The 57671-nt window shown below is 43.6% G+C and carries 57 protein-coding genes, 1 tRNA gene and 4 pseudogenes (2 of these 62 running past the window's edge); 24 read left to right on the forward strand and 38 right to left on the reverse strand.

The window, feature by feature from the left end; translation table 11 throughout:
* The 8 genes from alaS to cysP all read right to left on the reverse strand — a co-directional run.
* Positions 1–536: the start of an alanine--tRNA ligase gene (alaS, locus tag G5S32_RS12195; protein ID WP_165312258.1), read on the reverse strand. It extends 2047 nt beyond the left edge of the window; the window shows 536 of its 2583 coding nt (coding positions 1–536); the start codon lies at positions 534–536; its stop codon lies off the left edge, out of view.
* A gap of 191 nt (positions 537–727) precedes the next feature.
* Positions 728–1186: a recombination regulator RecX gene (gene recX / locus G5S32_RS12200; protein ID WP_165312259.1), complete on the reverse strand. Its 459-nt coding sequence runs from the start codon at positions 1184–1186 to the stop codon at positions 728–730.
* Between the two features lie 295 nt (positions 1187–1481).
* The gene (recA, locus tag G5S32_RS12205; RefSeq protein WP_165312260.1) at positions 1482–2534 is read right to left on the reverse strand and encodes a recombinase RecA; all 1053 of its coding nucleotides are present in this window, start codon (positions 2532–2534) and stop codon (positions 1482–1484) included.
* Positions 2535–2684: 150 nt separating this feature from the next.
* Entirely contained in the window at positions 2685–3167 is a 483-nt protein-coding gene (gene pncC, locus G5S32_RS12210; RefSeq protein ID WP_165312261.1) for a nicotinamide-nucleotide amidase, read from the reverse strand.
* Between the two features lie 115 nt (positions 3168–3282).
* A complete protein-coding gene (locus G5S32_RS12215; protein WP_165312262.1) occupies positions 3283–4413 on the reverse strand; it encodes a sulfate/molybdate ABC transporter ATP-binding protein in 1131 nt (376 codons plus the stop codon).
* Positions 4410–5288 (reverse strand): sulfate ABC transporter permease subunit CysW, encoded by an 879-nt coding sequence (gene cysW / locus G5S32_RS12220; protein WP_165312263.1) that lies wholly within the window; start codon positions 5286–5288, stop codon positions 4410–4412. The genes G5S32_RS12215 and cysW overlap by 4 nt, the downstream gene beginning before the upstream one ends.
* Before the next feature lie 14 nt (positions 5289–5302).
* Positions 5303–6172, reverse strand: a complete 870-nt coding sequence (gene cysT / locus G5S32_RS12225; protein WP_165312264.1) for a sulfate/thiosulfate ABC transporter permease CysT — start codon at positions 6170–6172, stop codon at positions 5303–5305.
* Positions 6173–6254: 82 nt separating this feature from the next.
* The gene (gene cysP, locus G5S32_RS12230) at positions 6255–7256 is read right to left on the reverse strand and encodes a thiosulfate ABC transporter substrate-binding protein CysP (protein ID WP_165312265.1); all 1002 of its coding nucleotides are present in this window, start codon (positions 7254–7256) and stop codon (positions 6255–6257) included.
* A gap of 226 nt (positions 7257–7482) precedes the next feature.
* Here cysP and cysM point away from each other — a divergent pair, with 226 nt between their 5' ends.
* Both cysM and mutS read left to right on the forward strand, forming a co-directional pair.
* Entirely contained in the window at positions 7483–8373 is an 891-nt protein-coding gene (cysM, locus tag G5S32_RS12235) for a cysteine synthase CysM (RefSeq protein WP_165312266.1), read from the forward strand.
* A gap of 276 nt (positions 8374–8649) precedes the next feature.
* A complete protein-coding gene (gene mutS, locus G5S32_RS12240) occupies positions 8650–11235 on the forward strand; it encodes a DNA mismatch repair protein MutS (protein WP_165312267.1) in 2586 nt (861 codons plus the stop codon).
* A 204-nt stretch (positions 11236–11439) separates the two neighbouring features.
* Here mutS and rpoS read toward each other — a convergent pair whose 3' ends face one another.
* The 12 genes and pseudogenes from rpoS to folB form a co-directional block, all read right to left on the reverse strand.
* On the reverse strand, positions 11440–12438 hold the full coding sequence (gene rpoS, locus G5S32_RS12245) for an RNA polymerase sigma factor RpoS (RefSeq protein ID WP_165312268.1): 999 nt from the start codon (positions 12436–12438) through the stop codon (positions 11440–11442).
* Between the two features lie 71 nt (positions 12439–12509).
* A pseudogene (locus G5S32_RS21700) lies at positions 12510–13004 on the reverse strand (peptidoglycan DD-metalloendopeptidase family protein); the annotation flags it as partial.
* A gap of 222 nt (positions 13005–13226) precedes the next feature.
* Positions 13227–13580 (reverse strand): annotated as a pseudogene (locus tag G5S32_RS21705) (LysM peptidoglycan-binding domain-containing protein); the annotation flags it as partial.
* Positions 13580–14206, reverse strand: a complete 627-nt coding sequence (locus G5S32_RS12255; RefSeq protein WP_165312270.1) for a protein-L-isoaspartate(D-aspartate) O-methyltransferase — start codon at positions 14204–14206, stop codon at positions 13580–13582. The gene G5S32_RS12255 and the pseudogene G5S32_RS21705, both read right to left, overlap by 1 nt.
* Positions 14199–14966, reverse strand: a complete 768-nt coding sequence (surE, locus tag G5S32_RS12260; RefSeq protein WP_165312271.1) for a 5'/3'-nucleotidase SurE — start codon at positions 14964–14966, stop codon at positions 14199–14201. The genes G5S32_RS12255 and surE overlap by 8 nt, the downstream gene beginning before the upstream one ends.
* Positions 14959–16005: a tRNA pseudouridine(13) synthase TruD gene (gene truD, locus G5S32_RS12265; protein ID WP_165312272.1), complete on the reverse strand. Its 1047-nt coding sequence runs from the start codon at positions 16003–16005 to the stop codon at positions 14959–14961. The genes surE and truD overlap by 8 nt, the downstream gene beginning before the upstream one ends.
* A gap of 10 nt (positions 16006–16015) precedes the next feature.
* On the reverse strand, positions 16016–16492 hold the full coding sequence (gene ispF / locus G5S32_RS12270; protein ID WP_165312273.1) for a 2-C-methyl-D-erythritol 2,4-cyclodiphosphate synthase: 477 nt from the start codon (positions 16490–16492) through the stop codon (positions 16016–16018).
* Positions 16489–17190 carry a 2-C-methyl-D-erythritol 4-phosphate cytidylyltransferase gene (gene ispD, locus G5S32_RS12275; protein WP_165312274.1) on the reverse strand — a complete coding sequence of 234 codons (702 nt, stop codon included), beginning with the start codon at positions 17188–17190 and terminating at the stop codon, positions 16489–16491. Before ispD ends, ispF begins: the two co-directional genes overlap by 4 nt.
* Entirely contained in the window at positions 17190–17471 is a 282-nt protein-coding gene (ftsB, locus tag G5S32_RS12280) for a cell division protein FtsB (protein ID WP_165312793.1), read from the reverse strand. Before ftsB ends, ispD begins: the two co-directional genes overlap by 1 nt.
* A gap of 125 nt (positions 17472–17596) precedes the next feature.
* Positions 17597–18400, reverse strand: a complete 804-nt coding sequence (locus tag G5S32_RS12285; protein WP_165312275.1) for an undecaprenyl-diphosphate phosphatase — start codon at positions 18398–18400, stop codon at positions 17597–17599.
* A gap of 9 nt (positions 18401–18409) precedes the next feature.
* Complete coding sequence (gene folK / locus G5S32_RS12290) at positions 18410–18901, reverse strand: 2-amino-4-hydroxy-6-hydroxymethyldihydropteridine diphosphokinase (protein WP_165312276.1); 492 nt, start codon at positions 18899–18901, stop codon at positions 18410–18412.
* The gene (gene folB / locus G5S32_RS12295; protein WP_165312277.1) at positions 18898–19251 is read right to left on the reverse strand and encodes a bifunctional dihydroneopterin aldolase/7,8-dihydroneopterin epimerase; all 354 of its coding nucleotides are present in this window, start codon (positions 19249–19251) and stop codon (positions 18898–18900) included. The genes folK and folB overlap by 4 nt, the downstream gene beginning before the upstream one ends.
* Positions 19252–19453: 202 nt before the next feature.
* On the opposite strand from folB, the gene plsY reads away from it, so the two are divergent.
* Positions 19454–20050 (forward strand): glycerol-3-phosphate 1-O-acyltransferase PlsY, encoded by a 597-nt coding sequence (plsY, locus tag G5S32_RS12300; RefSeq protein WP_165312278.1) that lies wholly within the window; start codon positions 19454–19456, stop codon positions 20048–20050.
* Positions 20051–20276: 226 nt separating this feature from the next.
* Here plsY and tsaD read toward each other — a convergent pair whose 3' ends face one another.
* On the reverse strand, positions 20277–21293 hold the full coding sequence (tsaD, locus tag G5S32_RS12305; protein ID WP_165312279.1) for a tRNA (adenosine(37)-N6)-threonylcarbamoyltransferase complex transferase subunit TsaD: 1017 nt from the start codon (positions 21291–21293) through the stop codon (positions 20277–20279).
* Positions 21294–21533: 240 nt separating this feature from the next.
* Here tsaD and rpsU point away from each other — a divergent pair, with 240 nt between their 5' ends.
* The 7 genes and pseudogenes from rpsU to G5S32_RS12335 all read left to right on the forward strand — a co-directional run bounded on the left by rpsU (position 21534) and on the right by G5S32_RS12335 (position 26848).
* Positions 21534–21749, forward strand: a complete 216-nt coding sequence (gene rpsU, locus G5S32_RS12310) for a 30S ribosomal protein S21 (protein ID WP_001145625.1) — start codon at positions 21534–21536, stop codon at positions 21747–21749.
* Between the two features lie 27 nt (positions 21750–21776).
* A complete protein-coding gene (locus G5S32_RS12315) occupies positions 21777–22220 on the forward strand; it encodes a GatB/YqeY domain-containing protein (RefSeq protein WP_165312280.1) in 444 nt (147 codons plus the stop codon).
* A 107-nt stretch (positions 22221–22327) separates the two neighbouring features.
* A pseudogene (gene dnaG, locus G5S32_RS12320) lies at positions 22328–23564 on the forward strand (DNA primase); the annotation flags it as partial.
* 74 nt (positions 23565–23638) lie between these two features.
* Positions 23639–24073: pseudogene (gene dnaG / locus G5S32_RS21710) on the forward strand (DNA primase); the annotation flags it as partial.
* A 97-nt stretch (positions 24074–24170) separates the two neighbouring features.
* Positions 24171–26042: an RNA polymerase sigma factor RpoD gene (gene rpoD / locus G5S32_RS12325; RefSeq protein ID WP_165312282.1), complete on the forward strand. Its 1872-nt coding sequence runs from the start codon at positions 24171–24173 to the stop codon at positions 26040–26042.
* Positions 26043–26198: 156 nt separating this feature from the next.
* Positions 26199–26274 (forward strand) — tRNA-Ile (locus tag G5S32_RS12330).
* A 388-nt stretch (positions 26275–26662) separates the two neighbouring features.
* Positions 26663–26848, forward strand: coding sequence for a hypothetical protein (locus G5S32_RS12335; RefSeq protein WP_165312283.1), 186 nt, complete (start codon positions 26663–26665; stop codon positions 26846–26848).
* 399 nt (positions 26849–27247) lie between these two features.
* Here G5S32_RS12335 and G5S32_RS12340 read toward each other — a convergent pair whose 3' ends face one another.
* From G5S32_RS12340 to G5S32_RS12355, 4 genes are all read right to left on the reverse strand, one after another.
* Positions 27248–27739: a hypothetical protein gene (locus G5S32_RS12340; RefSeq protein WP_069518730.1), complete on the reverse strand. Its 492-nt coding sequence runs from the start codon at positions 27737–27739 to the stop codon at positions 27248–27250.
* Positions 27732–28631 (reverse strand): hypothetical protein, encoded by a 900-nt coding sequence (locus tag G5S32_RS12345; protein WP_069518728.1) that lies wholly within the window; start codon positions 28629–28631, stop codon positions 27732–27734. Before G5S32_RS12345 ends, G5S32_RS12340 begins: the two co-directional genes overlap by 8 nt.
* Positions 28632–28795: 164 nt before the next feature.
* Positions 28796–29977 carry a site-specific integrase gene (locus G5S32_RS12350; RefSeq protein ID WP_207621582.1) on the reverse strand — a complete coding sequence of 394 codons (1182 nt, stop codon included), beginning with the start codon at positions 29975–29977 and terminating at the stop codon, positions 28796–28798.
* Positions 29978–29987: 10 nt separating this feature from the next.
* The gene (locus tag G5S32_RS12355) at positions 29988–30350 is read right to left on the reverse strand and encodes a hypothetical protein (protein WP_207621583.1); all 363 of its coding nucleotides are present in this window, start codon (positions 30348–30350) and stop codon (positions 29988–29990) included.
* A gap of 128 nt (positions 30351–30478) precedes the next feature.
* On the opposite strand from G5S32_RS12355, the gene G5S32_RS12360 reads away from it, so the two are divergent.
* Entirely contained in the window at positions 30479–31150 is a 672-nt protein-coding gene (locus G5S32_RS12360) for a restriction endonuclease (RefSeq protein ID WP_165312286.1), read from the forward strand.
* A 398-nt stretch (positions 31151–31548) separates the two neighbouring features.
* Here G5S32_RS12360 and G5S32_RS12365 read toward each other — a convergent pair whose 3' ends face one another.
* The 4 genes from G5S32_RS12365 to G5S32_RS12380 form a co-directional block, all read right to left on the reverse strand.
* Positions 31549–31734, reverse strand: a complete 186-nt coding sequence (locus G5S32_RS12365; protein ID WP_165312283.1) for a hypothetical protein — start codon at positions 31732–31734, stop codon at positions 31549–31551.
* 640 nt (positions 31735–32374) lie between these two features.
* The gene (locus tag G5S32_RS12370) at positions 32375–32938 is read right to left on the reverse strand and encodes a hypothetical protein (protein ID WP_165312287.1); all 564 of its coding nucleotides are present in this window, start codon (positions 32936–32938) and stop codon (positions 32375–32377) included.
* Between the two features lie 151 nt (positions 32939–33089).
* Complete coding sequence (locus tag G5S32_RS12375) at positions 33090–34943, reverse strand: ATP-binding protein (RefSeq protein ID WP_165312288.1); 1854 nt, start codon at positions 34941–34943, stop codon at positions 33090–33092.
* Positions 34944–34968: 25 nt separating this feature from the next.
* On the reverse strand, positions 34969–36294 hold the full coding sequence (locus G5S32_RS12380; protein ID WP_165312289.1) for a DNA polymerase: 1326 nt from the start codon (positions 36292–36294) through the stop codon (positions 34969–34971).
* Between the two features lie 246 nt (positions 36295–36540).
* On the opposite strand from G5S32_RS12380, the gene G5S32_RS12385 reads away from it, so the two are divergent.
* On the forward strand, positions 36541–37113 hold the full coding sequence (locus G5S32_RS12385; RefSeq protein ID WP_158108051.1) for a helix-turn-helix domain-containing protein: 573 nt from the start codon (positions 36541–36543) through the stop codon (positions 37111–37113).
* Positions 37114–37213: 100 nt separating this feature from the next.
* On the opposite strand, the gene G5S32_RS12390 is transcribed toward G5S32_RS12385, so the two are convergent.
* Complete coding sequence (locus G5S32_RS12390) at positions 37214–37396, reverse strand: hypothetical protein (RefSeq protein ID WP_000488920.1); 183 nt, start codon at positions 37394–37396, stop codon at positions 37214–37216.
* A gap of 143 nt (positions 37397–37539) precedes the next feature.
* Positions 37540–37785 carry a hypothetical protein gene (locus tag G5S32_RS12395; protein ID WP_101956675.1) on the reverse strand — a complete coding sequence of 82 codons (246 nt, stop codon included), beginning with the start codon at positions 37783–37785 and terminating at the stop codon, positions 37540–37542.
* 302 nt (positions 37786–38087) lie between these two features.
* Here G5S32_RS12395 and G5S32_RS12400 point away from each other — a divergent pair, with 302 nt between their 5' ends.
* A complete protein-coding gene (locus G5S32_RS12400; protein WP_246201014.1) occupies positions 38088–38891 on the forward strand; it encodes a helix-turn-helix transcriptional regulator in 804 nt (267 codons plus the stop codon).
* 58 nt (positions 38892–38949) lie between these two features.
* Here the strand turns inward: G5S32_RS12400 and G5S32_RS12405 are convergent, their stop codons facing one another.
* Together G5S32_RS12405 and G5S32_RS12410 are read right to left on the reverse strand one after the other, a co-directional pair.
* Positions 38950–39414: a hypothetical protein gene (locus G5S32_RS12405; RefSeq protein ID WP_165312291.1), complete on the reverse strand. Its 465-nt coding sequence runs from the start codon at positions 39412–39414 to the stop codon at positions 38950–38952.
* Between the two features lie 592 nt (positions 39415–40006).
* Positions 40007–41350 carry a GGDEF domain-containing protein gene (locus tag G5S32_RS12410; RefSeq protein ID WP_165312292.1) on the reverse strand — a complete coding sequence of 448 codons (1344 nt, stop codon included), beginning with the start codon at positions 41348–41350 and terminating at the stop codon, positions 40007–40009.
* 495 nt (positions 41351–41845) lie between these two features.
* Here G5S32_RS12410 and G5S32_RS12415 point away from each other — a divergent pair, with 495 nt between their 5' ends.
* The 5 genes from G5S32_RS12415 (at position 41846) to G5S32_RS12435 (ending at position 47610) form a co-directional block, all read left to right on the forward strand.
* A complete protein-coding gene (locus G5S32_RS12415; RefSeq protein WP_165312293.1) occupies positions 41846–43306 on the forward strand; it encodes a methyl-accepting chemotaxis protein in 1461 nt (486 codons plus the stop codon).
* A complete protein-coding gene (locus G5S32_RS12420; protein ID WP_165312294.1) occupies positions 43303–43746 on the forward strand; it encodes a hypothetical protein in 444 nt (147 codons plus the stop codon). The genes G5S32_RS12415 and G5S32_RS12420 overlap by 4 nt, the downstream gene beginning before the upstream one ends.
* A gap of 174 nt (positions 43747–43920) precedes the next feature.
* A complete protein-coding gene (gene rhaM / locus G5S32_RS12425) occupies positions 43921–44244 on the forward strand; it encodes an L-rhamnose mutarotase (RefSeq protein WP_211198791.1) in 324 nt (107 codons plus the stop codon).
* A 218-nt stretch (positions 44245–44462) separates the two neighbouring features.
* Positions 44463–45605 carry an iron-containing alcohol dehydrogenase gene (locus G5S32_RS12430; protein WP_165312295.1) on the forward strand — a complete coding sequence of 381 codons (1143 nt, stop codon included), beginning with the start codon at positions 44463–44465 and terminating at the stop codon, positions 45603–45605.
* Between the two features lie 259 nt (positions 45606–45864).
* Positions 45865–47610 carry a bifunctional lysophospholipid acyltransferase family protein/GNAT family N-acetyltransferase gene (locus G5S32_RS12435; RefSeq protein ID WP_165312296.1) on the forward strand — a complete coding sequence of 582 codons (1746 nt, stop codon included), beginning with the start codon at positions 45865–45867 and terminating at the stop codon, positions 47608–47610.
* A gap of 85 nt (positions 47611–47695) precedes the next feature.
* Here G5S32_RS12435 and G5S32_RS12440 read toward each other — a convergent pair whose 3' ends face one another.
* From G5S32_RS12440 to hutW, 4 genes are all read right to left on the reverse strand, one after another.
* The gene (locus G5S32_RS12440; protein ID WP_165312297.1) at positions 47696–49780 is read right to left on the reverse strand and encodes a TonB-dependent hemoglobin/transferrin/lactoferrin family receptor; all 2085 of its coding nucleotides are present in this window, start codon (positions 49778–49780) and stop codon (positions 47696–47698) included.
* 183 nt (positions 49781–49963) lie between these two features.
* Entirely contained in the window at positions 49964–50539 is a 576-nt protein-coding gene (gene hutZ, locus G5S32_RS12445) for a heme utilization protein HutZ (protein ID WP_165312298.1), read from the reverse strand.
* Entirely contained in the window at positions 50536–51057 is a 522-nt protein-coding gene (gene hutX / locus G5S32_RS12450) for a heme utilization cystosolic carrier protein HutX (protein WP_165312299.1), read from the reverse strand. The genes hutZ and hutX overlap by 4 nt, the downstream gene beginning before the upstream one ends.
* A 26-nt stretch (positions 51058–51083) precedes the next feature.
* Positions 51084–52430 (reverse strand): heme anaerobic degradation radical SAM methyltransferase ChuW/HutW, encoded by a 1347-nt coding sequence (hutW, locus tag G5S32_RS12455; protein ID WP_165312300.1) that lies wholly within the window; start codon positions 52428–52430, stop codon positions 51084–51086.
* A gap of 212 nt (positions 52431–52642) precedes the next feature.
* Between hutW and G5S32_RS12460 the strand changes: the two genes are divergently transcribed.
* Genes G5S32_RS12460 through G5S32_RS12485 form a run of 6 tightly spaced genes read left to right on the forward strand, consistent with a single transcriptional unit; the run spans position 52643 to position 57347 of the window.
* A complete protein-coding gene (locus tag G5S32_RS12460; RefSeq protein ID WP_165312795.1) occupies positions 52643–53443 on the forward strand; it encodes an energy transducer TonB in 801 nt (266 codons plus the stop codon).
* A gap of 8 nt (positions 53444–53451) precedes the next feature.
* The gene (locus tag G5S32_RS12465) at positions 53452–54135 is read left to right on the forward strand and encodes a MotA/TolQ/ExbB proton channel family protein (protein ID WP_207621584.1); all 684 of its coding nucleotides are present in this window, start codon (positions 53452–53454) and stop codon (positions 54133–54135) included.
* Positions 54135–54554 (forward strand): ExbD/TolR family protein, encoded by a 420-nt coding sequence (locus G5S32_RS12470; RefSeq protein ID WP_165312301.1) that lies wholly within the window; start codon positions 54135–54137, stop codon positions 54552–54554. Before G5S32_RS12465 ends, G5S32_RS12470 begins: the two co-directional genes overlap by 1 nt.
* Entirely contained in the window at positions 54554–55423 is an 870-nt protein-coding gene (locus G5S32_RS12475; protein ID WP_165312302.1) for a heme/hemin ABC transporter substrate-binding protein, read from the forward strand. The genes G5S32_RS12470 and G5S32_RS12475 overlap by 1 nt, the downstream gene beginning before the upstream one ends.
* 44 nt (positions 55424–55467) lie before the next feature.
* The gene (locus G5S32_RS12480) at positions 55468–56508 is read left to right on the forward strand and encodes a FecCD family ABC transporter permease (protein WP_165312303.1); all 1041 of its coding nucleotides are present in this window, start codon (positions 55468–55470) and stop codon (positions 56506–56508) included.
* Positions 56508–57347 carry a heme ABC transporter ATP-binding protein gene (locus tag G5S32_RS12485; RefSeq protein ID WP_165312304.1) on the forward strand — a complete coding sequence of 280 codons (840 nt, stop codon included), beginning with the start codon at positions 56508–56510 and terminating at the stop codon, positions 57345–57347. The genes G5S32_RS12480 and G5S32_RS12485 overlap by 1 nt, the downstream gene beginning before the upstream one ends.
* A 54-nt stretch (positions 57348–57401) precedes the next feature.
* On the opposite strand, the gene G5S32_RS12490 is transcribed toward G5S32_RS12485, so the two are convergent.
* Positions 57402–57671: the end of a siderophore-interacting protein gene (locus tag G5S32_RS12490; RefSeq protein WP_165312305.1), read on the reverse strand. Its footprint extends 549 nt past the window's final position; 270 of the gene's 819 nt are visible here — the last part of the coding sequence; the start codon falls outside the window, past its right edge — the gene reads right to left on this strand; the stop codon is at positions 57402–57404.

A 57671-nucleotide genomic window follows, 5' to 3' on the forward strand; every position in this document is an offset into this window, starting at 1 on the left:
CCACATGGACCAGTATCACCCATCTGCCAGAAGTTATCTGACTCGTAAGCTTTGCCACCTGGTTTGTCGCCAATGCGGATGATGCGGTCAGCAGGAATACCAACTTGCTTGTTCCAGATTTCGAATGCTTCGTCATCAGTCTGGTAAACCGTTACCAGTAAGCGATCTTTTGGTAGCTCAAGTACTTCAGTTAGAAATTCCCATGCGAATTTGATGGCATCTTCTTTGAAATAATCACCAAAGCTGAAGTTACCCAACATTTCGAAAAATGTGTGGTGACGCGCGGTGAAGCCCACGTTTTCTAAGTCATTGTGTTTACCACCAGCACGAACACAGCGTTGAGCTGTTGTAGCGCGAGTGTATGCTCGTTTCTCTAAACCTAGGAAACAATCTTTAAACTGGTTCATCCCTGCGTTAGTGAACAGCAAGGTTGGATCATTAGCAGGTACCAAAGACGAACTATCGACGATTTGGTGACCTTTACTTTCAAAGAATGAGAGGAACGCGCGGCGAACCTCATCCGTGCTCATGTACATGCAGCTCTTCCTGAAATACTCAAGTTAGAATTTTGCGCTATTGTAAAGCATGGATAACAGTTCGCCTAGTTTTCTTAAAGAAAAGACGAGCAAGAATTAAAATTTAACGGAATGTCATGAAGTTAAATACACGATTGATTGGAAACAAGCGCTAGCAAGTTACAGAGAGATGAATACCTTCACTCCTAAACCTATTCATCTGCAGCTAAAGCATATTGAATCTGATCGAAGCTAAAGCCTCTATACAAAAGGAATCTCACTCGCTTGGCGTACTCTTTTTGATCTTGAGTGGCTATTTGTTGTTTGAATTTCTTTTCTGCGGTTTGCTTGGCTAATTCAAACCAATCAACCTCTTCGTGCTCAATCGCACTATTAACTGCATCATTTTCAACACGTTTTTGCTGCAGTTCCTGGCGAATTCGCTTCTCTCCATGGCCTTTAGCAATATGTTGCCTCACTTGGCTACGGGCAAAACGTTGATCATCCAAATAACCGTGTTCTTTGCAGTAGATAACGGCTTGTTGCACATCCTCTTCTTCAAAACCCTTCAACAAAAGTTTCTGCCAAAGTTCAAACTCGCCGTGATCTCGTCGCGTCAGAAGATACAACGCGCGCTCTTTGCAGCTCATTTTATTCGGGTTTGAATACATATCACCTCTAATACCATCTTAGATAAAATATGCTCAGACTGAGCATCGGTAGAACAGCGAATAGGCGTCAAACGCAAACACGCATTTATTCGTCCCTGAAGCTCCGCCGAGCCATCCATAGCTCGGAGGGTTTGCTTATCGACGCCCATTCACTGATCAGGAAATTTTCCAGAATGGCATAAACACAAAACTTAAATGCTTATTGCACAATCAAACGCTCTTAATAACAAAAAGCCCCGCTAATCAGCAGGGCTCATAATTCACTATCACCGTGGTGATTTAAGACCAGCAGTAATTAAAACTCTTCTTGTTCTTCAACAGACTGTTCAACAACATCAGAAGATGAAGTTGCTTCTAAAGTCGAGTTCAACAACATTTCACGAAGTTTAGCGTCGATAGTCGCTGCCGCTTCTGGGTTGTCGCGTAGGAACTTACATGCATTCGCTTTGCCTTGGCCAATTTTATCGCCATTGTAGCTGTACCAAGCGCCTGCTTTCTCAACCAGTTTGTGTTTAACACCTAGGTCAATCAACTCACCTTCACGGTTAAAACCTTGACCGTAAAGAATTTGCGTGTCCGCTTGTTTAAATGGTGCTGCGATCTTGTTCTTAACCACTTTGATGCGTGTTTCGTTACCTACTACTTCTTCGCCTTCTTTAATCGAACCAGTACGACGAATATCTAGACGTACAGAAGCGTAGAATTTCAGCGCGTTACCACCCGTTGTTGTTTCTGGGTTACCAAACATCACACCAATTTTCATACGAATTTGGTTGATGAAGATACACATACAGTTTGACTGCTTCAGGTTACCCGTTAGCTTACGCATTGCTTGAGAAAGCATACGAGCTTGAAGACCCATGTGGCTATCGCCCATTTCACCTTCAATTTCAGCTTTAGGCGTTAAAGCGGCAACGGAGTCGACAACCATAACATCGACAGCGCCAGAACGAGCCAATGCATCACAGATTTCTAGCGCTTGTTCGCCAGTGTCAGGCTGAGAAACCAATAATTCATCAATATTAACACCCAGTTTCTTCGCATAGATTGGATCTAGAGCGTGTTCAGCATCGATAAAAGCACAGGTTTTTCCTGCTTTTTGTGCTGCTGCGATAACTTCAAGCGTTAGCGTTGTTTTACCTGACGATTCTGGACCGTAGATTTCTACAATACGCCCCATAGGTAAACCACCAGCACCTAAAGCAATATCTAAAGAAAGTGAACCGGTAGAAATGGTTTCAACATCCATAGTACGGTTGTCACCAAGGCGCATAATTGAACCTTTACCGAATTGCTTTTCAATTTGACCTAGGGCTGCGGCTAGTGCCTTCTGTTTGTTCTCGTCCATTACTTTCTCCAGACTGTCACTCGCGTGATACGTGAATGCTTACAAATGAGTTTGACTTACTTTGTCAGAATGATGTCCATTATACTGTTGATTTGTACAGTGTCCACCCCTGTATGGAAAAAAGTTGTTACTTGTCGAAAAGTCAGTAACTTAAGACAAATACTGCTTAATCATTTCTAATGCATGGAGTACAGCTTGAGTTCTAACCGCACTGCGATCGCCCGCAAAGTGTTGAGTTTCAACCTTTAGCCAATCAGATTTGTCCGCCCAAGCAAAACAAACAGTACCCACTGGTTTTTCTTTACTACCTCCGCTAGGACCAGCAATGCCACTGATCGAAACGCCGATTGTTGCATTAGAGTTTTTCAGCGCTCCTTGTACCATTTGAATAACAACCGGTTCAGAGACTGCGCCAAATTCAGATAATGTTTCGCTTTTAACGCCGATCATCTCTTGCTTTGCTTCATTGCTATAAGTAACAAAAGCCCGGTCAAACCAGGCGGAACTTCCAGCAATTTCGGTTATTGCATTGGCTACACCACCGCCAGTACAAGATTCTGCGGTCACTAAAATCTGTTTGTGCTCAAGCAATAACTCACCCAGTTGTTGGCTTAATTGTTCGATTGAATTCATTACTAACACCTAACCTACTATCAGTCAGATAAAGCTAACTGATAGCCAACTGATTGCCAACCACAGAAACAACAAGAGTGCCATTTGGCACTCTTGTATCGTATAAAACAGAAAACTAAATTTCGAACATCAAGTTGCCCGGAGCTAAGAACGGCCAACGTATAACTTCAGGAGCTTGATGAGAATCTTCTGCGAAAAAGTAACCAACTTGAGGCAATGCAAACACTTGGTCGCCTCTCTTCAAAGACTGTTCACTCAATGCGCGGTGAGAAAGTTTAGCTTCCCAAAGCTCGTTAGTTTGCCAACCAATTGGTGATAATTCTACACGTACTTCAGCCCCCACAGGGTTGATCGACACCACCTCACAAGGTAATGATGCTTGGCTATTCTCTTTTGCCGATAGGCTTAATTCATGACTACGCACATAAAGCAGGCCATTCTTGCGTGTTGCTTCATTGACTGGCGGTAGCACAAAAGCATCACCATTATTCCACTGTTGCTTATGCCAATTTGCTTTGAATTGGTTGACGTTACCAAAGAAATCAAACACAAAACGGCTATTAGGATGCGCATACAGCTCGACCGGTGAATCTACCTGTTCAATACGACCATTACTCATCACCACCACGCGATCGGATAGCTCCAAAGCCTCATCCTGATCGTGAGTCACGAACACGCTGGTAAAACCCAACTCATCGTGCAAACTGCGTAACCAACGACGCAAGTCTTTACGCACTTTTGCGTCCAATGCGCCAAAAGGTTCATCAAGCAGCAGTACTTCCGGTTTGGTGGCCAAAGCTCGAGCCAGCGCAATACGTTGCTTCTGTCCACCAGAAAGCTGCTCTGGGTAACGCCCCGCTAGATGCCCAAGTTGAACAATTTCTAACAACTGCTTCACACGCTTATTGATTTCAGCTTGAGAAGGACGCTGTGAGCGATCCATGACCTGCAAACCAAACGCAACGTTATCCGCGACGGTCATGTGACGGAAAAGTGCGTAGTTCTGGAAAACAAAACCAACTCGACGATCACGTACGTGTACGTTGGTCACATCACGATCTCGAAAATGGATAGAGCCCGAATTAGCACTTTCCAAACCTGCGATAATACGTAACAAGGTTGTTTTACCCGAACCTGAAGGTCCAAGTAAGCCAATCATTTCACCATCTTCAATATGCAAGGAGAGTGGCGAAAGTGCCTGAAATTTGCCGAAATGCTTCGATATATTGTCTAAACGAATACTCATAACGTTCCTTGCTGCTCTTGTTCAATGACATGATTTCGTTCTTGTCGCCATTCAACAAAGGCTTTCAAAATCAAAGTTAATAAAGCGATAAATGCCAAAAGGGATGCGCTTGCGAATGCCGCTTCGGATTGATAATCCTCATAGAGAAGCTGAACATGCAGCGGCAAAGTGTTGGTTTCACCACGGATATTTCCTGAAACCACCGCCACTGCGCCGAACTCACCGACAGCACGAGCATTGGTTAGGATCACACCGTAAATCAATGCCCACTTAATATTTGGCAGAGTAACTCGGCGGAACAGTTGCCACCAAGATGCACCGAGAATCACAGCTGCTTCTTCGTCACTACGCCCTTGTTGTTGCATCAAAGGAATGAGTTCTCTGGCAACAAATGGGCAGGTTACAAAGACCGTCACAAGTACAATACCTGGCCACGCGAACATGATTTGTAAGTCATGTTCATACAACCATTCCCCTAGCCAACCGCTGCTGCCGTATAGCAAAAGGTAAAGCAGACCTGCAACAACTGGTGAAACCGCGAATGGGATATCAATTAAGGTGGTAAGAAATTTACGCCCAGTGAACTCAAAACGAGTCACTGCCCATGCCAACATGACGCCAAACACTAAGTTGATTGGCACAGTCAGTAAAGCCACCAGCAGAGTCAGGCCAATCGCGTGTAACGTATCAGGCTCACTGAGGTTAGTGATGTAAGTTTCTAAACCACTGGCGAAGGCTTGCTGGAAAATACTTAACAGTGGAATCAGCAGTAGCACAGCGACAAAAAACAGCGCCAGAGAGATTAAACTCCACTTTACCCAAGGCTGTTCACCGACGCGTAACGGTCTCTGATTTGTTGTTCTTTGACTAGACATATCGAATAAACTCCTTATCGACCGTGAATTCGGCGTAAATACGCGCCTTGCCAAAGATTAATCACTAACAAAAGTGATAATGAAGTGAGTAACACAATCGAAGCAATCGCGCTTGCTGCTGGGAAATCAAATTCTTGCAGACGAACGAAGATCATCAGAGACGTAATTTCACTGACGTATGGCATATTGCCAGCAATAAAGATCACCGCACCAAACTCACCTAAGCTGCGAGTAAATGACAGCGCTACACCTACCATCAACGCAGGCCATAGAGATGGCATAATGACACGCCAGAAGACTGCGCTATCAGACGCACCAAGCGTCATGCCCGCTTCTTCTTCCTCACGGGAAATTTCTTCGAGTACTGGTTGTACGGTACGAACCACAAAAGGAATACTGGTAAATGCCATGGCAACGATAATGCCCAAAGGGGTATACGCGACTTTCACACCGATGCTTTCAAGCACACTGCCAATCCAACCGTTGCTTGAGTACAAAGTCGCAAGAGTAATACCAGCAACCGCTGTAGGTAGTGCAAAAGGTAGGTCAACTAAAGCATCAAGAATTCGTTTCCCCGGAAATGTGTATCGAACCAACACCCAAGCTAATAGAAGACCAAAAGCACCGTTAAACAGTGACGCGACGAAAGCAGATATCACGGTCACTTTATAACTTGCAACCACACGTGGGTCAGCAATCACTTGCCAGTATTCACTAAAAGACATGCCTTTGGTTTGCATCACCAGACCCGTTGCTGGTAGCAACAAAATTAAGCTAACAAACAACAATGAAATGCCTAAGCTAATCGCAAATCCAGGCAAAACACGGGTTTTCTTAGGTGAACCATGATGCTTCGGGCGAGATGTCACAACAGATCCGCTCATAAACTCTCAATATAACCAGTCAAAAAGAAAGATAACCGCCCCATTCTCATCAATATTCTTAATGAAGGGCGGCAATGTTTGATTAACGACGTTGTAGTTGATCTAACTTAGCGCCATTTGCGAATTGAGTCTTCATTGCTTGATCCCAACCACCAATGATTTGTTCTACAGTCAGTAGCTCAACCGCAGGGAAACGGTCTGCAAATTCTGCTTTTACTGTTTCATCGTGTACACGGTAGTTGAAACCAGCCAGCATACGTTGAGCATCTTCACTGTACAGGTATGAAAGGTACTCAGTTGCTACATCCGTTGTACCGTTACGTTTGGCATTACGTTCTACAACCGCTACAGGGAATTCTGCAAGAATCGATGTTTTTGGAACAACCACTTCGTAGTTGTCTTCACCGTATTGTTTACGAATATTGTTCACTTCTGATTCGAACGTGATGAGAACATCGCCCAATTTACGCTCAACAAATGAAGTTGTTGCACCACGACCGCCTGTATCAAATACCGCGACGTTCGCTAGGAATTGCTTTAAGAATTGATCTTGTTTCGCTTCGTTGTCTTTACCAAACGTCTTCTGAGCGTAGCCTAGCGCTGCTAGGTATGTGTAACGTGCGTTACCAGATGTTTTCGGGTTAGGGAAAACTGATGACACATCTTCACGAGCGAGATCACCCCAATCTTGAACGTTTTTCGGGTTACCTTTACGAACCAAGAAAGCGGTTGTTGAGTAATAAGGTGAACTTGCATTTGGTAGTAACTCTTGCCAGTTTTCTGGGATAAGTTTGCCTTTATCATGCAGTACTTGTACATCAGTTACTTGGTTAAAAGTCACTACATCTGCTGATAGACCTTGCAGAATTGAACGAGCTTGAGCTGATGAGCCACCGTGAGACTGTTTGATCTCTACCGTTTTGCCTGTTTTCTCTTTCCAGTGTTCAGCGAACAATGGATTATATGAAGCAAACAACTCACGAGCGATATCGTAAGAAGAGTTTAAGATTGTTTGATCTGCTGCTGATGCGTTGAATGATCCCGCAATTAACAAAGCTGCGAGTGCTGACTTCATCTTTTTCATTATGTTTATACTCCAAAATCATCTTGCCAATGTGGCTTCCTTTGTCACTAGAGTATGTGCATAAAACGATTATAACAAAGGTTATAAATAGAACCTTTTGGAATATTATCAAACAATAAATTGTATGCTGATAGTGAATAGAGGCTTGTGCTGTAGTAGGGAAGAATTAGAGAATGGCAGCACTTAAAAGACTCACATTCATAACGAACAATAGAAGGCGAACACTGTGTCTGACTTTCCAACCATCGAAGCTTATGTAGGCCAAACACCTCTGGTAAAACTACAACGTCTAGCGGCGGGTAGCCAAAGCACCGTGCTAGTCAAACTGGAAGGAAACAACCCAGCCGGTTCAGTTAAAGACCGCCCAGCTCTGAATATGATTATCCAAGCCGAAGCGCGTGGCACAATTCAACCAGGCGATACCATTATTGAAGCAACGAGCGGCAACACCGGTATTGCACTTGCCATGGCGGCGGCTATCAAAGGCTACAAAATGATTCTTATCATGCCAGATAACTCTACTCAGGAACGCAAAGATTCGATGCGAGCCTATGGTGCAGAACTAATTCTGGTCAGTAAAGAACAAGGAATGGAAGGCGCTCGCGATCTCGCCTTGCAAATGCAAAGTGAAGGCAAAGGCAAAGTTCTTGATCAGTTCAACAATCCAGATAACCCTGATGCTCACTTTCACTCTACAGGTCCTGAAATCTGGCAACAGAGCTTTGGTAAGATTACTCACTTCGTTTCGAGCATGGGAACGACAGGTACCATCATGGGAGTATCTCGCTACCTGAAGAGTCAGAATCCTGAAGTAAATATTGTGGGTCTGCAACCTTCCGAAGGCAGTGCAATTCCTGGGATTCGCCGCTGGCCGCAAGAATACTTGCCGGGCATTTTTAACGCCGCTGACGTTGACCAAGTGATGGATATAGATCAGCAAGATGCGGAAAACACAGCGCGAGCATTGGCTCGTGAAGAAGGGATCTGTGCTGGTGTCAGCTCTGGTGGTGCTGTATTCGCGGCGATCGAAATCGCTAAACAAAACCCAGGCTCTGTCGTAGTCGCGATCATCTGCGATCGCGGCGATCGTTACCTATCGTCAGGTCTCTTCTCTTAACAAATCCCCGAGCTTAGCCAGTCCCTCAGTCACAAATGGATTAAGCATTTTTTTGTTCTCCCCCTCAAATATGGGGGAGTAAAGACTTGTGACTAAGAGATAGCTGTTTGTCTCGCCCCTTTCACAAGAGTGAGGGGAGAATTGCCCTGTTGTGACTGGATTTGTTATCATCACTCACCGTTTTCAAGTGACCTTACGCGAGACTTTGCTCAGGACTATTTGTTTGATAGTTAGGGTAAAAGGACTGCCAACGATACTAACAAGTGATGTAACGCCATGAATCAACCGAGCGAGTCTCTTTCGCACCACACTCCAATGATGCAGCAGTACCTGAAACTCAAGGCAGAAAACCCTGAGATATTACTGTTTTATCGTATGGGGGATTTCTATGAGCTTTTCTATGATGATGCCAAGCGTGCTTCGCAGCTGTTGGATATCTCTCTAACCAAACGTGGAGCTTCGGCTGGTGAACCGATTCCGATGGCAGGAGTACCATTCCACGCGGTTGAAGGTTACTTAGCAAAATTAGTTCAATTGGGAGAATCGGTCGCTATCTGTGAGCAGATTGGTGATCCTGCCACCAGCAAAGGTCCTGTTGAACGTAAAGTCGTTCGTATCGTTACTCCGGGCACAGTTACTGATGAGGCTCTACTTTCCGAGCGCCTTGATAACCTAGTTGCTGCGATTTATTACCACAACGGTAAATTTGGTTACGCAACGTTGGATATTACTTCGGGTCGTTTCCAGCTTAGTGAACCAGAAACGGAAGAAGCAATGGCAGCTGAACTGCAAAGAACAGCTCCAAGAGAACTACTTTTCCCTGAAGATTTCGCTCCCGTTCAACTGATGGCAAGCCGCAAAGCTAACCGTCGTCGCCCTATTTGGGAATTTGAACTCGATACCGCCAAGCAACAACTCAACCAACAATTTGGTACCCGCGATCTGGTTGGCTTTGGTGTTGAAAACGCAAAACTGGGCTTATGTGCCGCAGGCTGTTTGATTCAATACGTTAAAGATACCCAGCGTACCGCACTGCCACATATCCGCTCATTAACCTATGATCGCCAAGATCAGTCTGTAATTCTCGATGCCGCAACTCGTCGTAATCTGGAGCTGACGCAAAACCTGGCTGGCGGAACAGACAACACGTTGGCGGAAGTCCTTGATCACTGTGCAACACCAATGGGCAGCCGAATGCTCAAACGTTGGATCCACCAACCTATGCGTTGCATCAATACACTCAATCAACGTCTGGATGCGATTGGGGAGATCAAACAACAAGGCTTATTCGCTGATCTTCACCCTGTTTTGAAACAAATCGGCGATATTGAGCGAATTTTGGCTCGTCTGGCGCTGCGTTCTGCTCGTCCAAGAGATTTAGCTCGTCTGCGTAACGCTATGCAGCAACTTCCAGAGTTGAGCGATACATTAGCGGAGTTGGTGCACCCTTATCTGGTAAAATTACGTGATTACACTCAGCCAATGGATGAACTGTGTGAGCTATTAGAACGTGCGATCAAAGAAAACCCGCCAGTGGTAATCCGCGACGGTGGTGTCATTGCAGAAGGCTATAACGCCGAGCTCGATGAATGGCGTGATTTGGCAAATGGCGCAACGGAATATCTAGAGAAATTAGAAGCTGACGAACGTGACCGTCACGGTATCGACACGCTGAAAGTTGGCTATAACGCAGTACATGGTTTCTTTATTCAAGTTAGTCGTGGTCAGAGTCACCTCGTTCCACCACATTATGTTCGTCGCCAAACCTTAAAGAACGCGGAACGCTATATCATTCAAGAGCTTAAAGAGCACGAAGATAAGGTACTGAATTCAAAATCAAAAGCACTGGCTTTGGAAAAACAACTTTGGGATCAGCTGTTCGACTTATTACTTCCTCATCTTGAGCAGATGCAGAACCTCGCTTCCGCACTGTCTCAATTAGACGTATTGCAAAATCTCGCAGAGCGAGCTGAAAGTTTAGATTACTGCCGACCAACCATAACGGAAGCTCCGGGGATCCATATCCAGTCAGGACGTCATCCTGTGGTAGAACAAGTAATGAATGATCCGTTTATCGCCAATCCGATTGAACTGCATGCTCAGCGCAAAATGTTGATCATCACTGGTCCAAACATGGGTGGTAAATCCACCTATATGCGTCAAACAGCTCTTATTGCGCTGCTGGCACATATAGGTTGCTATGTTCCTGCGGAATCAGCACAAATTGGTTTGCTCGATAGGATTTTCACCCGTATCGGCGCTTCAGATGATCTTGCTTCTGGACGTTCTACCTTCATGGTTGAGATGACAGAAACAGCCAATATCCTGCATAACGCGACAGAAAAAAGCTTAGTGTTAATGGATGAGATCGGTCGTGGCACCAGTACTTACGACGGTCTGTCACTAGCCTGGGCAAGTGCAGAATGGTTAGCAAAACAGATCGGTGCATTAACTCTGTTTGCAACCCACTATTTTGAACTGACTGAGCTACCAAACGTGATACCAAATTTGGCGAATGTTCACTTAGATGCGGTAGAGCACGGCGACAGCATTGCCTTTATGCACGCAGTACAAGAAGGTGCGGCAAGCAAATCATATGGCTTAGCCGTTGCAGGACTGGCTGGCGTACCTAAAACGGTGATCAAAAATGCACGCAGCAAGTTGACTCAGCTTGAGCAACATAGCTTACAACAAACTGGTCAACCTTCATCCGCATCTAGCTCAAGAGTTGATATCGCAAACCAGCTAAGCTTGATACCAGAACCAAGTGAAGTTGAGAATGCACTGGCAGCTATCGATCCTGATGACTTAACACCTCGTCAGGCGCTAGAAGAGCTATACCGTTTAAAGAAACTGCTGTAATACCATTGGAATGCTTTTGCTCCTCCCCTTTCGAAGGGGAGGTCGGATGGGGTTGCTTCCGCTGAAACTCATCAAAGTTCTCCCCCTCAACTGAGGGGGAGAACCCAGAGCAAAACCACTCGCTAGTCTATAACCTGTCGACAAAACAAAAGGCACTCAATGAGTGCCTTTTACTGGAATGATTCTAAATCATCAAAGTATGTATTAAGCTTCAACTTCTACGTTGAAAAGCGATTCCATATTTAGACCTTGTTTTACCAAAATCTCTCTTAAACGACGTAAGCCTTCAACTTGAATTTGACGAACTCGTTCACGAGTGAGGTTAATTTCACGTCCAACTTCTTCCAGAGTCGAAGGCTCATAACCTAGTAAACCAAAGCGTCGAGCTAACACTTCTTTTTGTTTAGGGTTTAGCTCTTCCAGCCACTCAATCAACGAATCACGAATATCATCGTCTTGAGTCGAAACTTCAGGGTCGGAGTTGTTAATATCAGGAATAATATCGAGTAGCGCTTTATCCCCGTCACCGCCAATCGGAGTATCAACAGAGCTAATACGTTCATTTAAACGCAGCATCTTGCTGACATCATCAACCGGTTTGTCGAGCTCAACCGCGATCTCTTCTGCAGTTGGCTCGTGATCGAGTTTTTGCGAAAGTTCACGCGCGGTACGTAGGTAGATATTGAGCTCTTTAACCACGTGTATTGGTAGACGAATTGTGCGAGTTTGGTTCATCAGCGCACGTTCGATCGTTTGACGGATCCACCAAGTTGCATAAGTTGAAAAACGGAATCCGCGTTCTGGATCGAATTTTTCAACCGCACGGATCAAGCCCAAGTTACCTTCTTCAATAAGATCCAGTAACGCCAGACCGCGATTACTATAGCGACGAGAAATTTTCACCACCAAGCGTAAGTTACTTTCGATCATGCGACGTCTCGCAGCTTCGTCTCCACGAAGAGCTCGTCGAGCATAAAGAACTTCTTCTTCGGCAGTTAAAAGAGGTGAGAAACCAATCTCGCTGAGATACATCTGAGTTGCATCTAAGCTTTTGGTTGAAGCATCGAACTCTTCACGGATATCTTCCGTTTGGTCAATGTCATCATCTTCGGCAGTGAGCTTTACGTCAACTTCAACAATGTCTGTTGAATCAATGTCTAAGTCAAACTCTTCTTCCTTGGTTACTGTATTGCTGATACTCATAGCGCCTCCCCCGGCGAGCTAGCAAGACATTACGACTCAATATGTCACTACATAACTCTTCACAAGTATATTTAAGGTAAATACCGTTTTGGATTCACAGACTTACCTTGATAACGAATTTCAAAGTGCAGGCGAACACTGTTCGTACCTGAGCTGCCCATTGTTGCTATTTTTTGGCCAGCTCTAACACTTTGTCCTTCTTTAACCAACAGCTGGTCATTATGGGCATAAGCACTTAAGTAATGCTCATTATGCTTCACGATGATTAAATTGCCATAACCTCGCAATGCATTACCCGAATAGACCACGGTTCCTGCAGCAGTAGAAGTAATGGATTGACCTCGCTGTCCTGCAATATCAATACCCTTATTTCCTTGATCTCCTGCTGAAAAGTTTTTAACAACTCTCCCTTTCGTTGGCCACAGCCACTTATCGACTTTATCGTTCTGTGGTGTAGGTTTGCTTACAGTTTTGTTAATATTTTGTTGATGATCAGAACCAACATACTCTTTTGTTTTCGATTGATCAATCGTCTTAACTGGATCTTTTTTAACCAAATTGGTCGATTTGTTAGCTTGAGCAGCATTAGTGTTTTTACTCGGTTTCGGCGGGGAGACCGGCACCGAAGTGGCTACTGAAACAGGAGTTTTAGCTACTGCAGCCGTGGATGCAGCAGTGGTTGCTGCACTTGGTTTTGGTAGAGCGACATTACTCGATGTTGCTGCACTAGGTGTTGCTGAAGAAGGCTTAGGGGCAACACTGGATGGAGTCGATGAAATTCTTGGCGGAGCAGATTTATTGGCGGCTATAGAAGAGCTATTACCAGCACCTGTTCCACCATAAGCTGGAGTATTATAGATAGGACTCCAAAGCCTTAATTTCTGTCCAGGATGAATGGTATAAGGAGCTTCCAGACGATTGAAACGGATAATGTCATTAACGTCTTTGTCTGTCACATAAGCGATAAAATACAAGGTGTCACCACGTTTTACTTCGTAGTAACTACCGCGATAACTACCTCGATTAATATCACGATAATCTTTCTGCAACCCAGACACTGGTGCAGGGAAATCTGCTGCGCAGCCTATTAACAGCCCGCACAGCCCATACGCCAATAATGTCTTAAGTTGAAAACGCTTCATTACGCTAAGTCACCAGCAACTAGCGGAACAAAACGCACAGTTTCTATTAACTGAGAAATAAACTGCTCACCTTTTCGTATTATTTTGTAGAGCTGCTGCTCTTCTTCACCGACAGGTATCACTAAGCGCCCACCGTCAGCAAGCTGCTCCAACAAAGCTTGCGGAACCTTCTGCGCAGCGGCCGTCACGATGATCGCGTCAAATGGAGCTTTGGCAGCCCAACCTTGCCATCCATCGCCATGCTTTGTCGATACGTTATAAATATCGAGCTGCTTTAAGCGACGTTTCGCTTCCCACTGCAAAGATTTAATCCTTTCAACGGAGAACACATGATCAACAAGATGAGACAAGATCGCGGTCTGATAACCGGAGCCAGTCCCCACTTCCAGCACTCGACTATTTTGCTGCAATTCCAACATTTGAGTCATTTTTGCAACGATATAAGGCTGAGAGATAGTTTGCCCCTGACCAATAGGTAGAGCATTATTGTCATAAGCCTGATGAACCATCGCTTGAGAAACGAAGTATTCTCTAGGCAATTGATGTATTACCTGCAAAACATGTTGATCAGTAATACCATTCGCTAATAAAAACTGAATTAATTTATCGGCTTTGGGATTAGCCATCAGTTCTTTCCTTTAACCAATGATCCATGCTACCTAAAGACTCATGTGCTGTGAGATCCACTTGCATTGGAGTCAGTGAAACAAAGCCATGCTCGATGGCATAGAAGTCGGTACCTTCGCCTGCATCTTGTTCTTTGCCTGGAGGGCCTAACCAATAAATATCATGCCCACGAGGATCTTTCTGCTTAATCATGCTTTCGGCGTGATGACGAGCACCCAAGCGAGTCACTTTAGTACCCGCTAGATCTTCAAATGGCATATCTGGAATGTTTACATTCAATAGGCGGTTGGTTGGAATAGGTCGACGCAGATGTTGCTCTACCAATTGGCGAGCAATTTTTCCTGCAGTCGCAAAATGTTGATTACCGACTAATGAAAACGCTATTGATTGAACACCTAAGAAATGTCCTTCCATTGCTGCAGCAACCGTACCCGAATAAAGAACGTCATCACCCAGATTCGCGCCGTGGTTAATTCCCGTTAATACGAGATCTGGCATCGCATCTTTTAACAGCTCGTTTAAAGCAAAGTGCACGCAATCCGTTGGTGTACCTTGCACCGAGTAAGTATTCGGAGCAACGATAGAGACACGCAAAGGCTGTTCTAGAGTTAACGAGTTTGATGCACCAGAGCGATTTCTGTCCGGAGCAACAATGATCACTTCCGCAAGATCAGAAATAGCGGCAGCTAAGGCGTGAATACCATCGGCAAACACACCATCATCATTACTTAAAAGTACTTTTAGTTTTTTATCACTCATACACACGCTCTACAGGGATCTCTTCTATTAGTTCTCTCACAATCGATGTAGCAAAGCTGCCAGCATCAAGAGCAAATTTTAACGTAATAGAATCACCCTCGATTTGCCAAGTTAAATCTTGTGCTTTCAACGAGATTGCTCTGCGGTCATGACGCATACGGTTACCACGAATTAGCTTCATTAGGTCTACTTCCGCATCAATGTGTTGTTGCTCTATCTTCTGCGCCTCTGCCTGTGTAGGTAAAGCGTTATCGCCCGCTAAAGCAGCTGAAATCTGAGCTTTATCCTGGTTAAGCAGTGCATTGAATTCCTCAACTTGCTCAGCATTGACCAGAATTTGTTCATCGTTTACTAAAGCGATATCCCCTTCGACAAAACGGTAGAAACAGTTTTGCTCGATACGAGAAGAAACAATACGGTTGAATACCCATGAACGTGCAGTAGAAAGATACAGGCTACGCTGATTCTGATTACGAGTACGGACGTTTTCACGCCCCCAACGACGCGCTTCCTCTAGGTTGTTGCCATCTTTACCAAAACGTTGGTTACCAAAGTAATTTGGTACGCCCTGTTTTGCGACCACCTCTAAGCGTTTCACCACTTCATCAACATCGGTTACTTCCGATAATGTCACTTCAAAGTAGTTACCCGCCAAGTCACCCGGACGTAACTTTTTGTTGTGGCGAGTCATGGCTAGAATTTCAATGCTCGGATGCTGTGATTGAAACAAAGCCAAATTCGGGAAACCCGCCGTAGGTAAGTGAACGCTCAGCCACTGTTCTGTCACGGCATGGCGATCTTTCAAGCCAGCCCAACTGACGTCTTTTGATTTTACGCCACACGCTTTCGCCAGTTCATTAGCGACAAAACTGGTGTTCTCACCCGTTTTACGAATAGAAATCATCAGGTGTTCACCGCTACCGGCAAACTCATAACCCAGATTTTCGATAACTTTAAAATCTTCTGGCTTCGCTTTTATTTTGCCTTTAGCTGTTGGTTTACCGCATAGGTAAGCCAGTGAAGATAGAATATCTGTCATTTTCTACTCTTTACGCTTTGATCAGTAATACAACCGCTTCGCATGCGATGCCTTCTTTACGCCCTGTGAACCCCAAACGCTCAGAAGTCGTTGCTTTCACATTGACATTGCCGATATCGGTTTCCAAATCTTCAGCAATAGCTGCGCACATCGCATCAATGTATGGAGCCATTTTCGGCGCCTGAGCAATGATAGTGACATCCGCATTGCCTAGACGGTAGCCCAGTTCTTTAACTCGGCGGTAAACATCTTTCAATAACTCACGGCTATCTGCACCTTTCCATTTATCATCGGTGTCAGGAAAATGTTTGCCGATATCACCCGCAGCAATCGCTCCGAGTAGGGCATCACTCAACGCATGCAAAGCAACATCGCCATCAGAATGTGCAATCAAGCCTTGCTCATAAGGAACGGCAACACCACCAATAATGACAGGGCCTTCACCACCAAATTTATGCACATCAAAACCATGGCCAATTCGTATCATGTTTGTTCCTTATTTCGGCTTAAATAGAACTCAGCCAACGCAAGATCTTCTGGCTGAGTAATTTTTATATTGTCTGCTCGACCATTGACTAAAGCCGGGCTTAAATTCAGTCTTTCAAATGCAGAAGCTTCATCAGTGATGTTAGCCTTACAAGCTAATCCATCAATTAAGGCATCACGTAAAGGTACCGTGCGGAACATTTGTGGTGTGAGTGCGTGCCAAAGATTCACACGCTCAACCGTATGATCAATGTTCTGCTGCTGATTGCTGCGCTTCATGGTATCTCGAACAGGTGCTGCGAGAATCGCCCCAACCGAGTGAATTTGCGCGCTTTCAATTAATCGAGAAACGTCCTGCTCAGTAAAACAAGGCCTTGCCGCATCGTGAACTAAAACCCAATCGCTGACTTCGTGTTTACAGATGTAATTTAATGCAGATAGCACTGAATCGGCCCTTTCCTTACCACCATTGACTCGAATGACTTGAGGATGATTAGCCAATGCTAGCGTAGAGAAATAGGGATCCGTTTCGCTGACGGCAACCACCACTTTCGATACTCTGGGATGCGCCAGCAATTTAGAGACCGTGTGTTCTAATACCGTTTTACCTAAGAGTTTTAAATATTGTTTCGGACGGTCAGCCTGCATTCGACTGCCAACACCGGCTGCTGGCACAACCGCAATAATTGCTTGATTCATTAACGGTTGTCCTCTCCAGTAACTCGGTAGAAAGTCTCACCACTTTTCACCATACCTAATTCATGACGTGCTCTTTCTTCTATGGCATCAAGACCTTGGCGCAAATCATCAATTTCAGCAAACATCTCTTGGTTACGTTGATGTAAGTTAGTGTTTACTTGCTCTTGAACTTCTATCTCAGCCGCAACAGCATGAAAATCAGAAATCCCGTTTTTCCCCTGCCATAAGCTGTATTGAAGGAAACCGAACAGCAGGGTTAATGTCACCGCAAGAACTCGCATTACTTTCACACTCGTCAATATTGGTAGAAATCTATGTATATAGAAAAAAGGCCGAATAACACGGCCTCTTTTATCAATTTGGATAGAAACGCTCTATTTATACCATAAGCACCGTTTTCAGGCGACTAACGGCTTAGTAGAAAGGCAAATAAGCCTACACCTAAAATCAAACGATAAATCACAAATGGCGTCATGCCCATTCGAGAAATCAACTTCAAGAAAAAGAAAATACAAAGATAAGCGCTCACAAATGAGGTCAGAATACCGGTTAGAAGAAACCCTAAGTGGATAGGCTCACCGCTAGTGACCAGTTTCAAACCTAAGTAGCTGCCCGCCAATACGATAATCGGAATCGACATCAAAAATGAAAAACGTGCTGCCGCTTCGCGAGTAAAACCAAGATAAAGAGCCGCTGTAATGGTAATACCTGAACGAGAGGTGCCCGGAATCATAGCCACAGCTTGCGCAAAACCGATGAAAAGCGCTTTCTTCCAGCCAGCTTGATACTCATGAATATCCTGCTTAGCTGTTTTATCCACATACCAAAGAGGAATACCGAAAATAATAGTGGTCGCAGCAATTACCCAAGCACTACGTAAGTAGACTTCGATAAAATCTTTCATTACCAAGCCAAAGATACAAGCAGGGATCGTTGCTAAAATGATGCACCATGCCAAATTCGCTTCTTTACTTCTATCTCCTTTGAAGATCGAGGCAAAAAATGCACTCAACAGCGCTTTTACTTCGTTTCTGAAGTAAATCACAACCGCTGTCAGAGTTCCGACATGCACAGCTACGTCAAACGCTAAACCTTGATCAGCCCAACCCAATACTGCCGAAGGCAATATTAAATGAGCAGAGCTAGAAATTGGCAAAAATTCGGTAAACCCTTGAATTAAAGCCAACATAAATGATTCAAAATAACTCATTGTTTTCTCTTATTTCACACTAAACCAAAGCGGTATTGGTTTTAGTTGTTCTAAAAGCGCAGCTTCTTGCCAAACTTTTTTAATGGATAAATCGGTTCCTGGAATATTGAGTTCTGGACATAACTCATACAAAGGCTGGATCACAAAAGGATATTGATAAATATCCGGACGAGGGACAGCCGGAGAACTCGGAGATATGACATCACCAAACAAAATAATATCCATATCTAATGTGCGATCTTGATACTTTTTCGCGTCGGCATCTCGCCCCCAACGATACTCCACCTTTTTTAAAGACTGCTGAAAATCGTTAAGGGAGAGCGAAGTTTTTAACTCCACCACCAAATTGAAAAATGGATGGCTATCAAACCCTTGCGCTGGACACTCATAAATCGTTGAAAGACGAAGTTCATCTCCCAGCAGACTTAGCTCTTTGATCCCCGCTTCAATATGACGGTATCGCTCCAAATTAGAGCCAACACCAACATATGCAGTGATCATAGAGATCCTCTTTCGATGATCACACCGACACCTTTTGCCTGCGGAACAGCACCCGGTTTGGTTAGTCGAATACGAATCCAAGGGACACTAAAGCGTTGCATAATGAGCTGTGCTACTTCTTCTGCAACTCTTTCTACTAATAAGAAACGACCTGATTCGATATGTTCAATGACAGCTTGGCTAACCTGTGCATAGTCCAAGGCATGGGCGACATCATCGCTGTTCCCTGCTGGCTTATTGTCATGCGCCATTTCCAAATCGAGAACCAACTTCTGTTTAATGGTTTGTTCCCAGTCATACACACCTATGGTGGTAATAACTTCTAGCTGCTCTATAAAGACTTTATCCATCTTCTATCGAATTCCTTACAACAGTTAGACTCAATCACAGGTCGGATACCTAAATTGAGTAAAAAAACGTACTATCGTCGCCAATCGCGATATCATATACGAAACAGCCTCCAGATGGGTAAATCAAACAGTATTTTTACTTAAAGGTTTGCTGACCGATTTATAAAGACTTCGCTTAAGTAAACAAAACAGCGAGACAACAATGACAGCAGTGGCACTCATAATGATAATTTCCGCCTATCTACTGGGTTCAATATCCAGTGCGGTGCTGATCTGTCGACTATTACGTTTACCTGATCCTAGAAACGTTGGCTCTAATAATCCCGGGGCGACAAACGTATTACGTATTGGTGGAAAAAAAGCGGCCGCATCTGTACTGCTATGCGACATGCTAAAAGGTACTATCCCTGTTTGGGCAAGCTATTTTCTTAAAATTGACCCCTTCATTTTAGGTATCATCGCTATCGCGGCCTGCCTTGGCCACATGTACCCTATATTTTTTCACTTTAAGGGGGGCAAAGGTGTTGCAACGGCCTTAGGAGCCATTGCTCCTATCGGTTTAGATTTAACAGCTATGATCATGGCGACTTGGTTATTTGTCGCGGTCATCTTCCGCTACTCCTCTTTAGCGGCAATTGTTACGGTGCTGCTTGCGCCTTTTTATACTTGGCTAGTGAAACCCCAATATACTCTTCCGGTTGCGATGCTCTGCTGCTTAATCATTTTACGACACCATCAAAATATTAAGCGTCTTTTTGCTGGAACTGAGCCTAAAGTCGGCGAAAAAAAGAACACTTAATGTCATACCATTCTGGAAAATTTCCTGATCAGTGAATAGGCGTCGATAAGCAAACCCTCCGAGCCATGGATGGCTCGGCGGAGCTTCAGGGACGAATGAATGCGCGTTTGCGTTTGACGCCCATTCGCTTTTCTGCCGATGCTAAGTCTGATCATATTTTTATCTAGGTTGGTATCAGATATAAAAAAACGGCCGCAACTGCGACCGTCTTATTGGCTGAGCTGATTTATTCAACAGGCGTGAGTTGATCAATCGGCCAACGAGGACGAGCTTCAACACTCAAGTCCGTAACATCACCATTTTTCAAACGTTGCATACCAGCAAAAGCAATCATCGCTCCGTTGTCGGTACAAAATTCGGTACGTGGGTAATACACTTCACCACCGATTTTTTCCGCCAGCTTAGCTAAATCAGCACGTAACTGTTTATTTGCACTTACACCACCGGCAATCACAATTCGCTTCATCCCTGTTTCTTCAAGAGCGCGTTTACACTTAATCACTAAGGTTGAACACACCGCTTCTTGGAATGCATAGGCAATATCAGCACGTGTTTGCTCATCATCGCCATTTGCAGCGATAGTATTAGCCGTAAAAGTTTTCAAACCCGAGAAGCTCATTTCGAGCCCAGGACGGTCCGTCATTGGACGAGGGAATTTAAAGCGACCTGGAGTTCCCTTTTCAGCTAAACGCGAAAGCAAAGGGCCACCAGGGTAATCCAGTCCCATCAATTTTGCTGTTTTATCAAAGGCTTCACCAGCAGCATCATCAATTGATTCACCAAGAATACGGTATTCGCCAATACCTTTGACTTCCACCATCATGCTGTGGCCACCAGAGACAAGCAAAGCGACAAATGGAAATGGAGGTGGATTATCTTCAAGCATTGGCGCTAAAAGGTGACCTTCCATATGGTGTACTGCCACAGCAGGAACATTCCAAGCGTAAGCAATACTGCGGCCAATGGTTGCACCAACTAATAAAGCACCAACCAGACCAGGACCTGCAGTATAAGCAACACCATCAATATCTTTCGGTGTTAAATTCGCTTCAGCCATAGCCGCTTTAATCAGTGGAATCGTCTTTTTTACATGGTCACGCGACGCAAGTTCTGGCACGACACCGCCGTAGTCCGCATGAAGTTTAACTTGACTATAAAGCTTATGAGACAGCAATCCCTTTTCGTCATCGTAAATCGCTATACCCGTCTCATCACAAGAGGTTTCAATACCAATAATACGCATATTTTTCTCAGCACACTGCCATCTATAATTTGAAATTGGCGCAATGTTACAACGCCTTCGCTTCACAAACAAATTTTGTACAAGCTGTAGGCGACAAAGTACTTTACAAAGGCACAACGATCGGATTAAAATTCCGCACCATTTTTGATCTAGCTGATTAAAGACCAAACGGGTAAGAAATCTTATTGATTTGGTCACTGATTGTCAGCATTAACGAATAACCCCTGAGGTGAAAGGCATATGCCAGTAGTTAAAGTACGTGAAAACGAACCGTTCGACGTTGCACTACGTCGTTTCAAACGCTCTTGCGAAAAAGCAGGTATCCTTTCTGAAGTGCGTCGTCGTGAGCACTACGAAAAACCAACTACAGTTCGCAAACGCGCTAAAGCAGCAGCTCAAAAGCGTCACGCTAAGAAGCTTGCTCGCGAAAACGCTCGTCGCGTTCGCCTGTACTAATAACTTTTCCTAATTAAGGAATAAGTTATGGCTCTTATTGATAATCTCAGAGAAGAGCAAAAATTAGCGATGAAAGCCAAGGACAAAGCGCGCCTTGGCACTATTCGTTTAGCCCTTTCAGCTATCAAACAACGTGAAGTTGACGAGAAGATTACTCTGACCGATGACGACATCGTTGCTGTACTGACCAAAATGGTTAAACAACGTCGCGACTCTGTATCGCAATACGAAGCAGCAAATCGTTCAGATCTCGCTGAAGTGGAGCAAGCAGAAATCACTGTACTTGAGGAATTTATGCCTCAACCATTGAGTGAAGAAGAAGTGGCAGCACTGATTGACAGTGCAATCGCAGAATCGTCACCAGCGGGCATGCAAGACATGGGTAAAGTGATGGCTATCTTGAAACCACAAATTCAAGGGCGTGCAGATATGGGTAAAGTCAGCGGTTTAGTTCGCGCTAAACTGGCTTAATCCAGAACTCTATTGCAGCAAGCCGTGCTATTCTTTGAATGCACGGCTTGTTTGTATCTAAGGTCTATGGACCTTGCGTTTTCGTTTTTATCTCTTTTTTAGGTTTTATGGCAGGACAAATTCCTCGTAGCTTCATCGATGACCTCCTAGCTCGACTTGATATTGTCGATGTTATCGACGCACGTGTGAAACTTAAAAAAAAGGGCAAAAACTACGGTGCATGCTGTCCATTCCATAATGAAAAGACCCCATCATTTAGCGTAAGCCAAGAAAAACAGTTCTATCATTGCTTTGGTTGTGGTGTGCACGGCAACGCTATCGACTTCATGATGGAATATGAGCGTCTTGAGTTTCCTGAAGCGATTGAAGAGCTCGCCTCTTCGCTTGGTTTAGAAGTACCACGTGAAGAACGCTCGAATAATGGCTTTAAAGGAAACACCCCAAAAGTCAGCAGCGACGAAAAACGAAGTCTCTATGATTTGATGGGGAGTATTGCTCAGTTTTACCGTCAACAACTGAAAGTTCCAGCTAACCGTCATGCGATCGAATATTTGAAAAATCGCGGTTTATCCGGCGAGATTGTGCAGAAATTTGGCATCGGTTATGTGGCTGATGAATGGGATTTAGTTCGTAAGAATTTCGGACAACAGAAACAGGCACAAGAGATGCTAGTTTCTGGCGGCATGTTAATTGAAAATGATAGTGGCAAACGCTATGACCGTTTTCGTGGCCGAGTCATGTTCCCAATCCGAGATCGTCGAGGAAGAGTGATAGGCTTTGGGGGTCGTGTTATTGGCGACGGCACACCTAAATACCTCAACTCTCCAGAAACACCTATCTTCCATAAAGGTAAAGAACTGTACGGACTCTTCGAAGTTTTACAGGCTTACCGTGAACCACCACAAATCCTTGTGGTCGAAGGTTATATGGATGTGGTGGCTTTAGCGCAATATGGTATTGATTATTCTGTTGCGTCTCTAGGAACATCAACCACAGGTGATCACCTGCAGTTGTTGTTCAGACAGACCAATACTGTTGTCTGCTGCTATGACGGTGACCGAGCAGGCCGGGAAGCCGCATGGCGAGCACTGGAAAACGCACTTAGCTATCTGAAAAGTGGAAATATTTTAAAATTCCTTTTCCTTCCAGATGGTGAAGATCCAGACAGTTTTGTACGTAAAAACGGTAAAGATGCGTTTGAAGAAATGGTTCGAAATGCCGAACCATTATCAAAATATCTGTTTTCTAATTTGCTGACTCAAGTTGATGTGGGTAATAACGAAGGCAAAGCCGCATTAGAAGCGCTTGCTCTCCCTTTAATTAACAAAGTACCTGATGAATCTATGCAAAATCAGCTACTTAAAATTTTAGGGCAAACAACCGGGATTTATAAAAAGCCAACGCTGCCAGCGGATTCTAAAACTAGACCTCAGCCGCATAAAGAAATAAAGCGAACGCCAATGAGAGATGTTATCGCTTTGCTTCTACAGAATCCGAGCTATGCTGATATGGTGCCAGACCTTTCCACTACAGAAGGTCTAGAAATTCCTGGATTGAAATTGTTGACAGAAGTGCTTGAAAAATGCAGACAACAACCCCATATAAAAACTGGTCAATTATTAGAACATTGGCGAAACACAAAAAACGAGGCACTAATGTCTCGACTAGCAAGCTGGGATATCCCGCTTGTAGAAGATAATCAAAACGAACTATTTTTTGACTCATTGGACAAAATTATTGCCCAGTGCGTAGAGAAACAAATTGAAAACCTGCTGGCTAAATCAAGAAGTATCGGTTTATCAAGCGACGAAAAAAGGGAGCTTCAAGATCTCATGAGAGATTTGAAAGCGTAACCCTGTTTGAATAGTCAGCAACAATTTAATTTGTTATTATCCGTGGTTTGCATTTCGCATACTATTCCTTCACCAGATACGAAGTTGGATACCGTCTATGGATCAAAATCCGCAGTCACAGCTTAAGCAACTTGTCATTCGCGGCAAGGAGCAGGGCTATCTGACCTACGCCGAAGTAAATGACCACCTACCAGCAGAAATCGTAGATTCTGAGCAGGTAGAAGATATTATTCAGATGATCAACGACATGGGTATTAAGGTTGTAGAAACCGCCCCTGACGCTGATGATCTAGCTCTTAATGATGATGAAACCATCACCGACGAAGATGCAGCAGAAGCTGCTGCTGCTGCGCTATCTAGCGTAGAAAGCGAGATTGGTCGAACGACTGACCCTGTACGTATGTATATGCGTGAAATGGGTACAGTAGAACTACTGACTCGTGAAGGTGAAATCGATATCGCGAAGCGAATCGAAGATGGTATCAACCAAGTACAAAGTGCTGTCGCTGAATACCCTGGAACGATTCCATACATCCTTGAGCAATTCGATAAAGTTCAAGCTGAAGAACTTCGCCTAACCGACATCATCAGTGGTTTCGTCAACCCAGATGATATGGAAAGCGAAGCGCCAACAGCTACACACATCGGTTCAGAGTTAACAGGTTCAGACCTCGATGACGAAGATGATACCGATGATGATGACGACGACGAAGATGAAGATGGCGACGACGATAGCAGCAGTGACGAAGAAGAAGTTGGTATAGACCCTGAACTAGCTTTAGAAAAATTCACTGAACTACGTAATCAGTACCAAAATCTTCAACTAGCGATCAACGAACACGGCGAATCAAGCAGCAAAGCTCAAGAAGCGACTGAGCTTGTATTGACTGTTTTCCGTGAATTCCGTTTGACGCCAAAACAGTTCGATCATCTTGTAAATACGCTACGCAATTCGATGGATCGCGTACGTACACAAGAACGCTTGATCATGCGCGCTGTTGTTGAAAAAGCTAAGATGCCGAAAAAATCATTTATCTCGGTATTCACTGGTAATGAATCTGATGAAGCTTGGTTTGAACAAATCCTCGCATCAGATAAACCATACGCAGCGAAGATCCGTGAAGATGAAGAAGATATTCGTCGTTCAATTCAAAAACTTCGTATTATCGAGCAAGAGACATCTTTAACCGTAAACCGTATTAAAGATATCAGCCGTCGCATGTCTATCGGCGAAGCAAAAGCTCGTCGTGCGAAGAAAGAGATGGTTGAAGCGAACTTACGTCTGGTTATTTCTATCGCTAAGAAATACACAAACCGTGGTCTACAGTTCTTGGATCTAATCCAGGAAGGTAACATCGGTCTGATGAAGGCTGTAGATAAGTTTGAATACCGTCGTGGTTACAAGTTCTCAACTTATGCAACTTGGTGGATCCGTCAGGCAATTACTCGTTCAATTGCAGACCAAGCACGTACGATCCGTATCCCAGTTCATATGATTGAAACGATCAACAAGTTGAACCGTATCTCTCGTCAAATGCTACAAGAAATGGGCCGTGAGCCACTGCCAGAAGAGTTGGCAGAGCGTATGCAAATGCCGGAAGATAAGATTCGTAAAGTACTGAAAATTGCTAAAGAGCCAATCTCTATGGAGACACCAATTGGTGACGACGAAGATTCGCATCTAGGTGATTTTATCGAGGATACCACGCTAGAGTTACCATTAGATTCTGCAACAGCGACTAGCTTGCGCGCAGCAACTCGTGACGTTCTAGGCGGTCTGACTCCTCGTGAAGCAAAAGTACTACGTATGCGTTTCGGTATCGATATGAATACTGACCACACTTTGGAAGAAGTTGGTAAGCAGTTCGACGTTACTCGTGAACGTATCCGTCAGATCGAAGCAAAAGCGCTACGTAAACTTCGTCACCCAAGCCGTTCAGAGACTCTGCGCAGCTTCCTAGACGAATAACGTAACACTCTGCTTTAATATGGCATTGAATAAAAGGTGAGCGACAGCTCGCCTTTTTTGTTATTCATCGTTCTAAGTGGATAAAAACTAAGCGCTATTACCCTACTTTGCGTCTAGACACACACCACCCCTTCCCCTATAATCATTGACCTAATCGGCCCCTTAGCTCAGTGGTTAGAGCAGTCGACTCATAATCGATTGGTCCCCAGTTCAAGTCTGGGAGGGGCCACCAAATCTCGATAAGGCGTATGAAGAAATTCATGCGCCTTTATCTTTTCTGGTCCGGTCTATATCCGGTCCGCGATTACTTCCTGTAAGCTCTGGTCCATCAGGTCAGCCGAAAAACTCCACGTACTAACCACAGTGATGTATTTCCTAGTCCGGATTGATATCCACCATCAGAACCTTCTCTCGTCTGTACAACGCGAATCAGAGCAGATACATACCACTCAACACCAGAACTAAACCCCAGAAAAACTTCGCGCTGGAACCAACAAAAATATAACCAACATTCTGTCCCATTAGGTCTAGTTATTAATATAAATATAATTTAGATACCTGAATGGGGTTCTAGCTGAGATTACGCAGGAGACTCAGCACCGAAGATTAGGACAAGATGAATGTTGAATCATGATGACCGATTACCCTCAGTGGTAATCGGTCTGTCTTTCTCTAATGTAATTTCGACTAGTAATCAGCGACACTCAACCACAGCTCCAGAAACAGCAGCTAATCACAGGACTGGTATTCATACTGAAACCGGAAAAAACAACGGCACACTGGGCTACAGCGCGGATCTGGTATGAGTTAGGGTGTAGAGTTGGGTTAGTGGAATAGGATGTGAATCTAGCTGGTTACTGTCGGGACTGTCACGGCTGTCAGAACCGTCGGCGCTGCCATGACTGTCGCAACTGTCAGGACTACAGGGAAAATACATCTACTGCCGCCGCCGTCGGCAAACTGGACGGAAAACCTAAATAGGAAATTTACATTAGGGTTCGTGTCCAGCTCGGTATCTAGCCAAAATTACAGCTAAAGACCGGATAGAGACCGGACCGACGACGCCGTCGCGATAATTACAGAAACTACATCACGCAGGAAGTCAGGCAGAATAAGCCTTAGAGAGAGATTACAGGGCCAGTCTGATGTGACCGACCCAGCGATCTAGGATTTTAGCTTTGGGTGTGGGTTAATCTAAGAGCGGATTACTGGTCACTCGATTTATCTGAACGTATTAATAGTTTCGGCATATTTGACACCAGAGCAAACATCACATTGATGACCTCAACTATAATTGCCACAGAGAATATAATAGCCGCCAGTTGAACAGCAGTAAAAAAAGCATCCCTATCCGGTACTAAGTTATGTTCTGGGTACACCAACAATGGCACTCCAGTTACTCTTAAATATGGAAGCAACAAAGAAACGACAAGGCATGCGACTAAGATCAACATATCCTGCTTCAACTTCGAGAGAAAAGGGATAAATTTTTGAAACTTTTCAGCAGACCCCACCTGGGCGGCAGCAGTGATTAATACGCTGAAAATTACAGACACACCAGCCGTCAGTCCCCCCAAAATTGCACCTAAAATCCCCGGAGTAGCAGACTCCAAAACTTTATATGCAACCTCATTGGATGAGGATAAAGCTAAGCTGATGGCAAAAATAATGCCTGTAATTGTTAGCGTTTTAAACATCGGCTATGTCTTCTGAATCATCGTGATAATCGTACTCTTTCCTATATGCACAGAGAATATCAACAACATCATCTGCACTGTAGTTTATTAGTTCAATCTCTGTGATACCTTTACCTGTCATAGTAACAACCTTAGCTACTTTCTCGCTACTTACGATTGTCAGTTTGCTCTTATGCCCTGATAGTATCCCTTTCATTTTCCATTGACCGCCACCTTTACGGCACCAACGGACCATGTTTCCAAACCAACTGTCACTTTTCAGTTTTAGCGTAGAGTCACGGTTTTCAAAAGTAGTAATGATTTTGTTCGCATTGGTGTTTTCTGCCGTATCATTCAACGCTTTCTTCATTTCTTTTTCAGTGTTGCCAAATAGATTTGGTGGGGTAAGTTCAAACTTAACCGACTGAATAGAATCGAATTTGTCGTATTCTTCCCAGAACGTGTGTTCAGACGTATTTAACACAGGCTCTATGTCCGCACGTAAATTGATTTCAGCTAATTCAATGTTGTTTGATAGGGCTTGAAACGCTTTACAGGCTGCTGTAGGTGAAGAAAATACACTTGTTTTCTTCTCAACTAAAATCACCTGCTGTTCTCGATCCCATAACCAAACCATTGGAGGAAAGTCCTCCACACTAAATTCCTTAAAGTCTGAATCATGACCATGCAGAGATTTTGCTTTAGCTACCATCCCCGCCATGACACCTTCATTTCGCCCATCAATCATTACTTTCAATGAAAATAATTTTTCTTTGTGCTCATTCTCTGGCGGATTTCCTACTGAGTATCGAAGAGCATCTTCAAATGCATATATGTCATCGGACATGTTTTTATGGACAAACAACTGCGGTTCTTTAGCAACTAAAGAGACCCTTAAAGCGTAGAAGTTCATTGTATCTCTATGATTTCATTTTAAGTATGCTCATTTTACAGACAGATTTTCTGGTTGCATATAAAAAAGAACAAAATGAAACTGTTTATATGCACAGTATAGTTAAGGGGTATATTAGTAAAGCAGTAAATTAGATTTACTGCTTTCGTCTCTATCAATGTTTATCAAGCACTACTAACCAACTCAGCCACATTTGCACTGACTTCTCTCAACCTACTCGAAGCCAAATGAGCATATCTTGTACTGGTCTGTGGCGACTGATGCCCCAACAAATGCTGAACATCATAGAGCGTCGCATTTCCGCTGTTGATCAGGATCGATGCGAAGCTATGCCTCAAATCATGAATTCGGAAGTTGTCAGTAATCCCGGCAGCTTTCTTGATTCGAGCAAAAGCCTTCTTCGGATGAGCGATAGGTCTACCGGGTGCATCTCCGGCAAAGATATAGGGGTTCTTAGGTTGTTGAAATCGTCGTTGATCATGGATAACTTCCTTGGCTAGATGGTTGAGCAGGACCGTTCTCGACAGCCCCGACTTAGTGTGTGGTAGAAATAGGCTCCAGTTGCCGTCGTCGTCGACGGTAAGACACTCCCATTTCGAACTGGTAATTTCCCCGATTCGCATCCCAGTAAGCAGAGCGAATTTCAATGCGTTAGATTGGGTGCGATTCGGTTCCTCGTTACATGCCTTGATGAAGCTGGACACCTCGGCCCGTGATAGGAATCGCTGTCTTACATTGTTTTCCTTCAACTTCCTGATGTATTGACCGGGATTAGAGTCGACATAACCCCATTCCATTGCCAGCCTGAACATACGAAGCACTAAGGAACGTAGACGGTTCACCGTTGCAGGCTTCCTACCTTCTAGTAATCCGTCCAACAATTTTTGAATGTCCTGCTGACCGATATCAGTGAGAGGTTTCTTACCCCACTTCGGATAGAAGTGGAGCTTGAGACTACCTGCATCACTTTTAGCAGTAAGCTTATTCATCATTGCGTAGGGTAAGTAATGCAGCTCTGAGAATTCTTGGAACGTAAGGACGTTGCGCTTCTCATCACGAATAGCCTTGGGGTCATTACCTAGAGCAATTTCCCGTTTATGGTCATTGGCAATCTGACGAGCAGTGTTGATATCTAATGCTGGATATTCACCTAGCTGGATAGATTTCTTGGTTCCGTGGAGTGTGTACCTGAACAAGAAACGCTTCCTTCCTTGGCGGTTGACGATCATCTTGAGGCCAGAACATAACTCATCCGTATATTCCGTTTCCTTACTTTTGCTCGACGGCGGCGTCGGTGGTAGTGAGTCGAGTTGGCGCTTATTGAATTTGAATTTTCGGGATTGCATCACTGCCTCCTTAGTCATTCTCGATGGAGAAGTATTGGCGTAATTCGGTGAGCAGTATCTTAGGCATCAGTAGATAGATACCCTTACCAGAGTCCTCGACAATGCTCAGGGTCAGCACTGCTCCGTAGTCCAGATCGTCTTCGAATTCGGTGTAGGTCAGTGCTCGTTTCAGCAGTTCGATATCGTCGACGACGACGGCAGATAGATCCGACATTGAGGTTAGGAACCAGAGTTCACATTGCAGTTCATCCCATGCTTGTTGGGTTTCTGCATCATCGTGAAATGGTTCGGTGAGTATGGTTTTGACTTGTTCTTGTAGGGTTGTGGTGATTGGTAGGGTTGTGATTTGTTGAAGATTGGTTAGCTTAATCATATTGAACTCCATGATTATCAGTATCATAGTGTTAATATGTGCCTGAAGTTTCGAATGTTTCGGAATAATCCAGTCAAAGAACTAACATCTAAGTCCTTACAATCGTTTTAACGCATCACGAGGCTCTAATGAATAAATCCCCAACATATTTCATTGATTTTACAGAAATAGGCAACGACTCTCGGTTTGAAAAATTTGCAGAACATTTCTTGGAAGATATGGGGTTCAATATCGATACTCCACCTTCATTCGGTCCAGATAGAAAGAGAGATTTGGTTGTATCTGAACCAAGCCTTGTTTCTAAAAGGGGATTGCGATGGCTAGTTAGCTGTAAATATTATGGAAGTAGAATCGGCCAAGATGATGATGAGGCTAATATAAACAAGTTGTATGAGCATGATTGTGATGGATTTATGTTTGTTTACTCTCATGAACCCACGAGTAGCCTATTAGATAGTGTTGAAGCTGTATGTAAAAGGTCAAACAAACCATATAAGTTTTTTACAGGCTGGAATATAGAAAACGCTCTAATGTCATTCACTGAGCACACAAGGACGTTTAGATACTTTTTCCCGAAATCATTTCGGATCATAAATGACTTAAAGAAAGAGCCTAAGTGTGAGTGCAAGTTCCACACCATCAGCTATGGAGGCCCTTTATTAGTACTAGCATACAAACGACACAGAGATGACGTTCCGCACTATAAAATGGTATGTAACGAGTGCATAAGTGACATTTATGACGATTTAAATAGAGACTGTTATAGTTGGTCAACAACAGTTCTATTAGAAGAATTCTGATGATTTCAGATATCCCACACCCAACTAACTAAAATCCTAGATCGCTGGGTCGGTCACATCAGACTGGCCCTGTAATCTCTCTCTAAGGCTTATTCTGCCTGACTTCCTGCGTGATGTAGTTTCTGTAATTATCGCGACGGCGTCGTCGGTCCGGTCTCTATCCGGTCTTTAGCTGTAATTTTGGCTAGATACCGAGCTGGACACGAACCCTAATGTAAATTTCCTATTTAGGTTTTCCGTCCAGTTTGCCGACGGCGGCGGCAGTAGATGTATTTTCCCTGTAGTCCTGACAGTTGCGACAGTCATGGCAGCGCCGACGGTTCTGACAGCCGTGACAGTCCCGACAGTAACCAGCTAGATTCACATCCTATTCCACTAACCCAACTCTACACCCTAACTCATACCAGATCCGCGCTGTAGCCCAGTGTGCCGTTGTTTTTTCCGGTTTCAGTATGAATACCAGTCCTGTGATTAGCTGCTGTTTCTGGAGCTGTGGTTGAGTGTCGCTGATTACTAGTCGAAATTACATTAGAGAAAGACAGACCGATTACCACTGAGGGTAATCGGTCATCATGATTCAACATTCATCTTGTCCTAATCTTCGGTGCTGAGTCTCCTGCGTAATCTCAGCTAGAACCCCATTCAGGTATCTAAATTATATTTATATTAATAACTAGACCTAATGGGACAGAATGTTGGTTATATTTTTGTTGGTTCCAGCGCGAAGTTTTTCTGGGGTTTAGTTCTGGTGTTGAGTGGTATGTATCTGCTCTGATTCGCGTTGTACAGACGAGAGAAGGTTCTGATGGTGGATATCAATCCGGACTAGGAAATACATCACTGTGGTTAGTACGTGGAGTTTTTCGGCTGACCTGATGGACCAGAGCTTACAGGAAGTAATCGCGGACCGGATATCGACCGGACCAGAAAAGATAAAGGCGCATGAATTTCTTCATACGCCTTATCGGGATTTGGTGGCCCCTATGTGACTTGAACACATGACCAATCGATTATGAGCGAAGGCCAGCAGCAACCTCCCCGCACAATCAACATAGAAACCCTGCCCCGAATCACGCCCATATCCACCAGCAAAATCACATCACCTGATTACCCGCATGATTTTACTGACGTCGCCGACGGGAAATCTACTGAACCTATATCACCGCCGCCACCGTCGAGGAAATGTAGAAAACTGTGTTGGTAGCAGCGGTAAGACAGGATCAATCAGTAAGTTGCCACCACATCTGCCTTAGCGAACTTACCCAAGATCTCATTACAATCGAGTCGGCAAAAATCCTCAAAGCAACTTACAAACTCCCACATAGCGCCCGTGAGATAAGATAACTTCTCACTATATGAGAACTCTGTATTTTCTGCGAAGTAGATATACGCTTCATACAAAGCATCAGGATAGCCATTAGCTGTATCCAGTGGATTTATCTCATTAAACAAGTATTCCCCCTTGAAATATTTCTCATGTACGCCATCGTCACCCGGTAGGTGAACCTTGACTGTAACTTCATACAGTCCGTGCTCTTTCTCTCGGAGTTCAGTAACGCATATAATTGAGCGAGTATATTCAACCCAAACACCCGGTTCTTTTTCTTCGGAGCTATAGATGTAGTCATTCCCAAACCAGATCTCACTATCAACATAGTTGTCATCTGTATGCTCAACATCCCAACCAAGTAAATCGACGTTGGCACGTCCCCAATCTTGTAGCATCTGAGATGCAATTGTCTTTAGTTCTGTTTGTACTTCCAGTGCATATTTTTTTTTATTGAACATGATGGTCCCCTTTTTAATTTGAATGATTCGACACTAGGCTTGAATGTATCCAAGCCCAGAAGCGTTGATTTAAAGATGTAATATGTTGTGTTCGATGCTTTTCTAAAAGCACCGTTAAGGCTGAGTAGAAAAATGTAATTTAGAGGTGGTGTCAGCCAAGAAATGCCGATGTAGCTGCATCAGATTCAGCTTGCGTCATCTCATGCCATTTAGAGGCTGAGTCAAATTTGCTTGTTACGCGCTCATATTCTTCCATCAACTGATCCATCTCGCTTTCATTCAGCGGGTCAAAATCATCGTCCATGTCGGCAGGGTCGAGTTCTGGGAGTTCTTCAACAACGCGGTTAACTTCTATCAGAGCTGATTCTGGATACGTCAGCGGCTCAGAGAACGATGGTTCGTGAGGGATTATGTCTTCGACATTCTGAGCATTCTCGATCGCACGAAGAGTTAGCTTACGCCCGTTAGTGCCTCGTGTACCACCAGATATAACTTCAACACCATGTTTTTCTAATTGCTCTTTCATACGGTTAAGCTTGGTACTTAAAGCTGACGCATTCTGAGGCCAGTTGCTTGGTAGACGGCGCATTTCTGACATGATGGCACTATGTAGCATTTTATGAACCTGCGTTGGGCCACCAGTAAAAAGTTTCTCCTGATGAACGATAGTTATAATGCTCGCCAACAACTCATCATGTTCTAAAGCCTGCATATTCAGGGCTTCTTCCTGCGCTTTGTTTACACCCTGCTGGACTGATTGATCGGTAATACCCAGTACAGTTTCGAAGGCTGCTAGAAATGTATTGAAGTCGCCACCTCGGAACTTGGCAATAGATGAAACATCGTCCAACATTGCCATAGCTTTTGCGGTCATACTGAGCAACCACGACTGGGCATACGGGAGGATTGCACTTAGCTTTTGGTATATCTCTGTGTCACTGGCGTAGGTAATTCGTGGTTTACCCGCTTTGATGAATATTGAACGAGTGCATAAATCGTATTGTTTAGGGAACTTAATCGCCGTTAATATCATTGGTTGGTGGAGGAGCGTTTCGACCAAATCTACATTCGTATAGAGTTTACGACCATCAACGGTGCCACCCGTTGCCACGCTACACATACCATTGGCTAACTCGTCACTAATGCGACCACAATTATCGAAACACAACATGTAGTTGTGCGAAGCGGTAGCAATAAGATCACGAATATCTTTAGGCTGAGTCTTCACTTTCGTTCCATTTAGTCCCAGTAGCATAGCGACTAAGCGGGCGACTGTCGTTTTACCAGAGCCAGCATTCCCATGAAGGTAAAGAATCGGATAAGTAAGTCCGTCCGCTCTCGGGTGACTTAATATAAAACCTGCGTACGCCATGATGGCTACAAACTGACCATAGCTTAGATTGCTGAAGAGTTCTTGAAGTTTAGACGGTATATCTTGTTGCTCCCAGCCGGATACATATTGGAGGTGTCCATTATTTGGGGCGTAACGGAAGGTGATATCTGTTTCTTTATCGCTAAGCAGAACTTCACCACCAGCTAGAACCAATCCTCGACCGTCGCTACTACGAGCATCGAGCGCAACACCTTTACTTTTGTTGTCAACGTCGATGTAAGCATTGAAGATGTTCACATCTGCATCGGCCCCCTCCAAAACCGCGTCTAGGCTGACAGTTTCCAGAGCTTTCTCTACACTTTTTACCGTTAAGCCTTTTACGCCAGCAGCGCGCGCAGCTTTAGCCACAACCGCCTGACTAATTTGACCGTTTAGAGACGTGCTGTAATTTGTTGTACCACCATCCACGACAAGAACTGGCGTAGAATTGTCGAGCGCAACCGCAGCATTGGGAAGGTTTTGCATAGCTTGTGCAAGGCTATCACCGAGCTTACCTTCGTTCTCTTTTAATGCTTGTGTCAACATCACCTTAAGGTGACTCTCCACTCGTTGAAAAGGTGTTTTCGGTCCAGTTTTGTTTTTACTGCTTTTAGTTCGAATACTTAATGCCATGATTTATCTCCTGTTTATTTGTTAGTTAGTGATTATTAATTACGTGATATTCACAATCACACCGCAGGCGGTAGCCTTCTCCTAGCACTTCCTCAGACACATCCGCCATCGCCTTTTCTGCTAAGGCATATGTCTCTGAATCAGTTGCATGGGTCTGGACGCCGATACAGTCATGAATTGCAAAAATGAGTGGAATATTGAGTTGCTCTAGCTTGATGCAGAGCTTTCGCAGCATGTAGCTACACACTGCCTGGACATAGAAATTGCGAAGTGTAGAAGTTTTCGTGTCGGTGTCGACGGCTCGTCGAAAACCGAACACCTCCGCATAACCTTGCTTTCTTGCTTCTTGAACTTTCTGGTCGAGATACGCATTCTCCCGAGGGAAAATGACTCGCAGTTCCCTATCCCAAATCGCCGCCACTGTCGGGCTAACACGATACTTTTTCCGAATGCCGCTCGGCGTAATACCATAGAGATGAGCAATACACAGACGCTTGAAGCTTGCCCGATCTAGTTCTGCGAATGCCGCAGATCTTGATTGCAGCTCTAGGTACAGATCTCCCTTCAGGTATGCAGCCCAGAGCTCATGGTCGCCAGTTAATGCAGCTAGTGATGCGGGTTCTTGAGATGAGTAATCGAGCACAAATATCTGGTCGCCCTTTTTGGGGTGAAGCAGATGATTGCGTATAGTTTTTGATAGGTAGTTGAATGATGATCCCTTAGGTGCTTCTCTACCTGTCGAAGATCCGAACGGGTTAGGCCATTCGTGGTGTTTACCCCGGAAATCAACTTGCAGGCGTAATATATTTTTGTATCTCGTATACATCATCGAAAAGTACATTCGCTGGGCGAGCTCTACTTTTACGTCTTTCAGTTTGCTCCGCTCTGTTACCAATGTCCCATCTGGATTTCTCGGCCAGAGTGTGAGTTCCGGCCCAGAAAGAAAGAACGCTGGATCACCTATTACCTGAATTCGATTCTCATCGTCGATGCTAATGAGCCCCATACCGATTAGGTGCTGAAGATTTGCTTCACCTGTTTCTAGGCTTCGCTGGTACTTCATCAATCTACCGAGATGGATAGGTATGCCTCTCTGGTAACGTCGAACGCAACTTCTTATATACGCATTGTCTTCATCACCATTCAGCACGTCCGAATCTTTAATCAATTCATCCAGTTTTCTAATAAGAAAATCTGGCGGTGGCTCACAGGTCTTATATTGGCTTAGGTATTCATCCAGACGCTTAGCTTTCGCTTTGTTCCTCAATGGGTTGCACGCCAATATATGTTTTGCTTTTGCTAGAACTGTTCCGGAACGAAACAGTTCTATTGCTCTGATTTCGTTTAGCACAGAGTCCTCACTTATCTAAAGTTCAACACTATTTCCTCTCACTTTTGAGTTATCCAAATTTTTAAAGAACATACGACACTTTTCAAAAAGTATCTTAAAAAGATATCGTGATAAAAAGATTACAGAGCACCTCCGGATGTGTCAACAAAAATATCTTTAAATTTGATTTTTCTAAATAGAGAGTTAAAATAAGAAAACAAAACAGGCCGGTTAACGCCTGACGGCAGGACTAAAATGGAGGGTGGAATGAATACCTTGAAGCTAGGAAACCACACAAGCATATCTACTGTGATCGCAGAATTTGTTAAGAAACTTAGGTTATTTGGGGCTGATTATGTCCGATCAGGTTCCGATGTTAGTAAAGCTGACCCATCTCCAGAAAATCAGGAAAAAGTGGCCAAGGCTCTAAAAATCACCAAGGCCGCCTACTCAAAAATCGAAAATGGTGATGTCGCAATCTCCATTTACCACCTTAGCCAACTCTGCACGGGCTATGGCATATCTCTCGGCGAACTAATGTCCTGCGTCGATAAAAGAGTCGAACAGTTAGAAAGCAAGGGCGTTAACGTTATCAACGCGAAATTAGAACTCCGTCTCGATTGCTTAAGATGGGACGCTAAGGTTAATGAGAAAGCGGAAGCAAACCTGAACAAAGCCAAAAAAGAGTTGAAGAGAACATATACCTTGTACTCAACCGAACAACGCGAATCTCTATGGCAAGAATGTCGCGAGAAAGCCTTAGCCGAACTAGAAAAAAAGTATGATTTAAGTGAAGCAATATCTGCTCAGCGGCAATTTCAGGAGACAACGGGTAATTAGTGGTGAGTTGACCGTTGTATATGGGGAGCTTCCTCTGTCGTCGCTGTCGAGTTTCCACCCCCCAAAAAAACAGAGGGTACTCCCCCTGCTCTTCTGACGCTCAGTCATCCATCACCTCATCGGCAACGAATCCCACAACAAAGCCAGCAATACCGCCAACGAGAGCGCCGTATGGTCCGTATCGAGCACCAATAACAGCCCCAATTTTGGCCGCTTTGAGTCCGGTATCCTTGTTCAATGTCGCTTCTGTATCGCTGGTGAATGTTCTCGTTTTCCTGAACATCGTTAATTTCCTTCTAATATGAGAAAGGGCGATACCACTGCTGATATCGCCCTTGTTGATGTTGCATTGCTCTGTTCTAACCGAGAGTCCCCACTTTCAAATCAGAAGCTAGAGCAATACAACAAACCTGTTTTTCGAAATGATTACTTATCGGTCTTGGGCTGGCATTTCGCTGCATCCATGACTTTGCCATTCATGGTTCCACAGGCATCGGCATACCACTCAATGCGAGGGCCAGACTGAGAGTAAACTTGTTTACCTGCTTTCCCATTCCAGGATTGTTCTATCTTCGAAATGTCAGTTGGATTACCGCCGAACGTGCCGCCAGCGAATGATGATGTGGTAGCGAATAGACACGTTAGACCTAATAGGATGATTGATTTTTTCATTGTGTTGTTTCCTTGAATAATGACGATACTCAGCGTAGGAGCACGGTTGTTGATTAGTATGATGATTAGGACTGACAGGTTGTGTCAGTCAGGTAAATGATGTTGAGGAAGAAAGGCAGGGCTTAGGTTTCTTGGGCGATGAAACCTATAACAAAATCGGTCACTTATTCTTGGCGACCACGAAATAATGAGGGCTGACACCACCTGTCAGTGAGTCACTACATTATTGAGTCATGAATAAGAGCGAGAAGTTAGCCTACCGATTGAGTCAGATTCTTTCCCGGTTATATGCGGGAGAGAAGTTGAGCCTTATCGACTTAGAGCAGGAATTCGGAGTGCATGAGAGAACGGTACTTCGAGACTTCAATCGCTTGGCGTTTTTGCCTATCGAAAGAGAAGAGGGTTATTACTACCTGAAGCAATTAGATCATCGTAACCCTAAAGCTCATAAAGCTCTTCATGCCCTATCGAACATGGGTATTGATAAGCTGTTTCCAGATAGGAAAACCATGACTCAGGCGCTGAATCATAAGACACAATCCATACTGTTCCGTCATATTCCTATCGAGGATTCAGCTCGCTTTCGGGATACCTTAATTTTGATTGCGGATGCGATTCATCAACGAAATACGCTGACTCTGACTTTTCATAATCGGCGTTATCATCAGATAGAGCCTTACCAACTCATTAACGAGCGGGGTTACTGGTATCTGATTGCTGCGCAGAGAACACAGCCGCATTCGTTTCGAGTAGCCGAGATTGCTGAGATAATCCGGCACGATGATATTTATACTCCCTCACCTATCCTCTCCGAGAAGCTAACCAGAGAAGAGCTACATTGGCAGGCTCACGGTGTTATAGAAGTCATAGCTCAGATTGATTCGGGTCGTATTCGCGATTATCAGGAAACCGAACATCACCTGACTATCCGAACCCTGAAAGAACTGGGCTATGGTTCAACGCTTATCAGCATTCAGACCTCGAACATACATTCCCTGATGCCAGTCCTAAAATCCTGGATACCGAGTATCGATATCATTTCTCCATTGTGGGTAAAACAGGCGCTGATGAGAGAAGTCGAAGCCTATCTCTCGACCTGTTCGTGAGACTGACTTAATGAGCAGTATCGGCGTCGTCATTTCGTCGACGACGTCGAGAAACCCATCATGACTTCTGTACGAGCGCTAATAGGTCAGCTTTTTGCTCATCGTAATCTTTCGATTTGATGTGCAGATAAATAGACGACTCTGCTTTTGTTGCCAGATTAAGGCCCCGAGCAATTGCAGCACAGAATCCTTGATTGTTGGCTGAACCGGAAGAATAGAGAGATTTATACACCTGACTTTTCCATGGTTTGTCACCCTGTGATTCGATAAGGTCTAGCAGCCTATTGAGCAGAATCCACTGTTTTGAATGCAATCCTGCCCCGCCACTTTGTCCGGCAATTCGAAAGTAGAGTTGGTCATCTTCGCTGTTTTGAGCAATCTCGTAGAGCACCGTTCCTTGGGACTTTGCTCCTAGTTTTGGTGCTTCACCTGTTTTGAGAATGGTAGAGAATGGATTGTCTACTGATGTGGTTTTAGATGTGTCTGCCTCTGCATTCTTCCTGCTGGTTTTGGCTTGGTTCATAGAAACTCCTTTATATGTCGAACTGGAAAGAAGAATACCCTTACCGGACGAAACCAGTGAAAGTTATTCTAATTCAATAATATAAATTCATTTCTCAGCTTGATACGCCTAGGGGGGGGTTCCTGTCTTTTCCGGTACTGTTCCTGTCTTTCCAACACAGTTTTCTACATTTCCTCGACGGTGGCGGCGGTGATATAGGTTCAGTAGATTTCCCGTCGGCGACGTCAGTAAAATCATGCGGGTAATCAGGTGATGTGATTTTGCTGGTGGATATGGGCGTGATTCGGGGCAGGGTTTCTATGTTGATTGTGCGGGGAGGTTGCTGCTGGCCTTCGCTCATAATCGATTGGTCCCCAGTTCAAGTCTGGGAGGGGCCACCAAATCTCGATAAGGCGTATGAAGAAATTCATGCGCCTTTATCTTTTCTGGTCCGGTCTATATCCGGTCTGCAATTACTTCCGGTAAGCTCTGGTCCATTAGCACCGATAGATGTTTACAGTATCTTGTTACATCCACAGTTTTGTATCATCGAACCAACAGCGATGGGTGGCTAATCAAGTGGTTTCTTTTTACAGAGATACCTACAAACAGCTTACTCGCTGAACTTAACAACATTTCGACCAGAGTTTTTTGCTACATATAATGCTTTATCCGCATCAGCTAACAGCTCATCAATAGAACTCTGATCACTCAACGTTACAACACCTACACTTACTGTTAAGTTAATAACAACGTCATCAATGAGTAGTGGCGTTTCACTAAGTGACACTCTCAACTTGTTGGCTAACTGCAATGCCTTATCAAGCCTCACACCTGGCAAAATTAAGCCAAATTCTTCGCCACCCAAGCGTCCAAATATGTCTGTGTCTCTAAAGAAATTTTTGCAAAGGTTAGTGAAATGCTTAAGAGCCTCATCACCTACAGCATGGCCGTAAGAATCATTGATAGCCTTAAAATAATCTAAATCAAAAGTTAGCAGCGATAACGGTGTCTGCTTACGTGTGTGTAGCTGAAGTTCTCTTTTTCCTAAAGCAATAAAGTGACGACGATTAGAAACAGACGTTAGTGAATCCGTCGTCGCAGCGACGAATAGCTCCTCTTGATACAAATCTCTATCACGAAAATCTTTAGACAATAAGAGACGAGCAAGAACCACGGTAACAGACATAAAAGCAAATAATATGGCGAGCGCGTAAGGGAACACTTCGTCAGATAATTTCTGAGCATTCCAATAAACGTGTGTCAGTACCGATTCAGGACTGGCTCCACTTAAAACCATAGTGTCATTGTGCTGACTGCCTTTTGATATGCTTAGGCTCGGTAGCTTATACTTTTGAGATAACATGGTTAAATATTGAGAATTCAACTCTTTAGCTAACACAAGAAAAGAGCTATCGACGATATTACCGGTTGATTCATCGCGGAAAGGCTCTGCTGACACAAGAAAATAGCGCCCATTAAACTCAGAAAAAAAAGCACTACGTGTTATGAGTAATTTTTTATTTTTGCTCCTCATTACTCTTTCAAGTATTGAAGAAGACAGCAGTAACTGGGGATCGAAATTATTGGGCTCACCATCGGAACGAGCGATAATTTCCACTTCTTCAGCTTTCTTTATAAGCGCGATATAGCTCAAATGATAATGCTCTATCATGTAATCTTGGTATGTGGACTGAAACCAATCTTTATCAGGTTTAGCAATACTTCGCTCATATCCTTCATCCCAATACGAGTATTCAATATTGAGGTTATAAAGATTCTCCTTTTCCAAAGTAAAAGCGATATCCACGCGTCTATGGACGTCTTGAATAGTTTTATCATCTAGGACATGAAGGAAGTACATTATTAGTGCTGTAATAAGCATCATTACAGTAATGATTAACCACGTAACTGCGGATATCACCGAATTTGCAGAAAAATATCTTTTATTGAGCATTGATACACATACGTCTAGAGAACTTACTAAATCATAGACTAATTCTTGAGCCTCAATTAAAGATAATAATTTTCAATATGTTGAACGACTATCACTTTTTCAGTTATTAAAAACATTAATTTTCACAAGCACATAGTTAGCCTTTACCTATTTCTTTCTCCTTAAATGGCACTCGTTCGGTTACGGAGTCCACTCAATTCTCTACTGACAATTGCAACACAGCGATATTTATATTGCATACATATTCATTCAAAAATCTGATTAAGCACAGGAAAACAACTGACAGCAGCGTAAGAAAAACCAACAAAATACCTTGTTGAATAAACAATCTCTTCTCAATCACTCACTGAATGGTTTTTATACATTTTTTCCACACCTCCGCTTTTATATTTATTAAAAGTGGCGAAATACGCATTTAAATCAAAGTGTGAAAAGCTCATAAACACTACATTCAAGGCAACAATAATCCTAAAAACCAAACATAGAAGTACTGTTATGCAATTTGACCGAGAACTTTCTTTTTCAGAGAAGACATATGTCATCAGCATCCCGATGACGTTACTCTCTTTTATCTATTTTGCTCGCTACGGTTACACGACGGCAGATTTGTTTGTAACACTATCGTTGACAGCTCTTTCCTTTTTGCTCAACAAACGCACTTTTAGAGTTGCACTGCCTTATGTACTTTACGGCTTTGTGGCACTACATATCCATCAAGCCTATGGCGACATTATGCTGCACTTTGAAGTGTTCATTATGTTGGCAATATTAATGCTGTATAACGACTGGCTAATGGTATTGCATGGTCTCGTTGCTGCTGCATTGCACCATATTTTCTTCTTCTGGATGCAATCATCCGGAATGCCAGTTTTCATTTTCCCGCCAAACAGTAGCTACACCATCGTTATTGAGCACTGTTTATATGCCATTTTCCAGGCCAGTGTATCGATTTACGCTTGTTTGGTTTTGGATAAAAGTATGAAACGAATGAACTATGTCAATGAAATGGTGGCGAAAATCGTTCAAAAAGATAAGTTGCATTTGAACGTTGAGCTTAAATCTAACGATGAGTTTTTTGTTCGTTTTAATCAGATCATCATGCAGTTGCAGAACACAGCTCAAGTTCAAAACCAAGCAATTTCGAACCTTAAAGAGGTTTCAGGAAGCCTGATCGAAAACGTTGAATTGGTTGATAATGAAATTTCGCACAACGCTTCAAACACAGATATGGTTGCAAATGCGATAGATGAGCTTGGTTCTTCTTTTAATAACGTTTCAGACTCAACTCGAGTATGTAATGAAGGTACGCAGCAAGCGAATCAGCTAAGCATACATGCCTTGGAACAATCTACGAGATGCCAAGAAAATCTAGCTAAACTCAAACAAGCGGTTTTAGATACTCGAAACAACGTCGAGAACGTTGTGAGTGATACGCGAAACATCCACAAAATTTTGCAAGCCATCACTGGTATTTCAGAGCAAACAAACTTGCTCGCTCTCAATGCCTCGATTGAAGCAGCACGTGCGGGAGAAGCGGGACGAGGATTTGCAGTGGTAGCCGATGAAGTTCGTCTGTTAGCGAACCGAACCAGTACCAGTGTGGAAGAGATTACCCGTTCTCTGTCAGTGTTGGACAAAAACATTAAACTTTCTACCGACAACATTAGCAATATGGCTGGATATTCTGATGATGTATCAGGAGCTGTTGATACTATTATTGAGGTCACTGAACAGATTTCTATGAATATCAACCAAGTTAGCTCACAGATGGATTATGTGGCGTCAGCAGTACAGCAGCAGGGCACAGCACTTAATCAAATCAACCAGAATATGGCTGGTGTTAAAGAGTCTACCCAGATCATGGAAGATAAATCAGAAAGCCAGAAAATGTCGATCAAACATTTGTCTGCTTCAATGAATCAGCTCTCTGAACTAACTCAGCGATTTGTACTGTGAAAGATTGGCTTTTTAAGTTTGTGTTGGTGATTGGCATTTTTGCAGCAGGCTATATTGTTCCAAGCCTGCTGCAATTTGATAAAAAAATGCAGTTTACTCAGCATGAAGACAACTACGAACGTGTAGACTGTAAGCTGGTAGATAACCAATGCTCAGTGCAAGATTATAAGCTGGAAATAGTTAAAGGCTCTTTTTCCACTATGGAGCAAACCATTTTCAAACTGACCAAAAACAATCATGAGGTAAGTTCGGATATTTTGATTACATCCGACGATAAGATCTTTGGCACTATAGTCAGCCAAAGAAATGAGGATGCTCCCACACACCATAAAGTGCTTATTCCCTACTGTGGCAACCCTGTCATGCAGATCATTATTATCGACAGTAATACGCAAAAAGGACTGGTGATCGACAACTTAACCCAACGCAGTGATACCTAACGCATCACTGCTCTTTCCTCCTTGAGAGCACATGTGAAAAATGTGAAACCGATGGATTGCATCTTAATAAAGTGACCAAACTCGTAGCAACAAGTGTCAATTCACCAAGGTTTATTCTATCTTCATCTTCTATTCTTAGATTCCAAAATACCCACCTCATAATAGGAGCCACCTGTGAGTGAATTAATACGCAAAGGCTTTGTGATGCAACTCAATCCGGACTGTAAAGAAGAATACAAAAAAAGACATGATGAAATTTGGCCAGATCTGGTCGATGTTTTGAAAACACACGGTGGCAGCAACTACTCCATTTTCTTACATGAGCAAACTCACCAGCTTTTCGGCTATGTTGAAATTGAGAATGAACAGCAGTGGCAAAAAGTTGCACAGACCGAAGCGTGCCAAAAATGGTGGGCGTTTATGGGAGACATCATGGCAACCAATCCAGATAACTCTCCACAATCCATTGAATTGACATCTGTTTTTTATTTGCCATAACACCATTACCCTTTCCTTCGAGCCTCACTTTACAGTGAGGCTTCATTTTTATCGGCCTGTAACAATGTGAAAATTTGAGCTTCAGCATTACTTTCTTGGCAAATTCGCATCATTAATTCGTCAATCAGCAGAAATTTGAAGTTATTACTCAAAAAAACGCGCTCTAATAACCTTAAATAAAAAATGGTCTATCAAAAATTAAATTTAAGGAAATAACTATGGGTGTATTCAAACTTGCGTTTCCCAAAATCAATTTATCTGGCGTTGGCTCAATTGAAGCCCTTGTTGAGCGACTTGTAGAAGAACACGGACAAGATAAAGGTCTATTGATTTGTGACCCAACTCTTGTGGAACTAGGCTTTGCTGACAAACTCATGAACAGCAAACTTAATTTAGCTCTATTTAGTGCAGTGCGTCCAAATCCAGATACCAATACAGTGAACAGTGCATTTGATATGTACAGCACCGAAGGCGCCAAATACGTTATCGGATTTGGTGGTGGTAGCTCTATCGATACAGCAAAAGCGATTAAGATCCTCTCTGCGAACCCCGGCCCAATAGCAGCATATAACGGTATTGAGAAAGTAAAAGTGCTTGGTTCACCACTTTATGCAATTAACACTACCGCAGGTACAGCGGCAGAGGTCACCAGTAATGCTGTAATTACCGATACAGCAACTCATGTCAAACACGTCATTATCTCTGACAAAATCATCCCTGACATTTCAGTGAACGATGCGAGCGTTATGCTAGGCATTCCAGCATCCGTAACAGCAGCTACCGGCATTGACGCACTGACTCATGCGGTTGAATCCTATGTTTCTGTGGGTGCACATCAGCTCACTGATTATATTTCGCTAGAATCCATTAAATTGATTGCGCAAAACTTGCCTCAAGCTGTAGATAACGGTTCAGATGTTCACGCACGTGAAATGATGGCTTACGGCCAATTTGTTGCTGGCCTTTCATTTAATAGCGCAGGCTTAGGTATGGTTCATGCTATGGCGCACCCTGCTGGCGCTCATAAAGACCTGCCGCACGGTGTGTGTAATGCGATTCTTCTTCCTATTATCAGCGAATTTAACCGCCCTTACCGTGTAGAGAAATTTGCTAAAGTGGCAGAAGCGCTTGGTGTCGATACTTCTGCGATGAGTGTTGAAGAAGCAAGTGTTGCGGCTATTGCTGCTCTAAATGCACTAAATCGCCGTGTTGGTATTCCATCAGGGTTTGGTGAGCTAGGTGTAACTAAAGAAGATACGCTAACTTGGGTTGATGATGCGATGGCTGACCCATGCGCCGGAGGTAACCCACACCCAATGACTCGTGAACAAGTGATCGAGCTATACGCTAAATCACTATAATCAAGAGTATCGTTGAAACTTCAAGCCCGAGCATCTGCTTGGGCTTTTGTTTTGTCTGATACGTAGACTAAGAGAATAATACCATCTAGATAAAAATATGATCAGACTGAGCATCGGTAGAACAGCGAATGGGTGTCAAACGCAAACGCGCATTCATCATTTTGCAAAAAATCCGCCATTAAAGACTCACACAATTGCAGCGTAGATGAAATATTCCCCTTCTAGCATGAACTCATAATACAAGAATTGTGAGGTTAACATGCTGTCTAATAGCCCTTTTAAATTGCCACGAAAAACACCATTTGGTTTAGGTGAAAACCTAGCAGAATGGGCAACGGGTTTAAGCCAACTTGATAAATTTTACGCACAACGACCTGCCGGATGTGACACTCGCCAGTTTCTTCGCTTTACGCTCGAAATTTTAGGTATTGATTACCAACTGATTAAAGGCTCACTCAATAATGTGCCGCAAGTCGGTCCCACTGTCGTGGTTGCCAACCACCCGTTAGGTTGTGTTGAAGGTGTAATATTGGCAGAGATGCTCCTCACAATTCGCTCTGATGTACAAATACTGGCAAACCAATACCTGAAAACCGTACCAGAGTTAGACTCTCTATTTATTGGGGTGGATGTCTTTGATACCGATAAAGCACGCAAAGCTAACCTGCAGGCAATGCGTCAGGCTCATAAACATTTAGAACAAGGTGGCTTACTACTGATGTTCCCCGCGGGAGAAGTATCTCAACTGGTGGACAGCAGGCAACGCCGGCTAGAAGATAAAGAGTGGAGCCAGTCAGTCAGCCGACTGATCAAAAAACACAAAGCCGCGGCAGTACCCGTGTATATCGAAGGTCACAACTCAACGCCTTTTTATATGGCAGGAAAAATTCACCCGCTACTTCGAACCGTCATGCTCGGTCGCGAGCTGCTCAATAAGAAACAAACCTGCATTGATATTTCCATCAGCGACGCAATTCACTATCAAGAGCTACAGCACCTTTGCGATCAGCAACTGGTCAATTATTTGCGTCTGAATACCTATCTGCTCGGCGCAAAAAAAAGTCTTCCACGGGATAAAACTCATCTCGATAATGCCTCACATCCTATTGCAGACAGATTGCCGCTTAATGAACTCCTGCAAGATCTTGAGTCACTGCCATCATCGGCACTTCTGCTGAGCCTGAATGAGTTTGATGTGTACTGTACTCATGCCGAAAGCATCCCTTCTTTAATGCATGAGATTGGACGCTTACGTGAAAAGAATTTCCGTCTAGTCGGCGAAGGGACAGGTATGGCTTTAGATGTTGACGAGTTTGACCGTGAATACTTGCATCTTTTTATCTGGGATAGAGAGCGTAATGAGATGGTCGGTGCGTATCGACTTGGACTGGTAGATAAAATTGTTGCATCACACGGTATTAAAGGACTCTATTCCAGCACTCTATTTAACTACGATCCTCGTTTTTTGGAGAATATGGGTAACGCCATAGAGCTTGGCCGCTCTGTAATCGATTCGTACTATCAGAAAAGCATGGCGCCACTGCTGCTGTTATGGAAAGGGATTGGATCGTTTATACACAGCAACCCTCAATACAGCCACCTATTTGGTCCGGTAAGTATCAGCAATGATTACAGTGAACAAGCAAGGCGCTTACTTGCTGACACAATGACGCTGCATTTTTACGATAACGCTCAAGCAAACTTTGTCGCAGCTTCTAACCCATTACCTGTAATGCAAGCTCAATGGAATGCGAGTTTGTTGACCTCATTGGCGGATTTGCAACTGCTCTCAAGAGTGATTGCACGTATTGATGAAGGAAAAGGAATTCCAGTTCTTTTACGACAATATTTAGGATTGAATGGAAAACTAGTCAGCTTCAACGTTGATCCAGCCTTCAACGATGCTTTAGATGGTCTGATTGTCGTGGATTTACACAATGTCCCAATGAAAACTCTGGGGCGCTATATGGGCGTGAAAGAGGCTCAGGAGTATTTGACCAAGTAACCATTAACATCCTATAAAAAATCCCCGCGCGCTAAACTTGGGGATTTTTTATTATTAACGATTTAGCCAATGACTTGTTGTTCTATTAGAATTCATACTTTGCGGTAACAGAGAAGTTACGTTTTGCTTGAGAAAGACTCTTATCTTCTGAAGTCAAATCACGCACATCGTTCCAGTTGTAGTATTCTTCGTTAGTTACGTTGAACACACCTACACGCAACGTTAAGTCACTGATTGGTTTGTAATAAGCAGTAATGTCCACAACGGTCGCCGCTGAAAGTGGCAGGTAATCACCATCTATATCACTGGCCTTTTTCTTCGCAGTGTAATTGACGTTAACTGTGGTGCCCCAAAGGTTATTTGAGTCATAACTTAGCCCTAAAACCGTGTTCCATGGGCTTACGCTATTTAATGGATTGCCTTCAGCGTCTTCACCTTCCGTATAGGCAGCAGCGATACGCGAGCTAAAACCGTCTATCGGCATAAAGCCGTTCCATGATAGTTGGTTGGAAAGTTCAACACCTTTGATGGTTGCTTTATCAATGTTTATTGACTGAGAAACAGCATCCATAGTTGCATAGCTTCCCGAAACAATTTGTGTGTCGATAAAGTTGTCGTAATCACTATAGAAAACGGCCAACTCATTGCTCATCAATTCAGTGTTATAACGCCAACCCGCTTCGTAAGAAATACTCTCCTCAGCTTTTAACTCTGGGTTTGGTTTACTCACATAACCATAAGTTGGGTTACCGTAAGAGTAATACAACTCTTCAAAATCAGGAGCGCGGAAACCTTGACTCACTTGAGCAAATAAACGGTGTTGTTCTGTCAGCTTATAAACGGTACCTAAGCGCGCTGTTAGCGCAGAATCAGAATAGATTTTGTATTCACTGGCGTCGTTTAAACTTGGGTTGGCACTGGTATCACCAGGCTTAGTTTTAAATGAGTCAAAGCGAACCCCTGGAGTTACTATGAAATCACTCCAAGAAATTTCATCTTGGATAAACATTCCATAACGAGTTTCTGCCGCATCTGGGATGTAGAAAATAACTTGGTCACTGCCAACAGAGTTAAATTCTTTGTTGGTATTGGCAATATCTTTATCAGAGAAAGAGCCCCCATAAACCAAATTATGCTCAATGTTGCCTGTCATAAAGAACTTATCAAGCTGCATATCAAGCTGAACACCTTCATCCGAATAAAGGTAATCTTTCTTCTGCACGTTACTATTAGACACTCGGGTACGATCAGTAACACCGGTTTCGTCTTTACTCATCCAATCAAGCTGCCAAGTAATTCGGTCAGCAAACATTACTTTCGCATCCCAGATATGCTTAATACCTAGCTGATACTGTTCAGTTTCATCACTTCCAGAAGCATCTTGGTAACCATTGAACGTCAATGACGCCAACTCATTCTTATTTCGAATATAGTTGCCAGAAAACTCCAATCGATGAGCAGGATTTAGTTGATATTGCAGTTTAACCAATAAATTGTTTGCACTGCTGTCTTGCTCATCAGGTTCACCAAAGTTATTAACTTCCTCTCCATCACGGCGTGTATATGCAACCAAAGATTCTAGATCACCGAATTTATTAGCTAATGCAATAGACTCACTGAAGGTTTTATCAGCAGAAGAGTAGCTGAGTTTCGCATAGCCACCGAAGTCTCGGCCTTTAAGAATATCTGCGGGATCTTTAGTCTCGAAAGCAACGATACCGCCGATCGCATCAGAACCTTGCAAAGAAGAAGAGGCACCTTTTACAATTTCTACCGCCTTTATCATGTCGGTATCAACATCAACACGAGATGAATTGACAAACTCAGCGCCAGAATCAAATTGGTTTGGTTGAGCCACCCCATCAACAATGACTTTTATGCGGTTCCCTTCTATACCGCGAATATTGATACTCTGTACGCCTTGACGTGAATTGGATTGTAAATTTACACCTGGGGTGTATTTAAAGAGGTCTTCGATATCTTCGATCATATTGCTTTCGATTGCTTTCTCGTCAATGACAGCAACGGAAGCAGCAGTATCGATAGTTTGAGTATTAAGACGAGTAGCTGACACAACAACTTCGTCAAATGAATAGGTAGTTTCTTCAGCGACTGCTGGCGCTGATAGCAACGCGCCAATAACTATGGCAAGCGGAGTTTGCTTAATCATTATTATGTCCATGTTTAAATGTTTAAGTGAGCTCAATGATTTTTCTCAAATTTGAAATGCAACAATCTAAGCGGCATTCGCATGCGAGCCGCTTTGAAGCATCAATCTGTGAGGATATTGTTATTAGTTGAGCTGAGTTTTCAGGTTATGTATTTACTTAAAGCATTGGCTATTAAGTACTGGTTATTGCTCCATACGCTCTTTTTCAGCTTTAACATGCCCTTCTGTTAAATGAACAAAATCGAGCATGTCATCACCGGAAATGACAAACGCTTGACCAAATCCTTTGACGTAACGTCCGGATTCAGGCACTAAGCGATAAAGATTAAAGTCACCAAGCTGGCTTAAATTATCAATAATTTCACCAAAACGAGCTTTCAATGCGGCAACACCTTGGCTCCAATCTTGTGTTTGTTTCTCTACCAACTCTGCACGTGTATCAAAGGTGAGTCTTTTACGTGCATAAATGTTCTTACATTCACTTTCATCCTCGATCATTAAAATCGATACATTGCGGTTCGTTTTTAAATTCTGTCCATGAGCGGCGATATCACTCACGAGGATGTAATACGCTTTACTATCAAAAGCGAATGGAGCGTAAGTAGCATTTGGAATACCAGCAGCGTTAATCGTTGCTAACTGCAACGTTTTACGAGAATCGCGGAATTCGCGAACTTCTGGCTCTAATCGGCCTTGTAGTCGTTCGCGACGAATTTCTTGTTGTTGAGCGTTGTCTTGTGGCTGACTTTCTATATTCACGCGGCAAACTCCTTTTTCATTTGCATAAATGCTTCTACCTGTTCAGGGAAAAGCTGGCGCTTCTTGTCTCGGCCTACATACACTTTGAAAACACAATCTCCATTCGCATTAAAGAAACCAATATAGTGGCTTTCCATACCACGGAATGGCTTGCTAACAAATGCAATGTGTTCCACTAAATCTAAGCGTAGATGACCATGTAGTTCGCCGTCTCTCCCCATCAAGTTATAGTAGCCGTGTGCTTCTTTGCCTTTAGGGAAATTGGCTTTTGTTTCAAAAATCGATCCAAAAGAGTGAACGATCGTCGTGACGCTGCCCCACTCTGGTAGTTGTTCTAAAATTGTTTGAGCATGCTTGCCATCAATTCGAGTCATCATTTCTTCTGGTAATGCTAAGGTAATCGCACCTTCAGATAAGCCTAATTGCTCAGACATGGTTGACACCGGTGTCGCTGAATCCTCAGCTAACGCCGCAGTCACTTTTTGTTGTACTTCTGTCTCTGAACAAGTGGTGTACATAGTTACTCCTATTATTTTATTTGTTCTTAAGCGCTTTGAAGCATCGCTTGTGCTTGATTCTGAATCACTTGAATAGCATTCGTTGCTAAAGTCACAGACCAAAATTGTCCTGCCAATGTCAGTTCAACAGCCTGAGGAGTGAGATTTACTAATCCCCTTTTCTGCCAAGCAGTGAATAGTGGCATCAGTGCATCAAACCACTCATCTAGCTCATGCTTAAGTAACACTCCGCGGTCAAAAGCCGCTTTAATATCACTGGAAATACTTTCCGACGAAGATGATTGAAATGCCATTGCGCATGGAAACTCATTGGCCTCTATTGCTTTAATGTAAGCATCCAAATCACGATGCTGCATAGTGCTTATGCCATTAAAGTTACCGCCAGCACCTGCGCCTATCGGCAACACCTGTGCATTTGTTTTGGCTAAGCTGTTGTAAATGCTGCGCTCACGGTTTCCCGATGCCCAGTGATTAACACTTAAACGTCGCTGATGATGAGCTGCCATAAATGCCACACCCATTTCATACATAGTCGCTTTGGTTGCTGTGTCAGCAGGACTTGGCAATTTCCCTTGTTCGACTAAGCGAGCCATAGGCAAATTCTGCAATTCAAGCAACTGGTAAAGATCGACCCCATCCACACCTGATTCAATATAAGCTTCTAAATCTCTCTGCCAAACGTCTAGCGTCTGATGAGGTAATCCGTAAAGAAGGTCAATAACAATAGGGGCTGCGTTATAGCTCACCAACTTTTGCAATGTACGCATCACGGCATCGCCGTCGTCTAATCGCTTGGCACTGCGACGAACTTTGCTATCAAAACTCTGAACACCAAATGAAAAACGATTGAAACCGCCTTCTAGTGCAGCTTCATATTTCGGTTCATCAAAGCGATTTAAGCGACCTTCAAGCGTAATTTCACAATCAGGAGTTAAAGGAAAATACTGATGAATCAATTCCCCTAGCTGTTTCAACTGTGCGGCATTAAGGTCAGTCGGTGTCCCACCACCAACATAGACAGCTTGGAACGGATAACTTTGCGTCCACTTAAGTGCTGATTTTCGCTTTATTTCGGTCACTAACGCTTGGAAATAATCAGCAATGAGCTTTTCACTAGAAGCGTATTGGAAAAAGTTGCAATAGGTACAACGAACCCGGCAAAACGGAATATGAATGTACAAACATCGCCCAGAGGCTTCGCCTGCATAACTCAATGCATCTAATAATACAGACTGAGTGTCATTCGGATTTACAGGCTTCATAGCTCCGCCTGCATGAGCACCTCTCTTAGCTGCAAATGCAAAACGAAGGGGATCTGGTGTGTCCTTACCCACAATCAATTCATTGGTGCTGTCAAAAATCAACGGCTTCATAAATAACTCGTGCCTTAATCAGAAATAACATTGCTGAACATTCATCAAAACCAGTTCAATCAGCAGAAAATTATTAGCTTATAAAATTGTAATTAGGATTTTGTTCGATATAATACCGATCGCAAACGATAATGCAAATGATATTCGATCTCATTATTGTTTGTAAGAATGTGTGACAATATGACCTAAACACAAATTGATTAGTGGATAAAATGACAAGGCTTCGTTATCTCATTGCTGGCTTAATAGCATGCCTAATACATGGCATTGCGCTGTCGTACACCCCACAGAAAAACACAATCAATGTTTCGACAGAGGAAGGCTCTCAATCTCTTCAAATTCAGCTAATATCCATTTCTGCTAATACACCTGTAGACCCGCTAATAGAAGAGAAGAATAAAGAACAAGTAAAACCCGAAACTGAGCCACTAGAACAAAAGTCCGTGAAAAATGAACCGGCGCTTCCCGTAGAAAAAAACAAACCCGTATCTTCTAAAAAATTGAGCCCGAAAAAAGAGCTGCCGAAAAAAGTTATAACTAAAAAAGAACAACCTAAATCCAAAACCAACACTGAAGTTGTTGAACAAAAAAAAGACATTAAGCCCGAAGAAGCGGTCAGAAAAACTGAAGAAATTGCCTCCACTGAACCTGAGCAAATAAAGGAAGCGGTTAATAAAACTGAACAGAAAAAACCAACACCACCAGCAAAAGCAAGTGCTCAAGATAGCAAACCTATGTTGGTGAAAAAACCTCGCTTTAGTGCGAAACCAACGCCAGTCGCCTACCCACGAGTCGCTAGAAAAAATGGATTGGAAGGTAAGGTTTTGATTGAGGTGTGGCTTGATGAGCAAGGTAATCAGATCAAGCAATTGTTGCTTGAATCCAGTGGTCACAGTGTACTTGATGAGCGTGCCCTTAGCACAATTAAAGAATGGCGTTTTGCATATCAAGTGGATCAAGGACAAGCCATCGCTCATCGCGTACAAATTCCGATTAATTTCCAATTACAGTAGTCGCTATCATGCAAACACTAACCAATATTCATAGCCAGCTCGGCATCATGACATGGCCACTCATCATCATGTCATTTCTCACCGTCGCAATCTTGATAGAACGGACTATCTACATGCTGCTTAATAGCCGAACGCATACTACGGCAATACTAAGAAGCATCCATAAACTGGATTTTTCTCGCCCGCAAGAAGTGGATGCTTTTATCCAAAACGAACTGAAAGGTCGACAACTAATTTTCCAATCGATGCGTATGCTGCTGGGGCATCGCCATTTTACCAAACCACTTCGAGAAGAAGCTGTGGGTATTTGGTTGTTTAAAAAACGTCAGCAGTTTCGTTCAGGAATCCGACTACTATCGATGATAGGAGTGATCAGCCCACTGATTGGATTGCTCGGTACTGTACTGGGATTAATGGAAATGTTTAGTAGCATGACAGACGCCACAGCCGTTATTTCACCAGCAACTTTAGCTGATGGCTTAGGGCTCGCTATGACAACCACCGCTGCAGGTTTAATCATCGCTTTGCCTGCAATAACGGGGGCACAGTTACTAGGAATGTGGGTTGAAAAGACTCTTGCCAAGATTGAATACACCTTGAACCACAGTAATCTCCATATCGAAGGCATTGTGGTTGATCCCTTCTCGGGAACGCAAAGTTCATACATGGTTACTAGCGATGAGGTGCTTTAATGATCCAGTCACACTCTCGTTTTATTGAGGATGAATTTAAACCCGATCTTACGCCGATGATCGACATCATATTTATTGTGATGGTGTTTCTTCTTCTGACTGCGAATGTCAGTGTACAAACTCTAAATGTCGACATACCTAAAACAGAAGAAACCAGTCAGCTGACTTCACCAGATAAACCGGTTATATCGATCGGTATCTTACGTAGTGAAGAACAGAAATGGGCATTAGATGGTGAGAAATATAACGATTGGGAAGCTTTTACTTCTGCGCTGCTTAAAGCCCGCAGCAGTTTTCCCGACAAACCTTTTGTGATTGCCGCAGATAAGAAAGCCGATGTGGAATCCATGCTCAACCTCTTTGTATTCATGCAAAAACACCAAATTTCCGCCACTAATATCGTTATGGAAGAACAGTAATGAAAAAACTCGCTTTGGCACTCAGTTTATTTTTATGCATTCCTTTTTTATCAATGGAATCCGCTCACGCTCAACAAGAAACACCATCAAGTAATCGCATTATCAGTGCTGGCTCTAGCATTACAGAGTTACTTATCGCGTTAGGCGCTAAAGATCAGCTTATCGCTGTGGATGTGACGAGCCGAAAATACAACAGTGACGAAGCTCTGCCACAAGTGGGTTACCATCGTCAACTTTCGGCTGAAGGCTTGATGGCTCTATCACCTACACATTTAATTGGTTCCCATGAGATGGGTCCTGAAAACACCTTAACACTGCTAAAAAGTGGTGGCATCAAAGTGGAGACAGTTCCTTCAGGCGATACCGAAGAAGACTTATTTGGTCGTATTGACAAAATCGCTCAAATCACTGGGACACAAGAAAAAGCACAAGAACTCAAAGCATCAATAGATGCACAACTGAATGCGATGAAAGCTCGTAAGCTAGCACATCCGCCAAAAGTGCTGTTTGCCATGCTCACCAAAGGCAGACCAGCAACTATCGCCGGGGATAAAACAACTATCGATGTGATCATCAATTTGGCTGGAGGTCAAAACCCTGCGAAATCAGAAATGAGCTCATACAAACCACTATCTCCAGAAGCCATCGTACAAATGCAACCCGATTTCTTATTAGTCAGTGCTCGAGCTTGGGAAGCGTTAGGTGGACATGACGGCATTCTAAAAGAGTTCCCTCTTCTGGCAGCTACGCCTGTAGCTGGAAAAGACCACATAATTCCCGTTAGCAGCAGTGCCATCATCGGTGGCTTTGGTCTTGAGAGCTTAGAGCTAACCGACGAGCTGTATAAGACATTCCAGAAGTTCGATTAAGTTTTCCTACCTAAAACGAAGAGAAATGATTAAGAAAAATAGCCATGACAGATTCTAGAATGGTTTCAGCCAAAACCCTGTGCATTGTGGCAGCGCTCGCGCTCTATTGCGTAACCGTTGCCTCCATCAGCATGGGCGCGATGAACATCAGTTTATCTGACAGTTTGAAATCCTTGCTGCCACTCGGAAGCCATGATCTTCCAGCACATGTAACGATGATCGTTCAGCAAGTACGATTGCCTCGGACTTTGTTGGCCATTGCTGTCGGTGGAATTCTTGCGATTAGCGGCTCTGTGATGCAGGGACTATTTCGTAACCCACTTGCCGATCCTGGCATTATAGGTGTCTCTTCTGGCGCCGCATTGGGAGCCGCTTTGGCTATCGTAGTTTTTGGCGATCTAGCTAACCATTATCCAAACTTACTACTATTTGGCACAGTGCCTATGTTTGCCTGTATAGGCGGAGCCTTAACGACGTTCGCCGTCTATCGCCTTGGCACCAGCAGTAATGGAACCTCGGTCACTATGATGCTGCTTTCAGGTGTTGCGATTTCAGCGCTGGCAGGTGCTGCATTAGGCTTACTCAACTATTATGCCGATGACCAATCCCTACGAGATCTATCTCTGTGGACAATGGGCTCATTAGCAGGTGCAAATCAAAAAGGCTTGTGGCTGGCTTTTGCAACGCTCATCATTCTGTTTATTGCTTACTATCGTGACGCAGACAAACTCAATGCCATGCTATTAGGGGAAGCGGAAGCCCGTCATATGGGAATTAACGTCCAAGCGTTAAAACGCCGACTTATTGTTTTAGCGGCGTTTGGTGTCGGAGTCACTGTCGCCTTGAGCGGTATGATCGGCTTTATCGGACTTATCGTCCCTCATTTGGCACGCATGATTATCGGACCCAACTATCGTTCACTATTGCCGGTAACGCTCTTTCTTGGCGCTTTGTTACTACTCATTTCCGATATGCTTGCTCGCACGGTTGTCGCGCCTTTAGATATGCCTGTAGGGATTGTCACGGCTTTGCTTGGTGCACCTTTCTTTGTCTGGCTTCTGATTAAGCAAAAGGGGAGAATCTAATGCTGTCTCTCTTATCTTCTAAATTATCATTATCCAACACAGCACAAGAATCGATTGAATACTCCGGTATTAAAACGGTCGAAATACGTCATTTGTCCGTCATTCTTGGTGATAAAAAAATACTGGATGATATTGACCTTACATTAAATCGCGGCGAGTTTACCGTTCTACTTGGCCCTAACGGCACAGGTAAAAGTACCTTGTTGAAAGCGTTGACAGGAGAGCTCAACGCCAAAGGCGAATTCTCACTCTTTGGTCAAAACAGGGATTCATGGCCTGCGTCATTGCTTGCAAAGCATGTAGGCGTACTGCCGCAAAGTAGCTCTCTGTCATTTAACTTTATGGCAAAAGAGGTGATTGAGTTGGGCGGAATAGGACTGACCATGTCTAATCATCAACTAAACGGTGTAGTGACAAAAAACATGCGAGCAACAGATGTTGAACACCTCGGCTTTCGCTCATACCCTACTCTCTCGGGTGGCGAAAAACAGCGAGTACATTTAGCTCGGGTACTCACTCAGCTTGAGCAAAGTGGAAAAAATAAAATTTTGTTACTGGATGAGCCAACCTCTGCGCTGGATATTCACCACCAGCACACCACTCTAGCCTTAGCTCGTATACTTGCAAATCAAGGAGCAACCGTCGTTGCCGTGCTGCACGACCTTAATTTGGCTTCGCAATACGCAGATAGAATCGTGATGTTGAACCAAGGCAAAATCGAGGCAGACGATATTCCGGCTAAAGTACTTAAGCCTGAGATTATAGAAGCAGTTTATCACCATAAAGTGGATATCATTGCGCACCCAACCTACGGCCATCCTGTCGTAATTGCCTGTTAATTCCAACTGATGGGTTCTAAAGCAAAAAAACCTCCTTTCGGGAGGTTTTGTTTATCAATTTTGCTCATCCATAATGCGATGTCGCTCTTCATGATAAGCCTCTTCCGTGTTTCCTCGTTTCCAATACGGAATCGCGTAGAGATCTTTTTTCGCCAGCTTATACGTTTCTGCAAGATATTTACGGCAGTTAATCACACTGCGGTTTTCTCCTGCAATAAATGCCGAGACTGAACAGTCAATTTCAGGTTGCCCCGTCGTTTTTATCGCGTCAACCAAGACTAACGAGCCTTGTTCATCATCGATTTTCAACCACGTTAAAGAGAC

The sequence above is a fragment of the Vibrio ziniensis genome, from assembly GCF_011064285.1.
Lineage (GTDB): Bacteria > Pseudomonadota > Gammaproteobacteria > Enterobacterales > Vibrionaceae > Vibrio > Vibrio ziniensis.

What these genes read in the sequence shown, in the direction of transcription:
- rpoS (WP_165312268.1), bottom strand. Translation starts at nt 12,438, where the DNA reads ATGAGTATCAGCAATACAGTAACCAAGGAAGAAGAGTTTGACTTAGAC.
- G5S32_RS12410 (WP_165312292.1), bottom strand. Translation starts at nt 41,350, where the DNA reads ATGCTCAATAAAAGATATTTTTCTGCAAATTCGGTGATATCCGCAGTT.
- cysP (WP_165312265.1), bottom strand. Translation starts at nt 7,256, where the DNA reads ATGAAAAAGATGAAGTCAGCACTCGCAGCTTTGTTAATTGCGGGATCA.
- rpsU (WP_001145625.1), top strand. Translation starts at nt 21,534, where the DNA reads ATGCCAGTAGTTAAAGTACGTGAAAACGAACCGTTCGACGTTGCACTA.
- tsaD (WP_165312279.1), bottom strand. Translation starts at nt 21,293, where the DNA reads ATGCGTATTATTGGTATTGAAACCTCTTGTGATGAGACGGGTATAGCG.
- ispF (WP_165312273.1), bottom strand. Translation starts at nt 16,492, where the DNA reads ATGATACGAATTGGCCATGGTTTTGATGTGCATAAATTTGGTGGTGAA.
- G5S32_RS12340 (WP_069518730.1), bottom strand. Translation starts at nt 27,739, where the DNA reads ATGTTTAAAACGCTAACAATTACAGGCATTATTTTTGCCATCAGCTTA.
- G5S32_RS12355 (WP_207621583.1), bottom strand. Translation starts at nt 30,350, where the DNA reads ATGATTAAGCTAACCAATCTTCAACAAATCACAACCCTACCAATCACC.
- G5S32_RS12460 (WP_165312795.1), top strand. Translation starts at nt 52,643, where the DNA reads ATGACAAGGCTTCGTTATCTCATTGCTGGCTTAATAGCATGCCTAATA.
- G5S32_RS12350 (WP_207621582.1), bottom strand. Translation starts at nt 29,977, where the DNA reads ATGCAATCCCGAAAATTCAAATTCAATAAGCGCCAACTCGACTCACTA.
- G5S32_RS12440 (WP_165312297.1), bottom strand. Translation starts at nt 49,780, where the DNA reads ATGATTAAGCAAACTCCGCTTGCCATAGTTATTGGCGCGTTGCTATCA.
- hutX (WP_165312299.1), bottom strand. Translation starts at nt 51,057, where the DNA reads ATGTACACCACTTGTTCAGAGACAGAAGTACAACAAAAAGTGACTGCG.
- rpoD (WP_165312282.1), top strand. Translation starts at nt 24,171, where the DNA reads ATGGATCAAAATCCGCAGTCACAGCTTAAGCAACTTGTCATTCGCGGC.
- surE (WP_165312271.1), bottom strand. Translation starts at nt 14,966, where the DNA reads ATGAGTGATAAAAAACTAAAAGTACTTTTAAGTAATGATGATGGTGTG.
- G5S32_RS12215 (WP_165312262.1), bottom strand. Translation starts at nt 4,413, where the DNA reads ATGAGTATTCGTTTAGACAATATATCGAAGCATTTCGGCAAATTTCAG.
- folB (WP_165312277.1), bottom strand. Translation starts at nt 19,251, where the DNA reads ATGGATAAAGTCTTTATAGAGCAGCTAGAAGTTATTACCACCATAGGT.
- G5S32_RS12370 (WP_165312287.1), bottom strand. Translation starts at nt 32,938, where the DNA reads ATGTTCAATAAAAAAAAATATGCACTGGAAGTACAAACAGAACTAAAG.
- G5S32_RS12390 (WP_000488920.1), bottom strand. Translation starts at nt 37,396, where the DNA reads ATGTTCAGGAAAACGAGAACATTCACCAGCGATACAGAAGCGACATTG.
- G5S32_RS12435 (WP_165312296.1), top strand. Translation starts at nt 45,865, where the DNA reads ATGCTGTCTAATAGCCCTTTTAAATTGCCACGAAAAACACCATTTGGT.
- hutW (WP_165312300.1), bottom strand. Translation starts at nt 52,430, where the DNA reads ATGAAGCCGTTGATTTTTGACAGCACCAATGAATTGATTGTGGGTAAG.
- recX (WP_165312259.1), bottom strand. Translation starts at nt 1,186, where the DNA reads ATGTATTCAAACCCGAATAAAATGAGCTGCAAAGAGCGCGCGTTGTAT.
- ftsB (WP_165312793.1), bottom strand. Translation starts at nt 17,471, where the DNA reads ATGCGAGTTCTTGCGGTGACATTAACCCTGCTGTTCGGTTTCCTTCAA.
- pncC (WP_165312261.1), bottom strand. Translation starts at nt 3,167, where the DNA reads ATGAATTCAATCGAACAATTAAGCCAACAACTGGGTGAGTTATTGCTT.
- folK (WP_165312276.1), bottom strand. Translation starts at nt 18,901, where the DNA reads ATGATCACTGCATATGTTGGTGTTGGCTCTAATTTGGAGCGATACCGT.
- recA (WP_165312260.1), bottom strand. Translation starts at nt 2,534, where the DNA reads ATGGACGAGAACAAACAGAAGGCACTAGCCGCAGCCCTAGGTCAAATT.
- cysW (WP_165312263.1), bottom strand. Translation starts at nt 5,288, where the DNA reads ATGTCTAGTCAAAGAACAACAAATCAGAGACCGTTACGCGTCGGTGAA.
- G5S32_RS12255 (WP_165312270.1), bottom strand. Translation starts at nt 14,206, where the DNA reads ATGGCTAATCCCAAAGCCGATAAATTAATTCAGTTTTTATTAGCGAAT.
- G5S32_RS12345 (WP_069518728.1), bottom strand. Translation starts at nt 28,631, where the DNA reads ATGAACTTCTACGCTTTAAGGGTCTCTTTAGTTGCTAAAGAACCGCAG.
- G5S32_RS12335 (WP_165312283.1), top strand. Translation starts at nt 26,663, where the DNA reads ATGTTGAATCATGATGACCGATTACCCTCAGTGGTAATCGGTCTGTCT.
- G5S32_RS12405 (WP_165312291.1), bottom strand. Translation starts at nt 39,414, where the DNA reads ATGAACCAAGCCAAAACCAGCAGGAAGAATGCAGAGGCAGACACATCT.
- G5S32_RS12365 (WP_165312283.1), bottom strand. Translation starts at nt 31,734, where the DNA reads ATGTTGAATCATGATGACCGATTACCCTCAGTGGTAATCGGTCTGTCT.
- cysT (WP_165312264.1), bottom strand. Translation starts at nt 6,172, where the DNA reads ATGAGCGGATCTGTTGTGACATCTCGCCCGAAGCATCATGGTTCACCT.
- G5S32_RS12470 (WP_165312301.1), top strand. Translation starts at nt 54,135, where the DNA reads ATGATCCAGTCACACTCTCGTTTTATTGAGGATGAATTTAAACCCGAT.
- mutS (WP_165312267.1), top strand. Translation starts at nt 8,650, where the DNA reads ATGAATCAACCGAGCGAGTCTCTTTCGCACCACACTCCAATGATGCAG.
- plsY (WP_165312278.1), top strand. Translation starts at nt 19,454, where the DNA reads ATGACAGCAGTGGCACTCATAATGATAATTTCCGCCTATCTACTGGGT.
- G5S32_RS12485 (WP_165312304.1), top strand. Translation starts at nt 56,508, where the DNA reads ATGCTGTCTCTCTTATCTTCTAAATTATCATTATCCAACACAGCACAA.
- ispD (WP_165312274.1), bottom strand. Translation starts at nt 17,190, where the DNA reads ATGAATCAAGCAATTATTGCGGTTGTGCCAGCAGCCGGTGTTGGCAGT.
- G5S32_RS12360 (WP_165312286.1), top strand. Translation starts at nt 30,479, where the DNA reads ATGAATAAATCCCCAACATATTTCATTGATTTTACAGAAATAGGCAAC.
- G5S32_RS12465 (WP_207621584.1), top strand. Translation starts at nt 53,452, where the DNA reads ATGCAAACACTAACCAATATTCATAGCCAGCTCGGCATCATGACATGG.
- G5S32_RS12430 (WP_165312295.1), top strand. Translation starts at nt 44,463, where the DNA reads ATGGGTGTATTCAAACTTGCGTTTCCCAAAATCAATTTATCTGGCGTT.
- G5S32_RS12375 (WP_165312288.1), bottom strand. Translation starts at nt 34,943, where the DNA reads ATGGCATTAAGTATTCGAACTAAAAGCAGTAAAAACAAAACTGGACCG.
- G5S32_RS12395 (WP_101956675.1), bottom strand. Translation starts at nt 37,785, where the DNA reads ATGAAAAAATCAATCATCCTATTAGGTCTAACGTGTCTATTCGCTACC.
- G5S32_RS12315 (WP_165312280.1), top strand. Translation starts at nt 21,777, where the DNA reads ATGGCTCTTATTGATAATCTCAGAGAAGAGCAAAAATTAGCGATGAAA.
- G5S32_RS12385 (WP_158108051.1), top strand. Translation starts at nt 36,541, where the DNA reads ATGAATACCTTGAAGCTAGGAAACCACACAAGCATATCTACTGTGATC.
- G5S32_RS12475 (WP_165312302.1), top strand. Translation starts at nt 54,554, where the DNA reads ATGAAAAAACTCGCTTTGGCACTCAGTTTATTTTTATGCATTCCTTTT.
- G5S32_RS12285 (WP_165312275.1), bottom strand. Translation starts at nt 18,400, where the DNA reads ATGAGTTATTTTGAATCATTTATGTTGGCTTTAATTCAAGGGTTTACC.
- G5S32_RS12415 (WP_165312293.1), top strand. Translation starts at nt 41,846, where the DNA reads ATGCAATTTGACCGAGAACTTTCTTTTTCAGAGAAGACATATGTCATC.
- truD (WP_165312272.1), bottom strand. Translation starts at nt 16,005, where the DNA reads ATGACAGATATTCTATCTTCACTGGCTTACCTATGCGGTAAACCAACA.
- G5S32_RS12480 (WP_165312303.1), top strand. Translation starts at nt 55,468, where the DNA reads ATGACAGATTCTAGAATGGTTTCAGCCAAAACCCTGTGCATTGTGGCA.